The sequence below is a fragment of the Acinetobacter sp. PK01 genome, from assembly GCF_022819285.1.
Lineage (GTDB): Bacteria > Pseudomonadota > Gammaproteobacteria > Pseudomonadales > Moraxellaceae > Acinetobacter > Acinetobacter tandoii.
This window is the reverse complement of record NZ_CP094643.1, coordinates 749,728-807,398: the sequence shown is the minus strand read 5'-3', so window position 1 is coordinate 807,398 and position 57,671 is coordinate 749,728. Positions and strand designations below refer to the sequence as shown.

The following is a 57,671-nucleotide window of genomic DNA, read 5'->3' as shown; positions in this document are numbered from 1 at the left end:
AATACTATCGGCACGTTCTGCCTTAAGCTGACATACAACATTTGTCACATCTTGACGAGATTTTTTCAAAATGGTCACAATATCGAAAGAAGCACACCCACCAAGTCCCATTAATATAAGTTCCATGGGACGTGGTCCACGGTTTTCACCACCATACTCTGGGGATCCATCCATCACCACACTATGGCCACTTTCTGATTTCGCTTCAAAAGCAACATTCTCTAGCCAATGTACACTTGTTTGCATTGCAACTACCTAAAAAAAGCTATAAATTTACCGTGTACCTGTACACTAACATAATTTGAGTTGATAAGGAATTTCACCTCTTCAGTGTGACAAGTTCATTTTAGGTCTTGTGCGATCTATTATTTATCCATTTTCGGAAACCAAAAGCATGACTTCAAACTTTTCACAGCTGAGCACTGATGCGCTATCGCCAGGTCAATTACCTGAATCAGTCAAAGCATTATTAAAACGAGCATATATTAACCGCTACCCTAAACGTACAACTATTGTTGATGCAGGGACGGAGTCAAAATCACTTTATTTGATTTTAAAAGGGTCAGTATCTATTATTTTACGTGAAGATGATGAGCGTGAAATTGTAGTTGCATATTTAAACCCTGGGGATTTCTTTGGGGAAATGGGGCTCTTCGAATCAAATCCACAACGTACTGCAGAAGTGCGTACACGTGATGTTTGTGAAATTGCTGAAATTACCTATGAAAACTTCCATGAGTTAAGTAAACAATACCCTGACTTGAGCTATGCAGTATTTGCTCAATTGGTTCGTCGCTTAAAAAACACCACACGTAAAGTAACAGACCTTGCATTCATTGATGTTTCTGGTCGTATTGCGCGCTGCTTGATTGATCTTTCAGGACAGCCTGAAGCCATGATTTTACCAAATGGTCGCCAAATCCGTATTACACGTCAAGAAATTGGTCGTATTGTAGGTTGTTCACGCGAAATGGTGGGGCGTGTCCTCAAAACCCTCGAAGATCAAGGCATGATTCAAACTGACGGTAAAGCAATTCTTATTTTTGATGTGTCTTTAGAACAGCCCAACACTGATGATGACTATGAAGATGATGAAGAGTAATTCTTCTAATTATCTTAGAAAAGCAAATCGAATGATTTGCTTTTTTTATGCTAACTAATTCAATTTTTTCACAAAACAACCTACAAGTATTCATTAACAAACTTACCTGTTTACGATAGTCTGAAAAAATTGTTCATCTCTTATTCAGGATAGTCTTTATGCAATTCAAACCATTAGGCGATAGTGGCATTCTTGTTCCAGAAATTTGTTTGGGTACCATGACTTTTGGTGAACAAAACACACAGCAAGAAGCTTTTCTACAACTGAATTATGCTTTAGAGCATGGGCTCAACTTCTGGGATACCGCAGAAATGTATCCTGTCCCACCAAAACCTGAAACGCAAGGTCGTACGGAAACCATTATTGGGAATTGGCTTGCGCAACATGGTGGTCGTGATCAATTATTTATTGCCTCTAAAATTGCTGGCCCCTCACAAGGAGGAAGCCATATTCGTAACGGACAAACTCGTTTTACTGCGAATGAAATTGCTTCTGCCCTAGACGACTCACTCAAACGTTTACAAACAGACTATATTGATCTTTATCAACTGCACTGGCCGCAGCGTAACACCAATTTCTTTGGCAAACTGGGCTATGGTAATGCAGAAGCCTTAGACGAAAAGCCTGTGACAGCTCTCGCTGAGACTTTAACAGCACTTGCCGAGGAAGTTGAGAAAGGGCGTATTCGCCACATTGGACTCTCTAATGAAACTCCATGGGGAACTATGAAGTTTATCCATTTGGCAGAGCAACTAGGCCTCGACAAAATCGTGAGTGTGCAAAACCCATATAATTTACTGAATCGTAGTTATGAAGTTGGAATGGCTGAAATTGCAAAATACGAAGGTGTAGGACTACTGGCATATTCCCCACTTGCCTTTGGTTACCTAACGGGTAAATTCCGTCATGGTGCCCGCCCAGCAAATGCACGTATTACCTTATTTTCACGTTTTAACCGTTATAGCAATCCAGAAAGCGAATGGGCAACGGAACAATATGCACTTCTCGCAGAGCAACATGGTCTAAGTTTGACACAAATGGCACTCGCTTTTGTTAAACAACAGTTTTTTGTGACCAGTACCATTATTGGTGCGACCAACCTAGATCAACTTAAAGAAAATATCGCTGCCTTTGAACTTGATTTATCTCCTGAAGTAATTCAAGGCATTGAAGCAATTCACCGTCAGCAACCCAATCCTGCACCATAGGGATTTCACTGTCATTCGCTCAGTTGAAGCAGCGCTTCAACTGCCGTAGACATACCCTCTCTTTAAAATACGGATACTCTAAAATCAAAAAGGATGCCATAGCATCCTTTTTTCATTCCAATCAAACAATTAGCGCTTGTTATATACCGCTTGCGCTGCTGGTAAATTTTTACGCATTGCATCAATACGTTGACTGTTCGATGGGTGAGTTGACAAGAACGATGAGCCACCTGCACCATCCAGCTTGTTCATTTTTTCCCAAAGCGTAATTGCAGCTTGAGGGTTATAGCCTGCTTTTGCCATGAGCATCAATCCGCCTTGGTCAGCACGGCTTTCTAGGCTACGTGAGTAAGGCAAGCCCACGCCAACTTGTGTCCCCAACTGTGCAGCCGCAGCACCCAATTGGCCTACACTATCACCTGCATAACTCAAGCCAATACCTAGTGCTAGATCTGTTAATGCTTGAGCACCAATTTTGTTTTTTGCATGTTCTTCTAAAGCATGAATCATCTCGTGACCCATCACTGCAGCAATTTCAGCATCAGTCAGGTTGAGTTTGTTTACAATACCAGTATAGAACACAACCTTACCACCTGGTGCTACATAAGCGTTGACTTGATCAGATTTTAATACTGCTAATTGCCAATCAAATTTAGTCCCTGTTTGGTTCATTTGATCAGCATAAGGTTTCAAGCGCGTAAATACTGAATAAATTCGTTTATACGTCGAAGAGGAGGTATCTAGCGTATTGTTCCCACGAGCTTCCTGAACAGTTTTGTTAAAACCTTGGGTTGCTGCAACATTTAAAGATGCTGTATCTGCACCCGCCATATCAGCAACTGTTGTACAACCAGAAAGTGTAACAGCTCCTGCTACACACAAACTCAACATCAGTTTGTTCTTCATTATTTTAATCTCCACCACTCTTGGATCACTTTAATATATGCGCATTATAAGCAATCAATGTGGAGCTTTGAATGAATAACAACTTCATAAACATAGTATTTATGTAATTGACTTAATACATAAACTGGTAACTTAACCAATAAATTAAACACACCACATTCAATACGAGATAAACCTGCCCTACAGGTTTGATTTTTTCTGCTAATTTCTCATCATTACGTTTAAACCATAAATAGGCATTTTGAATCAGAACAATAGGCACCAAAACACAAGCAATAATCACAGACAATCCAATTAAAGCATTATAAATTACATTAGGATCAGTGGTTTGCCCTTCAATAATCATCATGGCAATCGTGGGCGCACCGCCCATAGCAAAAATTAAAGAATATAAAATGGTATTTGAAATATTTTTGTGCATCCTGCCTAAATCCAGATTTACTGTTAAGTTATTGTATCAAGGCTATTTTGAAAAAGTGTACAAGCAAATGCAACTTTAGTCTGGATTTCAAAACCGTAAAATTTTTCAATTTAAACGCACAAGAAAAAGCCCCGCATCTGCGAGGCTTTTTAGCATGAACTAGTATCGATTAAGCATCAAATGGATGACGCAATACGATAGTTTCTGCACGATCTGGACCCGTTGAAATAATATCAATTGGGCATTCAATTAACTGCTCAATACGCTTGATGTAGTTAATTGCATTTTGTGGAAGCTGTTCAACGCTGGTTGCACCAACTGTTGATTCTGTCCAACCAGGCATTGTTTCGTAGATTGGTTTTAAGTTTTCATACGCAAGCGCATCAGAAGAACCTACACAACCTGAATCTGTATTTTCATAACCCACACAGATTTTCACTTCTTCTAAACCGTCTAATACATCAAGTTTAGTTAAGCAAATACCTGAAAGTGAGTTTACGTCTACAGAACGACGAAGAATTTCTGCGTCAAACCAACCACAACGACGTTGACGACCTGTAGAAGCACCAAACTCATGACCTACAGTTCCTAAGTGACGACCAATTGCATCACCTGTATCTGTCGCTGCATCGTAATGCAATTCAGTTGGGAATGGACCTGCACCTACACGTGTTGTATAAGCTTTAGTGATACCCAAAACATAGTCTAAATGTAATGGACCCAAACCTGAACCAGAGCTTACGCCACCCGCGGTCGTGTTTGAAGAAGTCACAAATGGATATGTACCATGATCAACGTCAAGTAATGAGCCTTGAGCACCTTCAAACATAATGTTGTCGCCGTTTTTACGGTAGTTATGCAATTCTGTAGTTACATCAACCACTAACGGAGCAACAACTTCACGCCATTGATCACAAAGTGCAATCACATCTTCCAACTTAACTGCTTCAACACCGTAGTATTGAGTTAACTGGAAGTTATGGTAATCCAATACTTCAGCCAATTGTGCTTTTAATGCTTCACCGCCACGTACCAAGTCTGCGACACGTACTGCACGGCGCGCAACTTTATCTTCATACGCTGGACCAATACCGCGACCCGTTGTACCGATTTTTGCATTGCCACGCTTTTTCTCACGTGCTTGGTCAAGTGCAATGTGGTTCGGAAGAATCAATGGACAGTTTGGAGAAATACGTAAACGCTCTTTAACTGGTACGCCTTGCTCTTCAAGAATAGTCATCTCTTTGATTAACGCTTCTGGTGAAAGCACAACACCGTTACCAATTAAGCACAATACGTTTTCACGTAAAATACCAGATGGAATGAGGTGTAATACAGTTTTCTTACCACCAACCACGAGAGTATGACCTGCGTTATGTCCGCCTTGATAACGAACTACCGCAGCCGCTTGATCTGTGAGCAGGTCGACGATTTTACCTTTACCTTCGTCGCCCCATTGGGTACCAAGTACCACAACATTTTTGCCCATAATAGCCTCATTACATCATGCTGTTAAAATTAAAACTCCAAGTAGTGACATGAACACTACTCGCAGTGGTTAAATTGGTTTAACTTGCCACTCACCAGCAACATCAACCAGTTGATGTGTTGCATTTGGAATAGAGTTTAAATCATCATTACCCAATAACTGAATTACACTTAAGCCTTGTGCTCGAACGGCAGCAATCGCTTGTTGTAAGTCAGCATTCATACCTTTAGGCGCAACAACCACAGAGATTGCATTAAACTGCCCTGCACTGAGTGCATATAAGTCACAACTAAAACCTGTTGCAGGACGCGCACGACCAAAATGTTCACCAATACCGTCATAACGACCACCTTGCGCCAAAGAAGCAGCTCGGTTTGGTGCATACACGGCATACATTAAACCTGTGTGGTAGTGATATGAGCGTAACTCTACAACATCAACGCCAATCAGGAGATTTGGCCAACGTGCCTGAATTGCAGACTGCGTAGTTTTTAACTCATCCAAAGCATGTTTGAATGCTGTGTCTGCTAAAATTTCTGCACTCAGATGAGTTTGCAATGCATCAAGATCACTTGAATAACGACCTAATGCATAAAAGTCAGCACCGCAGTTCAAATCTTGCGTGAATTCTGCCAGCTCAGGTAATGCTTTACGTTGATAAAGGTCTGAAAGTTCACGTTCAGTATTTTTATTTAAACCCGCACGCTTAACCAAGCTACGGAATAAACCTACATGCCCTAAATCCAGATGGACACCGTCTACCAAGCCTGCTTTTTCAATCAGACCTAGCATTACATCGACCATTTCAACATCAGCATCAATACTGTCAGAACCAAACAATTCTGCACCCAGTTGTAATGGCGCACGTGTGGTATTAAAGCCTTGCGGCTTGGTATGTAGAACAGTACCTGCATAACAATAACGAGCCACACCTTCCACAGGATGAACATGTGCATCTATACGCGCCACTTGTGGCGTCATATCCGCACGCACCCCAAGCAAACGTCCAGATAATTGGTCGATTACTTTAAAAGTTGCAAGGTCTAAATCGTGATTTGATTCGGATAAAGAAGAAAGGGATTCTATGTATTCAATAAACGGCGTGTACACCAACTGATAACCTCGAGATGCGAGGAAATCCAAGGCGTCACGGCGCAAGTTTTCAATTACTTGCGCTTGCTCTGGTAATACATCAGCTACACCATCAGGTAATAACCATGTCTCTGAAATGGGCATGTTGTAAACCTAAATTCTTGTCAGCGCGGAAGTAATCCGCATAAAAAAATCGGGAGCACACCCGATTTCTCCTAGTTTAGCACGATAGTTCACACCATGCACTGAGATTTTTTACATTTAATACCATTCCCTGCACAAATTTCGCATCATTCAATCACACACTAAGTCAACGATTGTTATCAACAAATTGATTTCTTTCTATGCACTTGTAGTTATAGAGGCAGTTCAGTTGTCTGTTTAATACTCTGAAGTGGAATTTCAGTTTTTACGTTCTGAATACCTGTAATTTTATTTAAATGCTGAATTTGGAATTTTCGATAAGCATCTAAATCAGACACCACAATTCTTAAAAAGAAGTCACAATCCCCTGCCATTAATTGGCATTCCACGATTTCAGGAATTTCTCGGACTGAATCAATAAAGTGATTGACCGTTTTTGCATCTTGCCCTTTTAACCAAATTCGTGCAAATACAGTTAAGCCTAAATTTACCTTCTGTGGATTCACCAAAGCCACATACTTTTCAATAATCCCAGCATCTTCTAGCTGCTTCACGCGACGCAAGCATGGTGAAGCCGATAAACCAACTCGCTGCGCCAATTCATTATTCGCCAATTTTCCATCTTGCTGTAGCGTCTGCAAGATGCGCCGGTCAATTTTATCCATATCCACCCTTTTAGCATTAAATACTTTATATTTTAAATTTAGAGCAATTTTATGCTCAACTTACCCCAAATACCGCTTATTTTAGCGTCAAATATCATCATAAAGTTTTTAAAATAACCTTCTACTTTGTGAGGTTCCCCCATGTCCACTTTTAAAAGCAGCTCATCGCATTCGTTGATTTTAAACAGTCAAAACCAAGATGAGTTTTTGCGTGGCATTAAAACAACATTGCCCATGTTGCTTGGTTTTGTTCCTTTGGCGTTGGTACTGGGTACTCAAGCGGCACAAAAAGGGTTTTCCATTGTAGAAGTATCCCTGCTTACAGGATTAAATTTTGCAGGTGGGTCAGAATTTGCCATCTTAGAAATGTGGACCAACCCTCCGCAATTCCTACTACTGATGTTCATCACCTTTTTAATCAATAGTCGACATCTCCTTATGGGAGCAAGCCTCGTCCCCTATTTAAGACATTTACCTGACCATCAAGTCTACCCTGCACTCTTTTTCCTTTGCGATGAAAGTTGGGCCTTAGGATTATCCAACGCACAAAAAAGGATTCATCAAGTTGGACTAAGGCATGCATTTAATATGCCCTACTACGCAGGAGTTTGCTTAGCGTTATATGTCATGTGGGTATCAGTCACCACCCTAGGGGCTGTTCTTGGTCCAGTTTTGGGCGATATTCACCCTTATGGTTTTGATATGGCATTCCCAGCCATTATTTTAGTTTTATTGCGCGGAATGTGGACTGGTTTTACTGCAGCACGACCTTGGTTAGTCAGTTTGGTCGTTGCCGCGATTGCCTATTTATATTTACCCGCAGGTTGGCATGTCCCTTTAGGTGCAATCAGTGGCATCGCATCTGCATTTTTCTTAATAGGAGAAAACGAATGATCCATGCCAGCACTTTGATTGCGATTCTATTCATCGCCCTTACCACGTATTTGACCCGTTTATTGGGCTATGTTTTATTAAAAAATAAAACCTTGTCGGCCAAACATAAAAGGATTTTAGAAGTTGTACCAGGCTGTGTCCTGATTTCAGTCATTGCACCTTATTTTGTCAAAGATAACCCAGCAGACTTAATTGCAATCGTAATTACTTTGTTGGCAGCATCTCGGCTACCGCTACTTTCGACTGTGGTCATTAGTATGTTAAGTGCAGCATTACTACGCCAAATTTTGATTTAAAAAAATTGGCGTAGTTGACTCAGCATTAGCGATTTGTTTGCTCGACTGATTTGCTCAATAAGCTAACTAATTCAGCATTTTGCAATTCCAATTGATGCGTTCTTTTTACAGTTTTATCAATTACTTCTTGTTGTACATGCATTTTTTTAGCAAGGTCTTGCATAATTTCAAGCGTTTTCTTTAAATTTTCTTCAAGATGTACCACTTTCTGCTCAAGATGTTGCTGATACTCTATATCTCCTGTACTTTCACCTTGCTGTTTAAACTGAAACCACACCAGAAAAATAACTGCAACTGCCAATAGCAGGATAAATCCCCAGATTAACATCATCATATGTTTCTCATTGTCATTATGTCTTTCTTTTATAATATGTCAGATGACTCTAATTTTTTATAAAAAGTAAAAGATAAACTCGATATTTTTCAAATATTCACTCCTCATGTATGTCATTTATATCAAGAAAGACAACCAAATCTACATCAATGATATTTTGATACATGTTTTCTGTTCCAGAAATGCACATCAATCGATATATTCAATTCGCTAACAATTATTCAACTTTAGAAAAAAACTGTTTATTGAGATCATCACTATGGAATTACATAGCAATCTTTACTATCACCATCCTGATAGCGTCATCATGGATCAACTCGACCATCTGTTCCAACAACATCAAGACAACCCAGTGACTTTTGTGCAATTGGCTAGCACGATCAATCCTGAGTATGGTGCTGAACTTGCACAAGAACTTATCGATCAAGTGGATCAAATCGAGTATGACCTTGCACCAGAAACTGTCTATCGACTTGCGGGATTTAGTATTCTGCACTTTGTCCACGGTTCGGCTGGCGATGACATTATGGAAGCTATCCTGTTTTTCTTAAAAGCCTTAGTCCCTGCATTACATGTACAAGCATGGGGTTGTGGTGATGATGACCCGTGGGAGTTCTGGTTTAAATTTGAAGGTGATGAGCTCGTTCGTGAGGACGATGAACCGTTTAATGATCCAGATGAAGATCTCAACATCAAAGCCGAAATCTACACTTGGTGGCATCAAGATATGCCTAAAGAAATTCAAGAAGGCTTTTTGAACGAAACTGAAGAAGAATAACAGCTAAAGCACCTTATTTGCAGAACCCAATAAGGTGCTTGATGACTTATACAAAAGACTCACATAAATCTAGTAAGCGGTTGGCATAACCCCATTCATTATCATACCAAGCAAATACTTTCGCCTGATGCCCCACCACCATAGTCTGACTTAAGTCTACAATCAGTGAATAAGGTGAATGGTTAAAATCACTAGACACTAATGCTTCATCGGTCACTTGCATAATTTCAGCATAATCACTTTCTGCAGCACCAATCAACACTTCGTTCAGTCTGTGTACGGTAACTGGCGATTGCGACACAAAGCTCAAATCAATCGCAGCCACATTAATAGTTGGAACACGAATAGAATAACCATCAATGCGGTTTTCCATTTTCGGCATCACTTGCTTTAATGCCCCTAAAGCCGAAGATGTCGTTGGAATAATATTTTGCCCAGATGCACGGGCGCGACGCAAATCTCGATGAGCATGATCCAAAACCGACTGATCAGCGGTTACCGCATGAATCTCGGTCATTAATGCCGTTTGAATCCCAAAAGCATCATCAATAATTTTAACTAAAGGTACTAATGCCTGCGTGGTACAAGACACACTGGAAATAATTTGATCTGAAGCTTTCACTTCATGATGATTTACACCATAAACTATCGCCACATCGACCGTATCAAAAGGCGCAGCGCCAATAATCACACGCTTTGCCCCTGCCTGAATATGACGAGTAGCCGCTTCACGCGAACGGAATAAACCCGTACATTCCAATACCACATCAATATTTAACTGCTGCCAAGGCAAATCAGCAGGTTCAGCCTCACACAAAACTTGAACTTTTAGACTGGCAAGTCCTGCGTGAATATGCAAATAAATTTGCTCGTTTTCATGTTCAAGTTCAACTTTACCCTTGAAGCGACCATGTGTCGTATCGTACTTAAACAAGTGAATTAAGGTTTCAACATCAGCAATATCATTAATTGCTACAATCTCAAAATGGAAATCTTTAGGATTTTCGAACCAAGCCCGTAAAACGTTACGACCAATTCGACCAAATCCATTAATCGCCACTTTTTGCATGACTTTTCCTTTGTATGAAACCTTAATTTAAGCTGCCTTATGTTAATAGATTTTGTACTTTAGCCAAGATGTTTTCTTGCAAATCCAGCATAAAATTAAAAAAATGACAGCCTTGACGAAAAATACCACCCAATTCAACCTGAACACCCCCTTCTACTGTGTTCACTTAATTTAGAAAATCTTAAAAAGTTTATTTACATAAAATAAATACAGACTAAAGGATGACTTACAATTCCATAGTTTTGTCATTAATTCATAGTAAAGTGATTGTGCATGGGGCTTTTTCCGTTATAATTTGGCGTTTTAAAAAATTAAGCCTGTATTTTATAGAATGTGCTAAAACCACCTATAAACAATACATTTAGCCAAATTCAAGATTTATGGAGTGACTTGGTTGTGAGTACTCGTTTTATGACATCAGCTGAAATTCGCGAAGCTTTTTTAAGCTATTTTGAATCGCAAGGGCATACACGTGTCGCGTCGAGTTCTCTAGTACCCGCCAACGACCCAACATTATTATTTACAAATGCTGGTATGAACCAGTTTAAAGACTGCTTTTTAGGTCTTGAAAAACGTGATTATGTTCGTGCAACTTCATCGCAAAAGTGTGTCCGTGCTGGCGGAAAACACAATGACTTAGATAACGTCGGTTATACAGCACGCCACCACACTTTCTTCGAAATGTTAGGTAACTTCTCCTTTGGTGATTATTTCAAACGCGATGCCATCAAATTTGCATGGGAATTCCTGACTAGCGATAAATGGTTAGCACTACCAAAAGACAAACTATATGCCACGGTTTATCACACTGATGATGAGGCATTTGACATCTGGAACAAAGAAATTGGTTTAGATGCATCACGCATTATTCGGATTGGTGATAACAAAGGTGGTCAATACGCATCAGATAACTTCTGGGCAATGGGCGATACAGGTCCTTGCGGTCCATGTTCTGAAATTTTCTTTGACCATGGTGATCATATTTGGGGTGGCTTACCAGGCACACCTGAAGAAGATGGCGACCGTTTCATTGAAATCTGGAACAACGTATTCATGCAGTTTAACCGTACTGCGGATGGCGTGCTTCACCCTCTTCCAGCACCTTCTGTTGATACAGGTATGGGCTTGGAACGTATTTCTGCGGTTTTACAACACGTAAATTCAAACTACGAAATCGATTTATTCCAACACATATTAAAAGCTGCGGCGGAAATTATTGGTTTAGATACAACAGCCTTAGAAGCTGAAGCAAAAGAAAAAGGCACGCCTGTTCAGTACCCTGCTTCACTTAAAGTGGTTGCTGACCATGCTCGTTCTTGCTGCTTCTTGATTGCAGACGGTGTAAACCCTTCAAATGAGGGTCGTGGTTATGTGCTTCGTCGTATCATCCGCCGTGCAGTGCGTCATGGTAACAAATTGGGTGCAACGGGCTCATTTTTCCACAAAATGTTGCTGCCTTTAATTGAAGTAATGGGTGCTGCATATCCAGAGCTTGAAGCACAAAAGGCACGTATTGAAGCGCAATTGCTGAAAGAAGAAGAACAATTTGCTAAAACTTTAGAGCAAGGTTTGAAATTGCTTGAAGTTGAATTGGCTCAACTGAAAGGTTCTGTAATCCCAGGTGAAGTGGTCTTCAAACTTTACGACACTTACGGCTTCCCAACTGATTTAACTGCTGACATCGCACGTGAACGTGATCTAACCATTGATAAAGCGGGCTTTGAAGTTGAAATGGCTGCACAGCGCCAACGCGCACGTGATGCTGGTAAATTCGCGATTGACTACAACAGCGTTGTAAAAGTTGAAGGTGAAACACAATTCGACGGATACGATGCAACTGCTGGACAGGGTCAAATTATTGCCTTGTATAAAGATGGTGTGCAAGTTGATGAAGTCGTTGAAGGTGACGAAGCCCTCATCGTGTTGAATCAAACACCTTTCTATGCTGAAAGTGGTGGTCAGATTGGTGATACAGGTATCTTCAAAAATGAAACTGGTATTTTTGAAGTTCAAGATACTAAAAAATCAGGCGGTGCATTTGTCCATCAAGGGATCGTGACTGTTGGTCATCTAAAAGCATCACAAACTGTTGACGCCATTGTAAAAGCAGATATTCGTGCCGCAACTGCGCGTAATCACTCTGCAACTCACCTTTTACATGCTGCATTGCGCCAAATTCTAGGCTCACACGTTCAGCAAAAAGGCTCTTTAGTTGCTAGTGATATTTTACGTTTTGACTTCGCCAACGATCAGCCAGTTTCATTTGAACAACTTCAAGAAATTGAGCGTTTAGTCAATGCTGAGGTGATCGCAAATACTGCAGTTAGCACTGAACTTCTTGACATCGAATCTGCAAAAGCCAAAGGTGCGATGATGTTGTTTGGTGAAAAGTATGGCGATGAAGTTCGTGTTCTTTCAATGGGTTCAATTATTGAAGAGAAGAACTTCTCGATTGAACTATGTGGTGGCATTCACGTACAACGTACTGGCGACATCGGCTTATTTAAAATCACTTCTGAAGGTGGTGTAGCTGCGGGTGTACGTCGTATTGAAGCAGTAACAGGTACTAAAGCTTTAGAAGTTGTACAAAAAGCTGAAGCAGATATTGTGCATATCAATGGTGTATTGAAAGCTCAGAAAGATCAAACTGTAGAAAAAGTTGAAGCAATTGTTGAAACTTCATCTGCATTGCAAAAACAGATTGAACAACTCAATCAGAAATTAGCAAGCTTGCAAGCTGCGGAACTTTTAAGCCAAGTTCAGACACTTGCAGGTCGCACAACTTTAATCACAACTATTCAAGGTATGGATGCTAAAGCACTTCGCAACCTTCATGACGGTGTGAAATCAAAATTAGAAAATGCAGTAATCGTTCTTGCAGGTGTAGAGGGTGACAAAGTTAGCTTGATCGCATCTGTAGCAAAAGAATTTACTGCTTCTATAAAGGCGGGTGACATCATCAAACACTTAGCGAATGAGCTTGGTGGTAAAGGTGGTGGCAAACCTGACTTGGCACAAGGTGGCGCGCCACTAAACGAGAAGTTTGCAAAAGTGATGGCAGATTTAACTGCTTGGCTTGAAGCAAAATAAAACTTCACCTTTTGTGTAACTGACCCTGATTGGCACTTCGGGGTCATGGCTTATATGGAACAACTATGGCATTAATCGTTCAAAAATATGGCGGTACTTCTATGGGTACCCCCGAGCGCATTTTAAATGTTGCTCGTCGTGTGAAGCGCTGGCATGACCACGGCCACAAGGTAGTGGTTGTAGTATCAGCAATGAGTGGTGAAACAAACCGCTTATTAGCTCTCGCGAAAGCCATTACGGACACCCCTGACCCACGTGAACTTGACCAAATGGTCTCAACGGGTGAACAGGTAACGATTTCCATGTTAGCGATGGCGCTCAATTCAATTGGCGTTGAAGCTAAGTCACTCACTGGTCGCCAAGTTGGTATTAAAACGGACAGCGCGTTTACCAAAGCTCGTATTGAATCGATTGATACTGACGTAATGACTGAGCACTTAGATGCAGGTCGTGTCATTGTCGTTGCTGGTTTCCAAGGTTTTGATGCCGATGGCAACACCACAACTTTAGGTCGCGGTGGTTCAGATACTTCTGGGGTGGCTTTAGCGGCTGCACTAAAAGCAGATGAATGCCAAATCTATACGGATGTGGATGGTGTTTACACCACTGACCCACGTGTTGCACCAAAAGCGAAAAAAGTTGACCGTATCTCTTTTGAAGAAATGCTAGAAATGGCATCTTTAGGCTCAAAAGTTTTACAAATCCGCTCTGTTGAATTCGCAGGTAAATATCAAGTTCCACTGCGCGTATTATCAAGCTTTGATAATGATGATGATGGTGCATTTGATGAAGATTTCAAACAAAACGTAGGCACACTAATTACGACTGAGGCAGAAGACGATATGGAACAACCAATCATTGCAGGTATTGCATTTAACCGTGACGAAGCAAAACTCACTATTTTGGGTGTTCCTGATGAGCCAGGAATTGCATCTAAAATCTTATCGCCGATCAGCAATGCCAATATCGAAGTGGATATGATTATCCAAAACGTAGAAGAAGATGGTACAACAGACTTTACTTTTACTGTAAATCGTACTGACTTGGCAAAAGCAAAGGCAATTTTAGAGCAAACAGCCAGCAGCATTGAAGGCTGTGAAGTTGTAACTCGTGATGATATCGTTAAAGTTTCAATCGTTGGTGTTGGTATGCGCTCACATGCAGGTGTTGCGAGCAAAATGTTCACAGCATTGGCAGATGAAAGCATTAATATTTTAATGATTTCAACATCAGAAATTAAAATTTCTGTACTTATTGAAGAAAACTATTTAGAGCTTGCTGTTCGTTGTTTACACACCGCATTTGGTCTAGACCGTGAACATGGCGAGTCAAGCGCACGCGCTTAAAAGATAATTGTCTTTTGTAAGACAATTTCTTTAAAATCCTATAAAAATACAGAGCCACTATAGTTTTTTCTATAGTGGCTCTGTTATATTAGCCCAGAGGCGTTTTAGTAAATTTCAACAGAATTCTATAAATACCTACCTATTTGTCTTTATAAGTTCTGTTAAAATTTTCTTTATAACGAAGGTTGTGTTTTTTTAACTTTTTAATCAATGCAGGTTTAGCATTTTGCAAGGAGATAAACATGCTGATTCTGACCCGACGTGTCGGAGAAACATTAATGATTGGGGATCAAGTCAGTGTTACTGTACTTGGCGTTAAAGGCAACCAAGTTCGTATTGGCGTAAATGCTCCAAAAGAAGTATCAGTTCATCGCGAAGAAATCTATCAACGCATTCAACATGAACGTGCGATGCACGAACACCTGCAACATCTCGATCAAGATTATCAGCCTTCTTTTGAAGAAGATAATTACTCCCAGAATAACTTTAATCGTTAAAATTAAACGTTATCTCCTAAAGCGGCTTTTCTAAGCCGCTTTAAATTTTCTAGCCTAGTCAAATTGTGACAAGGCTTTTTTTACTGGTGCATAACTGCGGCGATGTTCTGCAATAACACCGTGTATCGCGATAGCTTCAAAATGCGCTTTGGTTGGATAACCTTTGTGCTTGGCAAAACCGTACTGTGGATATTTCTGATCTAAAGCCACCATATCTCGATCACGCGTGACTTTGGCCAAGATACTGGCCGCAGAAATTTCTGCATGCAATGCATCCCCTCCAACTACAGCATCACAACTTATGTTTAAACCTTGTGGAATCTTATTTCCATCCACCAAGACATGCTCTGGCGTGATTTGTAATGCCTCCACTGCACGGCGCATTGCCAACAAGGATGCTTGTAGAATATTGATGTCATCAATTTCTTCATGACTGGCTTCTGCAATTGCCCATGCCAATGCTTTTTCTTGAATCTCTAAAAATAACTTCTCACGCTTTTTCTCTGTGAGTTTCTTAGAATCATTTAACCCTTCAATTGGATTATTCAGATCAAGAATGACAGCTGCAGCTACAACCGAACCAACTAAAGGACCACGCCCTGCTTCATCTACACCCGCTACTCGCATGTCTTACTCTCATAAAAAATGGCTGGAAAATCAGCCATCTTAGAATTAATCATATATTCAATATACTTATTTTAACATTTCAGCTGTGCATGTTGCAGAAGTTTTTGTTGCAGCCAATGTAGAATAAGCATCTTTTGCCTTCGGATCTATTGCTGCTAAAGCCAATTGCTCTTTAGAGAACATTTTCGGTGCATTGTCACCCACACATTTACATACTTCACGTTTTTTCTTTTGTTTTTGATCTTTAGATAAAAGTTTACTACCTACAATCCAAGTAGGATTACTCTCAATTTCCTTCATACATTTTTGGTTTGACGCTATTCGAATCACAGAAATACCATCTGATTCTGAACCAGATAATGGTGAAGATACGCACGCAGAGAGCATTAATACTCCAGTTAAACACATTAAAAACTTATATTTTTTCATCATTATTCAACCTTTGTTTTACGTAAATAGATTTATAGGTCATTTATTGTTCTGAACAATATAAAATAAAATATGATAAAGCACAAAAAGTATTGCAATAAAAAAGCTAGGAGATTCCTAGCTTTTTAAATTATTTATTTACCGCTTCACTCACACAACTTTGAATGGTTTTCGCCACAACATTATTGACTATCGTTGCACGTGCTGCAGGGTCTATAGCAGCAGTCGCCAAATCTACAGTCGTCACATTTTGTGGTGCTTTTTCGCTCACACAACCACAAATATCCGTTTGAATATTTTGTTTTTGCTCAGCAGTCATAAGCTGTGTAGACTTTTTCCAAGCAGGAGTATTATTTAATTCTGTCACACATTTTGAATTGATTGCAATTTTGATCGCTGCCATCCCTACTTGCTGGGTTGTCGCTGCCGTAGTTGTTGCTGTTTCTGTTGTAGCACAAGCCGTTAGAACTAAAATAACAGGCGCAAATGCAGCTAATCTTTTTTTCACAATATTACCTTGATGATTGATTTAAAGTAGCGCTATTGTGCCGCAACACCAGTAAATAAAAAGCCCTGATTGACTTAATGATCAATTGGTTGTGCAATTTAGCAACAAACCCCATCAAATAACATCAGCGTTGCAACAAATATACGCATCGTTGCAGAATTTGCATTTTTTTGTAATTTTAACTTCAGTAAGATTATAAAAATTATTCAGCCTATTCACTCATACTTTATGAAAAATACATCCCCCTATTACACGCGTACCGCGCAGGTCTTACACTGGATCATGGCGATTATTTTTATTGTCGCTTGGATCATTGGTTTCTATAGTGGGAACTTTTTAAGCTATGAGACTGATGGAAGCTTCAAAGGTGACGTCATCACCTTACACAAGAACATTGCTACGACCATTATCTTCTTAGTCATGATTCGTATTTTCTGGCGTTATACGCATCCAGCCCCTTCACTGCCAGACAGCATGTCTCCAACAATGAAGGTATTGGCTCATCTTGGGCATTTAGCGCTATACCTGATGTTACTTGCCTTACCAATCACGGGGTGTTTATTCAGTTGGAGCGCAGGTCATCCTGCACCTGTTTTATATATGTTTGAGATTCCTCGCCTTCTAGAAGAAAACTATGATGTATTGGAAATTGTAAAACCGTTACACATCTATCTATCTTGGGCAGCAGGTTTATTGGTTGTAGGGCATATTGGTGCTGCATTAAAACACCACTTTATCGATAAAGATGGTGTGCTCACCAGTATGACCCGCCAACCCAAGTAAAACCTAATCATAAAAAACCGCACAATCTCGTGCGGTTTTTTTATATTAAAAGAATTACAGGCTCTGGATTGCTGTAATCCATTTTTGCTTTTCAGCATCACTAATAAATGATGCTTCAAAAGAGTTCTGAGCCAATTTTTTCAATTCATCATTCGACAAAGATAATGCTTCTGTAATCGCAATGAAATTGTCATTCATATAACCACCAAAATATGATGGATCATCTGAATTGACTGTGACATGCACACCCTGCTGCAATAAACGGCGGATATTATGCTCTGCCATATCATCAACTACACACAGCTTTAAGTTACTGAGTGGACAAACCGTTAACGGCATTTTCTCTGCAATTAAACGTTGCATTAAAGCAGGGTCTTCTTCTGAACGTACCCCATGATCAATACGATTCACTTTAAGTAAGTCTAAAGCTTCCCATACATATTCTGCTGGACCTTCTTCACCCGCATGTGCAACGACCAAGAAACCTGCTTCACGTGCTTTGGCAAAGACACGTTCAAATTTTGAAGGTGGATGTCCAACTTCACTAGAGTCGAGTCCAACACCAATAATTTGATTTTTAAATGGCATCGCTTGTTCCAATGTGTCAAATGCAGCTTCTTCACTTAAATGGCGCAAGAAACACATGATTAAATGTGAACTAATACCATATTGTGTTTGAGCATCATCACAAGCACGCTGTAAACCATTAATTACGGTTTCAAATGCAACACCACGATCGGTATGTGTTTGCGGATCAAAGAACATTTCTGTATGCATGACACGATCTTCATGACATTTTTCGAAATATGCCCAAGCCAAATCATAGAAATCCTGCTCATGCACCAGTACGTTTGCACCTGCATAATAAATATCAAGGAAGGATTGCAGGTTATGAAAATTATAGGCTTGCTTGACTTCTTCAACTGATTTATAAGGAATTTCAATCTGATTACGTTGTGCAATTGCAAACATCAGTTCAGGCTCAAAAGTCCCTTCAATATGAACGTGTAATTCTGCTTTTGGTAAAGCACGGATGAGCTCAAGTTGATTCATACCTTATCCTTAAAAAAGAAAAAGGGTGTAAACAAGTTTACACCCTTAACATTGGTGTGGGGGATTAACCACCAAAAAATGCAAATTTAATTGCCCAAAGCACTGCAACAATCCAAACCATATAAGGAACAGTTGAAGCCTTGCCAGTACATAATTTAATTAACGCATAGCTAATAAAGCCCATCGCAATACCATCTGCAATTGAGTATGAAAATGGCATAAATACGATCGTTAGGAATGCAGGCACAGCTTCAGTAATATCATCCCATTCAATATGGGTAATCCCCTGAATCATCAACACACCCACAAATAACAATGCAGGAGCTGTTGCAAAACTAGGTACAGATTGTGCTAATGGGGCTAAAAACAAACACAAGATAAATAAAACACCAACCACAACAGCTGTAAGACCTGTACGACCACCTGCTGCGACACCTGCTGAAGACTCAATATAAGGCGTGGTTGATGATGTACCTAGTGCAGCACCTGCAACAATAGCTGTTGAGTCAGCAAATAATGCTTTTTTCAAACGAGGTAATTTACCATCTTGCAGTAAGCCAGCACGATGCGCGACCCCTACTAAAGTACCTGTTGAGTCAAATAAGTCCACCAAGAAGAAGACAAAAATGACGCCCACTAGACTCGCGGTAAATAAGCCTTCAAAATCCATCTGTAAGAATGTAGGTGCAATTGAAGGAATTTCGCCTACAACACCTTTGAATTCGCTTAGCCCCATCACGGTAGAAATTGCAGTCAGCACTAAAATACTGATAATAATCGAACCGCGTACTTTAAACTGGTGTAGTACCACAATCATTAAAAATCCAAACAACGTCAACAATACGGTCGGTTGCTTAAGATCACCTAAACCAACCAGTGTTGCTGGATTATCAACAATAATGCCTGAGTTCTTTAACGCAATTAGTGCGAGGAACAAACCAATACCACCGCCAATTGCAAACTTAAGTGACATTGGAATTGCATTGACAATCGCTTCACGGATTTTAAACATGCTAATGGCAATAAAAACCAAACCAGAAACGAATACTGCTGCCAAAGCAGTTTGCCACGGCACACCCATCCCCATACAAACAGAATAGGTAAAGTAGGCGTTAAGACCCATACCAGGTGCTAAAGCAATTGGATAATTCGCAATAATCCCCATCACTAAACAGCCAATCGCTGCTGCGAGACATGTTGCGACAAAGACTGCTCCATGATCCATCCCTGTTTCGGATAAAATCATTGGATTAACAATAATGATGTAACACATGGTTAAAAAAGTGGTTACACCTGCAAGAACTTCAGTACGAAAAGTCGTCTTGTTTTCGCTTAATTTAAATAAGCGTTCAAGTACGTTTTCTGAAGATGGATTAGGAGTCGTCATGACCTAGCCCCTGTAAAAAAACATTATGCCAAAATTCCGAATTGGACTAAAAATAAACTTTTTGCCATTTGATTCTCGAAATTTAAAGCAATGGGTATGCCAAATATCTAATGCTTTTTTTTAAGCTAAACAAGGAAACTGTCATTGCCAAACATAAGGCTTCCTTTTCAAGTAAACGAAAAAAGCTGCATATATTATGCAGCCTTAACACTTATACTTTATAAATCAATAGCTTAAATAAAAAACATAAACATTTCTTTAAATTCGGCGTGGATTATAACATATTGATTTTCACGTTGTTTCTAGAATTTATGCACGGCAGCGACTAAGCCTTAAAAAATGAGATACGAGTAAATTTAAATCTTTAATTACAAAAATAAATTCGTACTGCTATTGATCTTTTTTCCTCAAAATATTTTTTGATTGAGCATCAGCTTCAATTTTTTGGAGTGAGCTATGTGCTTCGTTTATCAAACGATCAATTTCTTGCTTCTGCCTGTTCTCAGATTCGTAATATACGCTCAATCCTAAGATACAGACCATCAATAGAAACACAGGTATAAGGAACTTTTTCATTATAATAAAATAAATTTTTTAATTATTGGTAAAATATACACTATATTTTTTTCTAGTTCACTTTGTTTAAATCAAATAGAGCCGACTCATTTAAAAATTATATTTTTCAATTGTTTATAAATAATATTTCAGTGTGCTACATTCATACAGAATCTATTGCACCAGCAATTTATAACTGCAAAATTATAATCATTAATGAAAACCCATTTATTCATTATTATTCAACAATTTAGAAATAAAATTCTTCAAATAAGTCCTTTCAAATTTTTCTCATAAAAATCTGACGATAGATCTTCATATATTATTCACTAAACACCCACTCAACGAATTGAGCGCCTCCACCCAAAGAAGAAATTTAATTCACTTAAGCACATTCTGTTTGATTATGTGTCAATTTCGAACTTATCCGAACATAAGCTTATTACCATGTTATTTATGAACCATCCTCCTTCCACCCAAAAAATAGTTAGATCCTTTATAAGGGCAATACACGAGTCGTTATTGTTAAAAATATGAGTTTCTTAAATAGACTCATATTTGAATATATCTAGATGGTCGGGGCGTATTTCTCTGCTTAACCTTGACTTCAGACTTACTCCATAGTTTTTAATCCAATTACTCACTTTAGATTTGGAATATAAATTATGGAACAATATCTTAAAGCAACGTCACTACTCGATTATAACCACCCATTCATTAAAAATTTAATTCAAGAGAAAGAATGGCATAAGTTGAGTGATATTGGAAAAGTGAAGCAAATCTATAACTTTGTAAGAGATGAAATTCAATTTGGTTATAATTTAAAAGACTCAATTCCAGCATCTACTGTTTTAAATGACGGTTATGGTCAATGCAACACCAAAGCGACTTTATTGATGGCTTTATTAAGAGCTGTCAAAATTCCAACCCGACTGCATGGTTTTACAATCGATAAAAGCTTACAAAAAGGGGCTATTGATGGCATTTGGTACAAGCTGTCTCCACAAAATATTCTGCATAGTTGGGTAGAAGTCTATGTAAATGAAAGTTGGTTTATTTTAGAAGGGGTAATTCTGGATAAAGAATACCTAACGAATCTACAAAAAATGTATAAGAGTCCTTCAAATATTTTCTGCGGATTTGGGGTCTTTACAGAGAATTTTGAAAATCCGCCTATAGACTGGAATTTAAGCAATACTTATATTCAGGATAAAGGAATTAATCAAGATTTTGGAATATTTGATAGCCCAGATGATTTTTATAACCAACATCAACAACAACTTAGCTTTATTCAAGGGATAATGTTCAAAAATATAGTAAGACATTTAATGAATAAAAATGTTGATAATATTAGGAATGCCAAGATTGTCGAGTAGCTGAATTCAGTTAGCATATATGTGTAATTGATTGAAAAAATGTATTTTTTAAATTTAATATTATTATCTGTGTGATTCATAGACATTCTTTCAATATGATTGGTGTTTATGAATACAGAAATAAAACCACAATTTGTATGGCTTAAATTTTTTAAGAGATCGCCAATGTAGGTCTAGTTTGTCGAAGATGTGCATTTCTAGACCAATGTTACACAAATGATGGGAAAAATATTCTGCGCAAAGATCTTGATGAATTAAATCCCCAGCGTGAATATCCATTAAAGTTTCTGAATACGCGAGCCAATGCGGAACTAGAATCCTTAATATTTGAAATGTACGCGGCTAGAAATATTGATACTCTAGGTTTGCAAACAGTGTTGATATGACTGTTTCGAATCTATTGCCCTTAGGGACTATGTATAAAGTGCTATCCATTCATCAAGTCAAACTGATTGAAAAAAACTCTGTCATAAAGTAATTTTCATTTGGTATGAATGCTCACGATCAAGCGATAGGATTTAAATGAATTACAGTATCGCTCTCGATGGCTGCACACGATATTGTCTTTAAGGCTCTATAAACATCGACCACCAGCGAATACTTTCGACTTAACTGTGTGATTAAAGCAATAGTCTGATCAGATGAGGTCTAAATACAATACAACTCATCGAATGAACCCATTCAGCACACCAATTAGAAGAGAAATTTCGAGATCGTCCAATTAAAACCATCTCCTTAAACGATATAAATTATTCTGCATAAAACTCGTCATTCGACATAAACCCTAAATAAGTAATACACGTTGCGAATATGTCCATAATTTGTGGATGCCCATTATTTTCTAGCCAGTCTTTGCCCAACATCGAAAAATGCTTCACCATGGCTGCATTCAAGTTTTCATATTTCTCTTCCATTGGAAGAAACACGACATGGTTCTTAGGGATTGGATTACTATCTTGTAAAAAATTCAAGTTAACCATGTACCAGTGTAATTTCTTAGTTGTCATTTTTATTCTCGAATCATTAGCCAATAACTTTTTATATTATACGACGATCAATCAATTCTTGATCAGTTTGCTTGTAACATCCCTTAAACGTTACAATATTTTAAATATCAATAATTGAATGGGTCTATGCAAGTTGAACCGTCAAAACTCCAAGTAAAATATTAGGAAACTATATACGGCCAAATACGTAATTCCTTATTTTTAGCTAGTTTTCTCATCATTCATATAGCCTGATATAAGATAAACCTATATTTGGAAGTCTGTTTATCACCATTAAGATTATGGCGATGGAAGTGAGATTCCAAAATATTTTCACAAAATTCTCTGGTTTGGTAATCCCCCCTAAAAATAATAGGATCTTAAAGTAGAATTTTCTCTTAAGTTACTAGCTTCGATTGTTACTCCTAGAAACTTAAGTAATATTTCGCATCATTATGACTCATGTTTTTAATCATTACCTCATATATGGGTTGGAAATTAAAAGCCAAGAATTGTAGTTCTTGGCTTTTTTCTTGTTATTCAGTTTTCATCACTCAGATCATTTTTTGTGGTTTGTCTCATCCCTCTTACAAAGTTTTTTACAGACTAATTGTGAACATTTCATATAAGAAAAGTTAAACCTACTCAGTTATGCTTTTTAGAATTTTTCTTTGAAAAACAATGCTCAGATAATTTTCATCCTCTGAGCATTGTGGGTAGTTTAAATAATTAATTTAATTCAGTTTTGAAACATAAATTTCGTAATGTGGATTTGTATCTTTATTTGAAATCACTTCATCTATTACGTATTTTTCAACCATTCCATCGGGCAATGAATGGTGAAGAAAATCCCCCTCTTCAACAGGTACCTCGATGTCTTTACTAGTAATCATTATTGACTGAACGATACAATATTTTAAAACTAACTCCTCTCCCGTACCATTTTTTATTAATTTTAAATCTATTCTATTCATCACTTTAGGTCTCCTTTAAGTGATTAATTTATTCTAGATCAAACATTATGATTATTAGCATTTTGGCATTAGGCTGTAAAGAAGTACTCCTTTCAGCCTGAACCGATATTGTTTCATTTTGTTTATTAAATTTTACTATTCGGTCTAATGATATAAATAATAGTTTGAAAACATAATTTTGCTTTAGATCTTTAGGAACGACTGATTATTTATGTGACTTTTACTCAGTTTTTTACTTCAAAGTATGCTATGTGTTTTATAGTACAAATCCTATTTATTTACTCATAACGTCAAACTTTCAGAGATTCTCATGATTTCATAAGTGAATTCTAGAAAGTTTACGCTCTTTTACTGTAGACCATAATAGATACAGACCTCTTACTGCCACGCTGCCTAGGTTTAAGTAATTTCATATGTACCCACCATCACAGCAAAATTGTATAAAAATTAATCACCACGTTTTATTCAATGCGTTCCAACCCATTTTTGCCACAAATCCTGACACAAAATAAACTTTATTAATGAAATTAAATACAGCAATTAAAGGAGGTTAAACAAATAGAAGGCATTAAAAAAGGCTTAGAAGCTACTGTTTTCACTTATAAACCTTTGATAAATATATGGTAGGCATATCCAGACTCGAACTGGAGATCTCTACGATGTCAAGGTGCGGAAAACTCAATTAAAACAATTGCTTAATTTAATTTGGCGTAAGAATGGCGTAAAAACCAAGTTATCCACAGGTTTTTAATGAAAAAACCGACTTAGTTTTAAGTGCTAAATCGGTTCTAACTGATCTCAATATAGCTGATTTTAATAACCATAACAATGAAGATCTGAGAGCGCTACGTTTTTGTAAACAAGCTCTCACATAGAAGGCTTTTCAACAATTGAAATAATCGCTGCGTGCCGTTGCTGACAATCGACATACTTTCGACGATCATCAATCATAATTGGCAATACATCTTTACCTTGACCCGATTCCAATTTTTGCAAATCAGGGCAAGCTACTTTTAAATTAGCCGGTATTACCAGCTTCGTTGATGAGACGCACCCCGTCATCATCAAGACAAGTGTTGATATAAATAGGACGCTCAACGATCTTTTGCACCGTACGTGTAATCGTTTCTGTTTTAACACGCTCTGTTTCTTTGCTTTGTTCATAATCTTCACTGGCCTTCTGTGCTTTGTCTTTAGCAGCTTCTTCTGCTTCTTTGTATGGTTTGACCGCTTTCGCTACCTCCTTTTAAACTTTGGCTTTGCATGCAAGATCGGCTTTCATAAGCTCCCCTGCATAGTCATTGGTCTGCCAAGTTTTCCAGAGCGAGAACAGCAAAAGAATGATGATTAAGGTCCACCGTTTGTTATTCAAAATCAGATAGAGAATCGGCATTTAGTTCTCTCCCATGCACTTTTCATAACGGGCTTGCTGACGAGTCCAAACGCCATAACAGCCGTTCTTACGAATTGAGCAATCTTTCTTAGCAACGTATTTCCATTTCAAAAGTGACTTACAAGCCTGTTCGTAGTTGCGTACTTTTAGACTTTTAAGCATTGAAGATTGTGACCACGCACCAGTACCGAACTGATAAGTGAAATCCATGTATAAGTCATACTCATTTTGCGAAAGTGGAATGCCAAGCAAAGACTTATTGAAAATCTTTGCATCTTTATTCATGTGGAATTGCAGATATTCAGCAGCTTGTTTTTTGGTAATTACTGGATCTGTGATTTTTACCTTCTGACCGTTTGGGTAAACTGTTGTACCTGTTCCAATCGTGGCAACCTTACCACTATCGAAGTAAGGCTTTAGCACTGTCCCCTCGCGGTTTTGAGTCCACGCAACACCAGCTAAACTGATCACTGTTGCCATAGTCACGGCATACTACGTTTTATTCGACATTGCATTCACCATTAGCTTTACGTAGTGCGATTCGATGAAGCTCAGCTTCGCGTTGATCAGCTTTGCTCTTGTAGTACCAAGTGACAAAGAAACTAAATATGCTGACCAGTAAGCCGCCTAAACCAATAACAACACCCAATAGCGTCATCGGATCTAAACCCGATGCCCACCCCAAAAATGAAACTCCCCCACCAGCTACAGCAGTTTTTGAAGAAGCACTTGTAACCGCTGCACTTGCTTCAATTGCTGTTTGTGCATGATCTGTCATGCTTCCCCCTTATTTTTGGTAATAAAAAACCCTGATCTAATTAAAGATCAGGGTTTATAGGGGTTTGTTGAGTGTTTAAACTTTAATTAGAGACCATCAAATTCTTTATTAAATAATGGTTCTAAGAGTTTTGCTCCAGTTAAGTTCAAATGATTACTGTCAAAGTAATAAGGGTATTTATTAGCATCACTTATCACACATTGTGTATTACAAAATATTTGCTTAACATGAAATATTTTTAGATTTTTATGTTGAACTTCTAATGCTTCAATTTTCTTGAAGAAATTAGAATTATCATCAAGATACTTATCTACACCATACAAAGCAGCTGAATTATTGTTATATAAAATTTTGGGCACAGGTTCTTTGTAGATAGGCACAGGCATAATGAAATGTATCGTGATGTCCTTATGTTTTAAAATCTCCTCAATCTTTCCAAGCAGCTTATCGTCCAATGCTGGTGATGAGTAATGCATAACAATTGTATTTGTACCCAATCTTTCGGCTTCACTGATAAGTGTGCTTACTGTAAATGGACCCTCGATCAATGGTGTGTTTGATACAACAAAATAAGTATTAAACTTATGTTTTTCAGCTACACTCGCAAAAGCCATTTTTATAGAATCTGAATGACTATTACCGACCAATAGAATTGACTTATCAAAATCTTCTTTATTTATTTTACATGTCACAGCCTTCGGATCGACAATACGTTTTAGCTTACCGCAACGATATGTTGCACGATCCTTTAAGCCCGCAAAAATATTTTTTTCTTGTTGGTTATAGAAGTAATTTTGAGTAACTTTGGTGATGCCAATTAGAGCAAAAATTGATATAGCAGAAACAACATAAACCAATTTTATGTTTTTAAAGTTCCGTGTTTCGATGAATTTATTCATCAATATTGAAGCAACTACAATCAGAATAAATAAAATAATTTTGTCTGATAGGCTTTCAGGATGAAGATTTGTCCCCGTAAATGGTTTGTACAGATATAGAACAATTATTGGAAAGTGAACTAAGTAAATAGAGTATGAATAGTCTCCAATTTTAGAAAGAAATAAACCAAGCTTACTTTCTTGTAAAATTTTTGGTAATCCAAAACTTAGAACTAAAGCAGTCGCAATACATGCTATTAGTGCATGTATACCAGGGTGCGCATTTAATCTATTTACAGAGTTTCCATCAATGTGAAGGAATGGAACAGCACAGATCGCTATTAAGCCAACTAACCCTAAATAGCTATAATTACTGAACTTAATATTACCATTATTAGTGAGATAATAAGCTACCACAAAGCCTATCAAGAACTCCCAAACACGTAATGGCATCATAAAAAATGATGTTTGAGGCGCTAACCCCAAGATAAAAATACAACTTAATAAAGAACCTACCAACGCAATAGGTAAGAAAAATTTAGACTTTCTAAAGAAAAAGACCAGTAGTGGCACTATTAAATAGAATTGGATTTCAACTCCAAGTGACCATAAATGTAACAATGGTTTGAAATCAGACTTACTAAAATAAGAGTTCTGTAGCCAGAATCCAAAATTGTTAGCAAAGAAAACACTATATATTGATTGAGTTAGAACGGCTTCTTGTTCTGAAGGAAGCACAATAAATATTGCTGCAATTAATGTAAGGATTACTGTCGCAAAGTAGGCAGGAAGTAAGCGCTTTGCTCGCCTTTCAAAGAATTTTTTTGTTTCTCCTGGCTTATAAAGAATCGCCATTAAGAAACCACTTACAACAAAAAAAACATCAACACCTAAAAAACCACTTTGAATTCCAGAAATTTCAAGATGGAATAACACCACAAAAATAACAGCAAAAGCTCTCAAAATCTGAATATCATTTCTTTTATTCATAATTAAATATCATTGAAAAAATACGTTATGGATTCTATCAGTGACATTTTGATTTTTCATTAACTTACTCACTCACACTTGTTAATAACTAATTAAAAAAGCGGCCATAGAACCTAAGTCCTATGGCTGTTAAAAATTAGATTTAAATTACTTGCCAAATCGAGTGGTGTAATGTCATGAATATTTTTATGGGCCAACTCACCCATCTTTTTTTCAAAGGTTTTGTACTGCGTCAAAATCCAATCTTTAGACTTTGTATGCTTGCCTACTTTATCCCAATAAACATCAAATAACTGCTTATAGGTGAAAACAGGTTTTTCATTTACTGGAGCATCTTCTTTGGCACCTGCTTTCAACTCAAGTATTTTTATTGCGGCCCACTGCTCACATTCTTTTTCTGTATCTCGGGTTGCTGAGTAACGCTTTCCATCGAACATTAATTCAATTCGATAGGCATCACCTCTTTTTCTGGCTTTGGGTAATTTCATCGTACAGGTCTTGGCGTAATCTTGGCGTAAGTTATGGCGTATTTTTACCAAAAAGAGCAACAAATGCACCAATTGCGCCAAATTACAGGCAAAAAAAAGACCTACAAGTTATTGATTCTAACTGTAAGTCTTTGATTTTGTTTGGTAGGCATATCCAGACTCGAACTGGAGACCTCTACGATGTCAATATCAAGCTATGACCTGATATAAGCCATTGGAATATAACAATTTCATAGGTTATTTTTGAGCTTTTTTTGGTCAAATTTTCACCCAACTAGACCCAATAAAATCAATAATTTAGCACTTCATTTCTCTACAACTTTTTAAGACTTTTCCATGAAATGCTTAATAGTAAATTTATCTTATATATCGCTTTGGCATAGCCATAACTTAGCAATTAAAAACCGCCCTTACAGGCGGTTATTTTTACTTGATTAGGCTGTACCTTTGGTGCGGTGAAGTTGCTAATTCAAACATGTGTTTATAGTCATAGTTTGGCAGTTCTACACCGTACTTCTTACACAGATCCGATATGGCATAGGTCATATAGAACATGTTGTCATGCAGCATAGACACCAGTAGCGGATTCAGTTTTGCCAGTGCTGGGCTATGGGTATTCCACCATGCCTGAAATAGTTTGGCTTGCCCGCAGAGTATTTCTATAGATTGGTTTTCATCTATATGAATGTCCCCTTTGGCTTTAATTTGCATGGTTTCTAGGTAGTCCACAGCATCTTGAAAGTGAATGGCTAAGAGTTCGCTATAACGTGGGATGCGAAAGTGCTTGTTATGTCTAGCCCAGAGTTCGGTTCGTTTCTTTGTGCTGCCCTCACAACGTCGGTCGACAATTTCCTTGAGTATGGCTTGTTGCTCTGCGTTGATTTTTACTCGAGTGTCGATTTGCTGATGCTTTATTTCATTTTCCAGTACGTCGAGTACCCATTTACGGAATTCTTTGGCGACTGGTGTTTTTGCAAACATAGCGATTAAATGACAACCGCGCAAAGAAAAAACTCTAATTTCGCGTGTTTGACCCTGCAACGTCATTTTGACGTTACAGGTCATTCCACTAGAAAATTCATCAGCTTTTCTTTCAAATACTTTATTAACTGCATCTTCTCTCGCATAACCTAACATCTGACCAAGTTGACGCGAGCTAATCCATTGCTTTTGGTCATGCATAATCACATCGAGAGTTGTATCCCTAAAACAAAGTGATAAACTAGTCATATCAATATCCTTCATTTGGTATTGGTAAATACCCCGTCTTCCGCCAAGAATGTTCGGGGTATTTTTTTATTCAAAATAATGTCCACTGGACATATTGCAAATATATATGTCCACTTGATACCATGTCAACAGAATTTTTCAGGATGAAGTCATGGGTAAACATCTAGGTGTTGCATACAATTTACGCTTACCGCCAGAACTAAAAGATAAAATTGCAGAGTCTGCTAAAGAGCTAAACCGCTCTATGAATGCTGATATTGTGGCTAGGTTGGAGCAAACTTTTAGTGACCCAATAATCAATGACCCAAAAAGCATAATTGATAGGTTTGATAAAGTGATTTCTATTATTGAACAGCAAGAACAAACCATTAAAAATCAGGATCAGACAATTACAGCTTTAAAAAATATGCTGAATGAATTATCAGTTTCAACGACTCAGGCTGTTGAGCTACTTAAGAAAAAAGCACCATAAGGTGCTTTTTCAAGCTTTGGAATTAATTTCCAATATATGCAGAATCATGAATTTGTTTGAATATAGGTAAAATTTTCTGCTCAATTTTAGCTTTTTTTAATCGAAGAGAGTTAGGTAATATTTCATCTTTGATATTTTTAACAACATCATTTATCCAATCCTTTTCTTTTGGATAAACAGGATCTTGTATTTGAAGCTGATAACGTTTTCTTAATGCAGGTAAAACAGTAGATAAGTCTGATTTAGATAGATCACACAATTTGTTAGAAAATTCAACAGCATCAATTTTATTAAATATTGGTTGATCATAGAATAAATTATCACTGCTATTCGTTAAATTTATTCTATGATAAAATAAACTAGAATCTTTACTCATTAAATCCAGCAAATCAACAGCCATGTCATTAAAATAACTCTCATATTTTCTCTCATATTCAGCATTAACTTCATCTAAAAAATCACTAAAACTCTTCAACCCATTAGCATAAAAAGAATATCCAGCTGCATGCTCCCTATAATCAATATTACTTAAACTTTTAATATTCTCTTTAATAGGAATTGTTTTATTAAATGAGTTTAAAGCATGTTTTTTTAAACCAGATAAATCATCCCCAATAATAGATTTCTCTTTAAAGTATACCAACATACTATAAGTATGTATAACATCTTCCCAATTTTCAAAAAATTCTTGTTCTAACTTTAATATAGCTTGTTTAATTAGATCATCAAACTCTGATTCACTCATATCAAAGTAGTTCATTAATTGAAACCAGACTGGCTTTTCAGCTTTAGTTCTAAAATAGTTTTCATCAAGCCCCTTATTAATTAAGTCTTTATCTACAATATTATCGACAATAATATTATTCCATGTTTTTTTATTTAAAATATATCCATTAAATTTATTTAAATCATACTTAGATATAAAACCATCCATTGTTAATTTATTTTTAGTCTCATCACTACCTTTATCATCTTTGAATTTTAAAATTTCCTCATAAAAACCTGAATTCCTATATTCAAGAGAAAATATCAAGAAATATTTTAAAATTAAGTCAAATAGCTCATCATCTTTCTTAAAAAAATCAGAATCATGAAATCTCACAAACTCTCTAATAGTCTGTTTAAGTGTTCTGATATTTTTATAATTAGATAGATTATATATTTCAATAATTAAATCTACTTTTTCCTTAAGTTTGTGCTTCACATCTAGTCTAGGAAGTTCTCCTATAAAACTCAATAAAGCATTCTTAGCATCTCCGTGGAAAGTAAAAGTTGTGCCGACTAACTTTTCCTTCTCATCATCATATTTTTTTTCTTTATCATTTTTTCTAATTTCACTCTCATTACCAAGAATAATAGCCTTAGAATTAGTATGTTCAACAAAATAATTGATATAACCGAGTGTTTGCGCTATAGGCATTTGGCATCTTTCTAAATCATCAAAAATCAATATTAATTTTTCACCATCATTTAATGCGGAATTTACATCAAGATTAGGAATTGAAATTGATAGTGACGTATCTTTCTCACCACCATTACTTAAATCAATTTTTGTTGAAGCTTTTACTAACCCTGCTGCAACTTTACCAAAAAATTTTGTAGCACGATGACTTAATATTGGGTGTAAAGCACAAAATATTTCATCATCTATTATATCTTTTTTAGAAACACCATTTAGACTTATATAAATAACTCTTTTATATCCTTTATCTTTAAGCTTATCTTCTATCTTTTTAATAAACCAAGTCTTTCCTGCCCCCCAACTTCCATTAATTAGTACTGCGTAATCATTTAATGAATCTTCACAATAATAATCCAGATATTCTTCAATATGTTTATTTGGTTCTGAAATATAATTAACCACAAGTGACTCTCTAAATTTTGGATTATTGAAAAAATATAAATTTCTAAGAAATTCAAACATTATTGGTTCTTTCTGCATACCGACTAATTTTATAAACAAAGCAATGCAAAACTTATAAACCTTGCTTACATTGAGTAACATTCACAAAAGTAAAATAAACAAATTACCTATTTGTGTTTCCTACAGACAAAATTTGCTAGATCGCTCTTGCTTGAACCAGGAACTAAATCAAACCATTTCGTCGGGTTGACCTTGATTGCTTTCACAGAGACATCACTACCACCTATTTCACGCATTTTCATGGTAGAGCAGTTGGTTTCTGTCTTAGTGTAATAGGTATCGTAAACACCGACACGCTTATGAATTGCAGTAACAATATTGCCACTACGCTTGGATTCAATTAAATAATATTTACCTTTGTCACCAGCCACACTACGCGGTATAAGCGTTTCAGCGTATGCTATGTGACCAATCCCCATTAAAGTTAAGCTCAAGATTAGTATTTTTTTCACATCATCACCCTAAATTTTTTATGATAAATTTCTAATAAACAATATATTAAATATACTACAATTAAATTTTTATAAAAGCCGTTAAAAAAACATATAGAGATTATGAAATTTTTACTCATTATAGTTTTGGGGTTCACTTCCATCCAAGTTTATGCAAAAAAATGCGCTGACTTTAGCACCCAAAAACAAGCTCAAGACTGGTATGAACAACGTAAAAAATCAGGTCAAACTGGTTGGAAAAGTTTAGACCGTGACGGCGATGGTCAAGCGTGTGATTGCTTGCCGGGTGGGAATGGTAAGAAGTGTCCAAAGAGGAAGTAATATGAAGTTTAATTTTTCGTTAGATACAGCAATTATTATTACCTTACTAACTGTTCTTCCTTTTGGTGTTGGGCAAGCATATTTAGGCGGTTTACTTAGACCATTCTATATAGACCCAATTGTTCTTAATTTTTCTGTGCAAGATAAGATTTATTGGGGGTTTCTAAAAGGTTTTAACCTATTTATTTGGACAACTTTAGTATTTATTATTCTCTTCGCATTACGCCATATATGGAGTTCTTTAGGCGTTGCAGCTTTCTTAGATAAAAAAATTGTCCAATATCTACAACGTAAATTAAAGATTAAACATATTGATACTTTGCAACCTCACAATCGATCGCAACAAGAAGAATTTGAGAAAAGCTTTTCATCAATTGCTGTTACCATGCTTTTGAGTATCGGATTACTTATTGGCTATTTATATGCATTATCTCACTTTGAAACCAAAGGGAAAGAAAATGGGGCGAAATACTTAGCGAATGTAAAAGTTTTACCTAAAGTTAGTGCAAATAACTCCAATCAGACTTTATATTTAATTCAATGTGGTTCTGCACTCTGCGCCTTAATTGATGAAAAGAAAAACGTATCTCTAGTTGAGCCTAAGAATGTTGTTTTGCTTGGCAGCAACTTTACAGACAAATAATACTCCGAACGGCGCAATTTTTTACTGCCCTCACTTAGAGGGCTTTCTTGTAAGTAATAAGCTTTAAGTAAGAAATACAAAGTCCACGTGCATATGGAAGCAGGTATATAATTCTAAGTAATGCTTTGAGTTAAAATTATTCTATGTGCTCAAATTACCAAATACCAAGTAAAAAAGACTTAGCCCTGCTAGATGTCAACACAGATCAATTCGAACTTGATTTAAAAGAACATGTGTACCCTTCTTACCATGCCCCAATCATCCTGAATGGATCTGATCGTTTAGAGCTTGATATCGCAAAGTTTGGACTACTACCAAGCTGGGCAAAGGAATTACGATTTAGCAGCCATACATACAATGCGCGGACTGAAACTGTAGCTGAAAAGCCAAGCTTTCGACATGCATGGAAGTACAGCAAGTTTTGCCTAGTCCCTGTTCAAGAGTTCTATGAACCCAAATACATTAATGGTAAGCCGTACTGGTACACCATTAAGCGTAAAGATGGCCAACCTTTTACGGTTGCTGGTATCTATGATGATGCTGTAATTGAAGGTAGTAAGGTTCGCTCATTTTCAATGCTCACGATCAACTCAGATCACCATCCATTTATGAAACAATTCCATGCGCCTAAGGATGAAAAGAGATCTATTATTGTTATTCCAGAGCAATACAGAAAAGATTGGCTCACGGCGGATCATGAACACGCACATGAATACTTTTTTCAAATGCCCGATGAATTTGTCACTTTTCCACGGGATGCTTAGTCAAGGATGAAGCTATGTGGTGTATTAAAAAGAAAGGCTTATATCTATCTAGCCAAACAGTAACTTATGAAGATGATTACTGGGAACCATCAGAGATTGGAGCTCAAATAACGACACGTTTCGAATGGGTAAAAGATAGTGACTTGGCGATGACATTCATGGATAGCACCATAGCCAATGGTTTTCTAGCCCGTCAGCGCGGTGGATTTTGGCGGGATGCAGAGGTTGTGGAGGAGTAGTGTTTGTCTGGTTGAGCTGGAGAATTAGGATTTACTTGGCAGGAACTTTACAGATGAATAAAGCGCCTTACGGCGCTTTATAAGTACAAAACAACATTGGTTATTCAGGCAACATATCAACCATAAATTTAGCGAAAGCATCAATGTCTTCGAGTTCATTCTCAGGCTTACCACCACCTGTTAAATCACGAGCAATTTTGCCAAGGCTTCCGTATTCACCAATAGGTGGAATTAAAATATTTATTGCTGGATCATCTATTTGAGACAAAATATTTTTATAAATCATATAATTTTCAATATCACCACAAACAAAAAATACGCTTGTTATCATAGTGTAGTGTGGCAATGCAGAAAGAATTACACCAATTGCTATTTCAGCAGCCATTTGCTTTGGGAATGCATAAACTCCAGTGCTTATACTTGGAAATGAAATGGTTCTAGCTCCAATTTCATTTGCTTTGAACAATGCACTGCTATAAGTATCACAGAGCAATTGAGTTTCTTTTTTTTCTCCTCCCAACCATCTTGGACCCACAGCATGAATAACAAATTTTGCCGGTAAATTGCCAGCAATAGTTATTTCTGCACTACCAGTTTTACATCCACCTTTATCTTTATTGAGCTGAATACAGGCCTCTTTCATCAAAAGGCCTGCTTTTTTATGAATGATATAATCAAGACCTCCACCACCTAAAAGTGACTTATTTGCAGAATTCACCAATGCATCTATTGGAAGCCTTGTGATATCACCATGAAGTAAATGGACAGTTTTCATGATCAACTCTTACACTAAGCTCTCAAGTTTTTTTCATTTTTGTAGTTGGTAAAAATATTATCCATTTCTGTTTTGAAAAGACCAATATATCCATCAGATAATCCTCTACTACTAGATGGATGCGGGAAGCAAACAACTTTACAAGTTTCAAACTCCTCAAAAAACACTTTAAATTTTCTACCATCATGTTCTTGTTTTCGAACTACTTCTAAAGGTGATGTTTGATTACCTACTATGGCTGTAAATTTGTCCCACACTTTTTCATGTCTTAATAAATTGATTAATTTACTCCCCATGAAAAGAATAACTTTAGGTTTCAAAGTAGCAATATGAAGGAGAAAATTATTAATTGCTTCTTCTTCTAAAAATCGACCATATCCATTAATACTATTATTACTGGTATATGCCCAATTCGTTTGGATAATACATTTATCAAAATCTGATCCCAATGCATCTTCGTTTAAAGGATGTCCCCATAAAGTAAACCACTTTTTAATCTTATTATCGTATCGCCAGCCTTTAGCCTGTTCACCATAGCGTAAGGTTTTATTACTAAACGTACATGGGATTGAAAAATCAATTGGAGGAACCTTCCCTTCATTTTCTTGGTCTGCCTTTGACCATCCCCATTCATAACCACATATTACTAAGCCTTCTTTATCGTTAAAGCCTTCAAATAATGTATTTGCCAAATTAAGTTCAGTCATGTTGTTTTTCTCAAATAGAGTATGCATTTAAATTAGCAAAACAAAACACAAAAAACAAATAAATTATTATTAAATTTCAATTACTTATATTGTTTTTTAAAAGCAAAACATCTCAACGGCTTTAAAACGCTTCATCGCACCACTTTTTACATAAATTTACATTTAGTCTTATTTTCCAGATGAAATGCTATTAGGAAGTTCACTTTTAATTTCGATTCTTTTATCAATTTAAGATAGCCAATTATTAATTCATCGTAATTATTCAACCACCTTCACCCCCTCCACCCCACAGCTATACCCAAGTGACTTATCAATCGTATGAGTCACTTGCTCAATGATCCAGTTTCCGTTAATCCCTTCTCGAACCTCGCTAATCTCCAAAGGCATTTCCGCAGAAAGTAATGGATTACCTGGTAATGTTAGGCTTAAGGTTTCTTCCCCTCGTTTGGCTGTATCCAACGCAGACTGTGCGGCAACTTGTGCACTCTTGGCATCGGCATAGCTATGTTTCAAACGGCGGACTGGTTCGCCCTCACCCACTTGTACTTCATGCCGTTTGGCATTCTTACGCTCATTCCAGTAGGCAACCACAGTACCCGCACTATCTTTAGAGCTTTGTGTCATACGCCAACTGCTTAAGTCCCCACGGCTTAAACTGACTGAAGATAGGCTGCTTTCACCCCGTTTTAAAAACAATAGCTTCCCACCTGCAGCTTTGCAAATTACATCGTATCGTTTGGCCACTCGTAGTAAAAAGTTAATGTCTGATTCATCCGACTGATCGAGGTGTGGCAGTTTTACCGCCTTCAAACTATCGCTTACTTTGGATGCTAAGCCATGTTCATTGGCAATCTTTTTCACCACATCATCAATCGTGGTTTCTTTTGCCCATGAGCGTGTTTTCTGCGACATGATGGAGGTCTTTCCATCTTTACTTTCAGTTTGGATACTTGCACGTGCACGAATGGTCATTCGTTCTGGTGGACCTTCAAGCTCAATCTCATCCACAATGAATACACCCATTTTGATCAGATCGGCATCGTAGCCCATATACACTTCAAGCACCGCGCCTTTCGGTGGGAAGGTAATAGGTTGTTTAGGATCATCTGCCAATATAATTTCGCACAGATCCGACTCATATCCAGTCTTATCTGTCACTTTTATAGACAACAAGAAATTAGCAAGCACAGCAGTAATGTCAGCACCATTGGCCACAACGCGAAAGGACGGTTTTAATCCCATAATTTCACCTGCTTGTTAGAAATGACCGTAGACTGCTCTTGTTCAGGTAAAGTAATGAGTAAGCCTTCAGGCAACACAGCACCATGGTCTGCCAAGCCAACATTGATCTCCAAGATTGATTCCACAATGCGGTTATTGGTATTGCCATAATACTGATAGGCAATCTGATCTAACACATCACCTTCTTTGGTTTGATACTGTGCCATGTTTAAAATCCTAGTGAGTTCTTAACTTTAGCAGCCAATCCAAGTAGCGAGGCACTATTAGATTCCTTACGCAGAGTAATCGTAAATTCCTGACGGCGCGGTACGCCAAATGCGGCAAACTTGGTCTGTCCTTCATCGATCTGCGTAATGCACCAATAGCCTTCAATCCGACCTGTACCTGTAATCAATAACAATGGTTCACCCTTTGCAGCTAAAGCACGCAAGCTATGTAATTGCCCAGTACCACCTTTAAATTCAGGAAAGACGATACCGGTTAAAGTCTGAGTATCTTCACCAGGTCCTAAATATTGCAAGTTGTCCCACCCCCCATAAACTTCTTGCGCACCCCACTTATATTGCGTACTGCGGTTCAGCTCTTGGTAAGCTGCTGTGTATATGCCGAACTTAAAGGTGCCTAATCGCATCATAGTGAGGAATGAACCGTAGATTTGACCATCCATTACTGACTGTACCCCCAATCTAAATTACTGCTGCGTTGGGCAACGGCAGTTTCATGTCTCATCAGCTTCACCGCTTCTTTTGCAATTTGTTTAGGATCTTGCCCTGGTGCTGCATTAATCGTGAAGTAGTTAGTAACGTTTTGCTGCGGTGGAACCCTTTGTGAAGAAGTACGTACAAAAGATGGAGGCTCCTGTGCTGGTCTTGCAACAATTTGTGAGGATGACTGTGGCTCTGGTTTATTCAACCTAGTCTCACCAATTTGTGGAGTTGAAGGATTTCTCAACAACATATCACCAATTTTTTGTAAAGATGCTCGAGCAAATGATGGAGGTTCAGATCTTACAATTGCTGCTGCAGGTGGCTTTACACTTGGTACTGTTGGTCGTTTTTCAAAAGTATCTAATACTTTGCCAAACTCTTGCTTCAATGCAGGCGTGCGGCTTTGCATGCCAACACCTATCCCATCAACAATAAAACCGCCTAAGCCCGCCATTACACGTGACGGTGAATGGATATCCATTTTCTTAGTCATGAATGAGGGCATGTAGTCATTGATGCTTTTCCAAACACCTTTTAATCGTTCAAATCCAGATAAAATTCCTGAAATCAAACCATCAATAATATTTTTGCCAATCGACATAAAGCTACTTGCAAGCCCAGATAGAAACAGCTTAATTGCGTCAAAATTCTGGATGATGTAACCAAGCGGTGTAATCGTTAAGAAAATAGTGCAAAGCCCCGACCACGCAGTAGAAACAATATTTTTAATCACTCCCCATGCACTCGACATGAATGTGCCGATAGCGGTCATTCCTGTATTAATCACACCTAATACAGTGCTAAAGGCTGATTGAATAAATGATGAAATAGAAGTCCACACTGAACTGACAACACCATAAACTGCATTAAATCCAATCGTAAAACAGGTTTTAATAGCATTCACACCTGTCATAAAATAGCCAGAAATTGTCGCCCAAATTTGACCAAAGAAAGCTGTAATACTTGACCAATTCGCAATAATGATTCGAGGGATACCAATAAATGGCAAAAGTACATTTAATAAAGGGTTATCAGCAAATACGGTATCTACGCTTTTAATGATGTCTTTGACATAAGTTACACTTGCATTGAATACACTTTTTACACTCTCCCATGCTCCAGATAACGTGGATTTAATACCATCCCAAGCCGAACCAATAGTTGACTTTACCCCGCCCCATAAATCTGAAAAAAATGCTTTTATCGGTTCCCAGTTTTTATAAATCAGATATGCAGCACCCGCTACAACAGCAACAACTGCCGTAATTGCTAATACCATTGGATTGGCAAGCATTGCTTTACCAACAACTCCAAATACAGTTCCAATCATTTTTATCGGGGCAATCATTTTCGTTAGCATGGTAATAGCCACACCAGAACTACTACCCAAAACAGAAAAACTGCTTATAGCCAATGCAACAGGTCCAATAACTGTAGTTACCCCAATTGCCAGTGCTGAAACCCCACCTGCTACTGCTATTGCGCCTACGGCCACTTTGGTCAAGGTGGATGCTAAAGCAGGATTCTCTTGTGCCCACGCTGTTACCGACCCAATAACTGTGGACATTTTCTCAGCCATTGATGATACGACTGGCAATAATGCTGTACCAATCGTAATCCCTAAACCTGTTGCGTTATTTTTAAGAAGTTGAAGTTTATTTGCGGTTGTATCTGCTCTTGCTTCATATTCCTTTTGCATAGAGCTATCCCAAGCCTTTTTATTTGCTTGCGATACACTGTTTAGGTTTTTCTCTAATGCCTCCATGTTGGTTAGCAACGGCGCAATAGCACCCAATGATTCCGATCCAAATAAATCTTTTAGAATGGCGGCCTGTTTGTATTTATCTAGGCTGGCAATTTGCTTAAGCACCATAAGTGTGGTGCCATTGGCATCTTTCTGCATATCCTTTGCGACTTTGCCATAATCCAAGCCAAGTTCTTTATAGGCTGCAATTTGACCTTTTGTTGCAGACTCACCTGCAACCAATGCAAGCATTGTATTTTTAATACCAGTTGCAGCAATTTCCTCAGAAACCCCCATGCCTCGCATAGTTGCACCAAGTGCTGCAATACTAGAAGATGCAAAACCGCCTACTTCACCCAATGGGCCAATACGTTGCACAATTTCCATAATGCCTTTAGCGGCAGCGGGCGTATTATTTCCTAAAAAGTTAATCTGATCGGCAAGTGATGTGACCTGTTCTTGAGACATTTTGAATGCTGTGCGCATTTCTGCCATGGCCTGACCAGACTCTGCAGCAGTAATATCAAATGCAACGCCCATTTTCACAGCTGTTTCAGCAAACTTTGTTAATTCACCTGCAGCAATTCCAGACTGCGCACCTGATGCCACAATCGTCGCAATATCAGTTGCAGCCATCGGCAGAACCGTGGACATCTTGATAATTTCAGTGTTTAACGCTTTAAATTGTGAGTCTGTTCCAGAGAAAACTTTGTTTACATCAGCCATCGCACTTTCAAAATCAATTGCTAATTTAACGGGTACCACTGTTGCTGTTGCAGCGACTATCGACCCGCCTAATACTTTGGTTGCTCCGCCACGTACATTCTGGCGTAACTCTTCGACCTTATTGAGTCGTTCTTGTGCTTTGGTCAGTCGATTAATTTCATCTGTGACGGCGGAATATTTGGTGCGTAAGTTATCAACATTCTTGCCCATACCTCCGAAGGTTTGAATAGCATGGCTCAAATCCGCTTGATTTCTTTTTAACTTATTCACTTCTGTCCCAATTTTCCCTAATTGAGACGTGGTAGAACCAATTGCAGTTTTAAGACTCCCTGCAACCGCTCCACCAATTGTAATCAGCGCATTAAGACGTTTATTTGCCATGACATCATCAGAATGTTTGAGATGATGTTATGGTGAATGGCTAGAGGGAATTTTTCATTATTCACTATTTCAGTGCTGTATATACGTTCCATAAAAAAGCACCCGAAGGTGCTTTATTCTTTTGGCAGTCCATCACACCACCACAGCAATTTAGAAATTCGCATTTGCTCTATTTCTGAATTCGACCATGAAGTATGTGAGGCTAGCGAAAGTACAAAGGAACGAATCGACTCTGCACTTAATCCGTAAAAAGTTTAAAAGCTGCCTGTAAACGCCCATAGTTACGCAAAGTCGTTGCTTGGATTTGTTCAGGAGTAACATCGCACAAATTCGCAAACATCACGATTTCCTGTTTTGCCGCACCCAAACTCTTGGCTTGCATTTCGGCAGCTAAAAGATCTTGTACTGTTGGCTCACGCATTACAATTTCAGAAACTTTTGCTCCATCAATCTCTAATGGTTTAAGCAGAGTAATCTTATAGCCTTCCTCTGCTTCACTAATATATTCAGGTAATTGTTGAGTCATTTTACATTCCTAAAGCTGAACGAATATCGGCAAGTACATCATTGCCATTAATAATGCGCACCATGTTTTCCACATCAATTTCATGGACCACAGTGCCACCAATGGTTTTTTTGTAATAGGTTAAAGACAATTCATATTTGTCCTTCGGTAATTCCCCTGCCTTAGCCGCACCACTGGAAATTTTGACGATTTTTCCCGTCATGTTGTGCACTACAGCCGTTACGGTACCATCAAAACTTTCCATGGCTTCACGTACGGTAAACTGGGTTTTACTGCCTTCTTTAATCCCAAACAAAGACAACACATCTTTGCTATGTGAGTTCAAAGTAAAGTCAGCAACAAGCTTTTTCATCCCAGTAGTAATATCGATCGGAGCATCCATGCCCCCTGCACGATATTCTTCAGTCTGTAAAGTTAGCTCAGGTGGATTATATTCATCTGTTTTCCCAGCAAAGCCTTTGCCATCAACAAATAAATTAAAATTCTTACGAATATCTTCAGCAACACCCATGCGTTACACCCCTTATGCAAAAATATCTTTAATGTAATCGTCCACAAGGTGCGAACGGAAAACGATGTGTTCTGCTGGATAAACTGGTGTGAAATCAAAGTCAAAATACACCTTACCCGACTTAATCACATCCGCAGCATTCAAATCTGGATCTGCCCAACACTGACCGCCAATGATCGCGCCAATGTTCTTGAGGTAGCGCAAATAGGAATTTACACCTTCTACCACATCACTTACGTAATTCTTGGTAATACCACGGTCTACTGCCCAGAGATGAGCCGCTTTCAATGACTCATCAATCATATCGGCGGTACGCACCACACACAGAAATTGCCACTTACTATCACTAGACAAAGTACGGTTGCCCCAAAGTCGATAACCATTTTGGCGAATAATCGTATTTACTTTTTTCTCATTGAGTAAGTTGGCGCGGCTATTGGTATCTCCCATGGCAAAATCAATTGCTCGGGCTGTGCCAGTAATACCATTGATGTTTTGGTTTGATGGTGACCACCACCAACCACGCTCGTTGTCTGATTTAGCAATCAAACCTGCCACATGTGCACTCGACCATGAAGTAATAGTGTTGCCATCCGTGCCGGTCTTTTTAGATTTTGGATCAACTACATAAATACGTTTTGAACCAAAATCACCAGCATAGGCAATTGCATCTGCATCATTGGTATTCGGACCATCCGCAATAATCACCGCCTTGAGCCGATCTGCAATACCAGACAATTCTGCAACCACCGCATTGGCGGTTTCGGTAGCACGTGTATGGGTAAAGCCTGGTGCAATCAGAATTTTCGGCACAAAACCTGTAATGTTTTCAGCAGCAATGAAAGTATGTACCCCTTCATATTGACCACTGTTGGCATCCACACCACCCAATACATTGGCAAGAGTTTCTGCTACTGTCGTACTTTCTTCCACTCGCACCACAATCACTACGGCGCCAATCTGATCAAAGATGGAATCAATCGCATCTGGCAACGTACCCGTTAAACCGAGTTTCGCCGCTTCAGTGCGAGAACCTGCAATTAATACTGGGGTGTTTAAAGGAAAAATAAGAGGATCAGCATCTGGTGCTGTACCGACAAGGCCAATGGTTGAACTGCGAACTGTTGTAATTGGACGAGAACCATCATCGACAGTTTGATTCTCAATCCCATGTAAAAATGAATCAGGCATATTTTGATCCAGAATCTTGGTTGATTTTGGACCTATTTTTTAGCAAATACTCTCAAGTTTCATTATTCACTTTTTCACTTTATAAGGTCATTGCGTATTGCCACATTTCATCGACTTGCTCAGCAGTTAAATTCAGAAATCCAAGCATATATTGAACAGATCGATTACTACGTTCGAACCGTTCTGATTCGTTGTATTCAATTTGAATACGGGTCTTAAGGGTTGGATCTTCAATTGTATTGATGGTCTGCTCGACGGTTTCGAGTAGGTTATTTTCCAATAATGCCAATTTAAACTGACGACGGGTGAGTGATTGGAATTGAGCCAGTCGAAGCTGTTCTTTTTCTTCATCACTGAGATAGTTTTGTGGATTGAGATGGCGATCAATTTCATCTGCGGTCATTGCTACAAATTCATCTGTAATTAAATCATCTTGTGAACCATCTGCTTCGAATGCATAGACTTCACCTGTAGGGTTCTTAAAGTATTTCATTATCTTAACTCCGACCAGAATGCGATGGTGTTGGCTGTACTTGTCACACTATAGGTTGCACCTGCTGGAACAATGGCCTGAACTGCTGCACCACCACCAACTTGGTTTTGACGACCTCGATCTACAGCAACTCCACCAACTGTAAGCGTCATTTCACCTTGGTTACTCTGCTCCCATGCGACAGATACCATGATGGGTTTACCTGTAGAATTGGTATACGTAGTTGCAAGTGAACGACTTGCTGTTAAGTTTTGCCAAGTCTGACCAACACCTAAACCAACCGTATCAATAGAAATATTGCCTGAGCCATCGAAAGTAGCCGAACCTGTGACAGCTCCAGTTAAGGCAATGGTTCGGGCTGTTGCCAGTTTGGTGGCTGTTGCAGCATTACCTGTGGTGTTTTGATTACCTGTCGTATTTACACCAGGTAAATTGATATTGGCCGTACCATCAAAATTGACTCCGCCAATGGTGCGTGCTGTTTCTAATTTTGTTGCACTCGCAACATTGTCAACTAAACGCGCAAGCTTATAAGCAGTACCGTTATGAAAATATGCACCATCTTCACCGAGAAAAAGTGTAGAAATCGTAGCGCCTACATCGTTGGCCAAACTCAGACCAATTTGTCTATTAGTGCTGTTCCATTTTCCTGTATGTAAATATTGTGCATAGCCTGCACCAGAAATTTTATTGTAGTTGCCGAATTTTAATAAGTTATAACCTTCGGTATTACCGTTCCCAATAGTAATATCCGCAGGAAGATTACTAATATTAATATCAGCAGAACCATCAAATGGGGTGCCATTGATATTTTTCGTTGCTGCAAGTTTAGTCGCAGTCGTGGCATTGCCTGTGAGATCGCCTTCGAATTTGTTGGCATACATAGACCCAATGGTCTTGATATCACCTTTAGCGTAGATCCCATTCACTGGTACCAATGATGCATCTGAATATGAGTTCGATACTAATAAGCCACCAACATTAATATTTTGAGCAGAACCAGAATTAAGAAAGCTGACCGCCACCGCGGAGTTAATCCCACTTTTAAGTGTAATTGAGGCATTAAAAGTCGTTACACCTGTAACCGTACCGCCTGTCAACGCAAGCTTTGTAGCATCAGCAATTGTAATGTTTGCTGAACCGTCAAAATTGACACCATTAATTGCCCGTGCTGTAGCAAGTTTGGTTGCAGTCGCTGCATTGCCTGTGATATCTGAACTGGTCAGCGCAAGTGTGCCCGATGCTAAAGGGAAATAAACAACTATTTGACCTGTATTATTATTTGGTTCAGAACGTCTCCATACATAGCAGCTAGACGCATCCCCAGTACCTGAAGCTTCAATCCCCCACCATTTACTGGTTGAACCCTCATTTACATTTGCTAGTTCGAGACGTAATGAAGGGTATGAAGCGCTAATCGATTGAGGTGCCCATTTATTTGTTGCATTCAGTAATGGTACCGCAGACCCAGAAGTCCCAATGTTGTACGTCGAAGCTGAACCCAAACCTAAATTTGTTCTTGCAGTTGCAGCATCTGTTAAATCTGAAAGATTAGAACTATTCGCTAATTTGCTGTCTTGCAATGCTTTACCTTGGGCAGCCGTTAAGGCTTGATCTATAGCGGTACTGGTCAATGTGTTATTCAGTTGAACTACACCGCTTTGGGTAACTGAAGCTGAACGGATGTTCTGTTGTGACAAACTTGTGATTTGGCCTTTGTCATTTACCGTAATGGATGGAATTTGAATGGTGGATGCATAAGTCCCCGCAACCACGCCAGAATTGGCAAGGGTTAGAATACAGGACGAGTTTACTGAACCATCAAAGTTGAATGAACCCGTGGCAGCACCAGAGAAACTGACCGTTCGAGCTGTTTGTAATTTACTAGCAGAAGCAACATTACTGCTTATACGAGGCAAAATGTAATTTGTTGCTCCAACTAAATTATCGGGAGCGTTCACTTGTACAACTTGTGGATTAATATCAAGCTGTGAATTTAAACTCACAAATGCCACCCATTGAACACGCATGTAACTTGCTGCATTAATCCAGATTTCATAATTATCTGAGCCTAATGCGACAAACCCAACATTCAAAAAGTTATTGAGGCCATCAACTGTATACCAGACGCAATTCATACCTGTCGCAGGCGTTCCATTACCTGATCGCAATACAATGCTCTGAATAGCACATTGTGCGACTAATCCTGCGTTGTAACCTTGACCACCCGTAAAATCGATTCTGACACTATCACCGCTTTGCAGAATTTTAGCGGTAGCAAACTTCACCCAACCTGATGTTGTACTTGTCAGGTGTTTATCGCCCGATAATCTTAGTTTTTCTGCGCTTACAGCATTTGCAGTCTTATCTAATTTATTGTCTTGAAGTGCTTTACCTTGCTTGGCAGTCAACGGTTTCGTTGAATCACTGGTGGTCAGATTATCCACCAATTCATTACGACGAATGTAATTCTCATTGACCCATGCTTGGGTCGCATAAATTAAGGATTCATCCAAAATAAGACTGACTACCGAACCATCTTGAATATCAATGGTATATTTTAAGCGGAATTCACTCACCCCATTGGTTTCAGCAACTTTGAAAAATGGAGCATGTGAGCCATGCGAAATTAAAATGCCATTCGCAATCAAGCCAATTTCACGAATCCAAAACCCACCGATATCAGAAGGGATAATGGCTTCAACAGTAAGCCAATTCAACACAGTAGGATGGATACTATATTTACTGACTGCTTGACGATGCACTTCCTTCACTAAGGTCGTTCTGGTTTTACTTGGCGTAGGCACGGCACCATTACCATCACCAAAAGCAACATGCGTAATATTCAGTTTTGTATTATTTGCAATTGCTGCAGCTATGGCGGCATCACCATTATTTGTAGTAACGTTAAAATAATCACTCATGGTTTAGGCTCACTAACTGAAGTATACGCAGATTGATGCGCTACAATATTTTTTAAACTTAATAATGGATTTGCAGAAATTGTTAATCGACTTAAACGCCTTGAGGCAGGTTTAGTTTCATCAACCAAGCGATTCACTTCTTTAAATAAACTTTCATCCAAAGGGCGACCGACCAAATCTAATTCCAGATAAAATGTTCCTGGTATTCCCTTTGGTTCCGTTTGCCACCACTCAACCAAAGTCACCTCATAGCCAAAAGGTATGAGTGCCGATTTAATTGAATAAGAAGTCCCTTTCTTTTTATGTTGTTCAAATGCCTGTTTTAATCGAGCACGCTTTAATGAGGGGGCCCAGTCATAGCGCCAATAATCAATCGAAAACTGAATTGCTAACACATCTAAAAAGCGGTCAGGTATTTGATCAATATTGATCAACTTGGTAAGGCGTTGCTCTAAATGTGTTTCCTGCTGTGTTACCTGCTCAAGTTTACGTTCTAGATCTGTCGCATTGACGGGTAAGAGACTCATTCATAGGCCTCCACAGAAATATCAATGTTGGTGCAATGCCCCGCTTGGGTAGCATCAATCACAATATCCGCAGCGGGTAATGTGATATCAACATGCTCAATCCCATCTACATGTAAAGCCGCATAAATAGCTGAACGACGAATACTGCGCCCAATTCTCTTTTGCTCAGCCACATAGTTTTGTAGATTCTGTTGTGCTATCTCCAAAACTGCTGCAGCTTGGGCAGTCTGTTTCGCGAAGATTGTTGCCACAATACTGTAATTTATGACTGATACACTTTTAACGATGGCTTTATCACAACAAGGTCGAACTTTTTCATCATCTAAAGCAACTTGCACGATATTAATCAATTCTTGAGTCGCAACGCCTGTTTCAGAGTCATTTTGCAGAATATAAATATCCAGATAGAACAGGTTCTCAATCAGCTGAATCAACTGGGCTTTTGTCAAATTCTCTAGCACGATATTGCTTAAATCAACTTGGGGGGACACTACTGAAACATCACCCACCCGACCATCGGCACTTTCTGCATAAAACTGATATGAAGATACTGGACCTGCGACACTTAAACCATCCATGGCCAGCAGATAGCGTTCTTTTAAATCATGATCACTTTCATATACGGCATCTACAGGTGGCACGACGGTATTATCTGCAGGTGTAATAATCAACCGTTTCAACCCACGGTCAACCACCAACTGATCCAGATTGGAGCCAGATGAATACAACACCAATAAAGCCTTTACATCATCATTGCGTTGCTGACGAAATAAAACCTCGCGATAGGCCGATTCTTGTAGCAGTTTCACCACAGGATCAGATTCACGCTCCAAAGTTTTACTCATTTCTGCTTTAGCCGTTGCATCGCTATACAGCGCTAAGAATGCAGCCTTACGTTCTTCATAGACTGTTTCAAAATCAAGCTCTGTAATTAAAGCCGGTGCCGATAAAGTACTAAAATCTGCTAAATTCATTTTTGAATCACAATCCCATCGAGTCTTAATGGATTCCCATCAATGTTATAAATGCCTGTAATTGCCAACGTGATTTGCCCAATTTGACTACTTGTAACATCCACCTGCTGCACAGTAATACGGTCTTCCCACTTGGCTAATGCTTCTGCAACTGCAGCATATAAATCAATTAGCGTTGCTCGGTTCAGCGGCGCATCAATTAGGTAAAATAAGCGAGAGCCGTAATCTCGACGCATTACACGACTGCCAATAGGTGTAGACAAAATATCTACCACCGACTGCCGCAGATGCTGAATTTCTGTAATGGCTTGACCTGTATCTCGACTCATCATCACTGCGGTACCTGTGTAGTTGCACTTCCACCCTGTACACCACCATGTTTATGCGTTTTAAGACTGATAGAGCCTGCTTTTACATCACCTGTAGCAGTAATATCTCCTGTGACCTGCACATCACCCTTGATAATTACCTTGCCACCACCAGCCATTTGAATATTTAAAACATGGCTATTTTTGTCATAATGAATTCTGGTGCCATCGCTATAAACCATTACAGGGTTGGCATCTGCACCCGCATTGGGGAATTTTGTTTGCTCCAAAGCACCTAAGATCACCCCTTGGGATAAATCTCCACTGGCAGAAAGAACCAGGACATATTCATCTTTGCTAGGGGCAGACCAACTACGATCATCTCCTGCCCTCGTTTTTAGCCAGATGATGCCTTCAACCAACTCCCCATCAAAATCTACTGTGGCAAGAGCTTGGCTATAATCCACCGCAACCACTCGACCAAAGCGAACCAGACTGGCAAGGATGCGATCAATTTGCGCTGCGGCATAACTCATGACACCTCCTGATTGAGTGGTAATTCTTGATACTGTTCTTCATGCCCCAAACCAATTTCAGGTGCATAACTAAAGACAGGTATTGGCGTTTCACCCGATTCAACCCAGACATTTTCACCCACGACAATCTGTGTCGAGAAATCCACCCGCCACACTTCTAGGCGATCTAACTCAGGAAAAAATGCATCTTCGGTGATGTCATCCACGGTGCTTACACCCACACCAAATTTTCCCAACCCAGTAAAATGCTTATTCTTAAAAATATATAGGGCAACTGCTGCAGCCAGTTTGCGCACATTAATCTTGGCGCGGCGCTGATTAAACGTATCGATAATGCGTGCTTCAAATTTTGCAGTTAAAGGCATCTGTTCTGTGCCTGCATCACCATCGACATCAATATCAAAATTAGTCAGTTCTAAAAGTAATGCAGGTAATTCCTGCTGACCAGGTGCTTTGCGCTCTTCCTCATCCCGATAAAACTGCACCAATTTAAATGCAGGAAATTGAGTCCGTAATTTTGCTTCAATCACATCATGTAATTGATCAAGATCCACCCCAGTTATCGCATCAACCATTTCAATTCATGCTCCAAGGTTTTAAAAAACTGTTCATGAAAATCGACTGAGTTAAACTCAGCACTCTCTAAATACGCATCCGCTTTGGCTTTAATCGCTTCAGACTGCTTTTCAATTGGTAATCTGGATTTTCCAACCCGCTTAAACACCTGATGCTTGGACTTCGCTAAAAAAGCCCCATCCACTCTACGTTTTCCCGCTGTCACACCTTTTCTGGTTTGTCTTGGACCCAAGTGAATCAGGTCTACATCATTCAAACCATAAAACAGCTTTATGGAGTAACCTGTCGAAGTCTTTAAAATGCTGCTCTTTTTTAAACGTCTACGAATAATTCGTTGAGACATTTCTAATTCTTTACTCAAGCCCCGTGCTGTACGGGTTTGTAGCCATTTCGCCATGCGGTTTAAGGTACGTTGCATGGCTTTTTCAGCCTGCTTTTCAGTGGGTTCCAATTCATCATTAACTGCTTGAATACCCTGCAATTCGACATTTAATCTAATCACGTGCTGTCTCCAACTTCAGAACAGCCATCCCTGTACCATCCTGTTGCGGGTAGCCCATCACAAAGTATTTTTGACCATCGGCAAACAGCAAATAATCTCCACGTTTCACACCTACAACATCTACTGCTTTACAGGTATATCGTGGTTGAGCATCATCAATTTCATATTCGCCAAGTTGGGCATTCAAATAAGGCTCATCAAAAATACCTTTGACTGAACGCTCCGCCCCATCTGTAAATTGCAAGGTTGCTGTGGTACCAAAACCACCCACATCATCTAATTGCAAAAATACATCTAGGTTTTCCCAACTTGGCATAGGAGTTACTCAGCTTCAGCAGCAGCTTGAATGGCTTCAATCATTTTTTCTTTGGTCAATGAAGCATCTAGCTCAATTTCATATTCATGCAAAGCGAACTCAACCAATTGGGCTTTGTTTAACTTCGCCAAATCAACTTCTTGCCCTTCATCATCACCTTCAACCAAAGTGCCACGACCACGGCGTAACAGGTCTTGTGCCAAGGCATGTGAAACTTCAACTTCGTCACCTTTTTTACGAATTTCACCCTCGATTACAACCGCAGAAGTTAGGGCAATTACGACATTTGTTTTCATGGATATATGCTCACAAAATTAGAGAGGAAAGCCACCGTAGTGGCTGATCAATTAGACAGTTTTCTTGCCGTAGCAGATGGATTCTGTGTTACGCAAAACAAAGTCCACATCTTGGAAGCCCACAATGCGTAAACCACCTTTAGCACTTAATGAATATGGATCGATGGTTAGATCCAAACCGCCCCACATCGCAATGATCAAGTCTGCAAAGTTGCCAAAGAACACATCACCTGCTTCAATTTGATTGGTCACTTCTGTGCGATAGCCATTCACGGTATTACCTGGTTCCCAAATCGTACTTTCAGTACCAGATCCGAATTTGGCAGAAGTTTTAAAATTCCCGCGCATTGCAGCGTTAATCACGTAAGACATACGATCAACATCGGCATTGTCTGAAGCAATTTCCGATTCCATTTGCACCAATTCAGCAAAGGTTGGGTTCACCGCTGCAAAGCTCACTGCATTGACACCCGAGATATTTTTTAAGCCGAGTGGCTGATTGTCTCCACCTGTACCGTAATAAGCCGCTTTATCAATTTTCAAAGCTAAGGCACGGTTTAAGTCATTCCACACCAGTTGCTCAGCCGCTGGAGAACTTTGTTGCATCAACTTACGGCTGATCTCAACGCGACCACCCACGGTTTTAGGGCTAAGTTTTAATTGACCTGTTGCTGGACTTGATGCTGGCACATCTTCCTCTTCACCCAACCAATAGGCAGTTGCACCACCTGTTTGTTTAGGAATCTCAGCATCACCGACCAAGCCATCCATAATGAAACCTAAGTTCATAATGGTTGAACGATTACGTAGCATTTCAATGAACATATCCGCGCGGTGATCGGTTCCCACCAAGGTTGCACCATTCTGAGAAGTTCCAACCTCAAACACACGGCTAAGCACATCTGCAGGAACTAAAATCCCTTGAGCAGAACGACCATAGGCCTTTTGTGCTGCTTCCGAACATTCAATCTCAAATGCTGCAGCTTCACGGTCCGCCTGCGTTGCATTTGGCAACATGGCACGTACTGCACGCATTAAACTGAACGAACGTGCTTCATCACCTGTTAAACCGATATTGGCATTATTCCCTTTCGGTTTTTCAACAATTGGTTGCCCCTGTTCACCAAGCATACGCTCTAAAATTGCATTCTGAAGTTCGGCTGGTGATTTGTTCTCATCGATGTATTGACGCACCAAATCACCTGCACCAAAACGCTCGCCCAATTGCATCAATTCACTGACACGTTTACGTTCCGTTTCTGCACCACGTTCAGCGGTATCACCCGCTGCACGTACCATTTCAATTTCGCCATAGCGTTCGCCATTTTCGTTAATACGCTGACGAACTTGATTGCCATTAGCATCTGTAAAGTAGTCCCAATTCATACGTTTTGCTCTTTGCTGATTCGTTGGAATAATTGCTATTGGCTCATTTTGTGGAACAGCAGAATTATTTTCATTATTCAGTTTTTCACTCGAACGCCCCACGCCTACAGTGGTATCTGCAGGAATAGAAACACATGAAATTTCATAAGGCTGCCATCCTGTAATCAAATAAACATCGTCATGTTCACGCTGCTCTTTTAGAATGGCTTTCTGAATGGTGTAACCCACACTGATATTGGTTCGGATTAAATCGTTTATGTCCTGAAGGATTTCCTCACCACGTGCAGACTTACTCAAACGAACCAAGGCACGACCTTTACGCTGTGACTGGTCTAGCCATGCACTTTCAACCACACCGACCTGATCACGGGAGTTGTGATCCATCAAAAACGGTGCACGGCTATGCAAGCGTGTAAAATCAATTGCCCCTTGGCTATGATCCAGAATTTCTATACCAAACCAACGACCTACCTCTGTTTCACTCGAGAATGAAAGCTCGACCGTACGCTTTTCCATATCGACTTTGAAATCATCAACGATATAGTTACGTACTAATTTGTCTTTATTGAAATCTGGCAAAGGCTTGGTTTGTGAAGCATCCCGAATTAATGACATACCTGCCAAAGCGATTGACATATTTCTACGAATTTTCATTACATACCCTCTTTAGGTCTTCCGACCCCTGTAGTTTGTTTACGCCCCATACTGGCCAGAATCATTTCTTCCGCGGTCTCTTTGCTAATTCCTTGTCCCACCAATTCATCAATCATGGCTCTGGTATCTCGTGCAATTTCAGCCCATACCGTTTGTGGATCTTTGCCTTGTTCACGAATGATTGCCCCTGCGGAAGTGAGCATGTTGTTCTTCGACTTTTCAGCTGCAGTCACATCGGCTGATGGATCAATCCAAGCCCAACGGCGTGGTTGCCAAGTGACCTGGGCGTAACGCTCAATATCGACAGCTTTCAGGGCCACATTGCCCTTCTTAATCACACCCTTGAGCAAGGCATATTCAAGCCATGCGTAATACACAGGTTCGATTAAAGCTTCTATCAACCATTGTTGAAGTTCTTTCCAGTGCTCGCGCTCATCTAAAGTGCCCTGACGAATACTTGAGAAATTCACCCCTTCAAGGTCAGAGGCTAAATTGTTGTAAAGCACACCCATACCAGCAGCCATTGAACGCAGCATAGCTTTATGAAAAGGCAAGAATTCACCGGTTGGATAATTGGGAGACCACTCTTTAAGTTCAGCGCCATCTGGCAAAACTGGAAATTCACCTGCTTGGCTTTCAATGATGATTTCATCCTCTTCAGGATCGAATTCTGGTCCACGCCCTTCTTTCCATTGAATAAAGCCCATTTTGTTTGCGGAGATTCGCGCATTGGTAATCGCACTATCTTCAAATTCGGAAAGCTGTTTCATGCGGAACAGACTTGTCGCTGTCCATGGTAAGCCACGCTTTTGACCAACAATCTCTTCTAAATAGCCATGAATGATTTGCTCGGCAGGTACACGGATATAATTGCCTGAACCAAAGCGATATTGTTTTTCTTCTTCTGAATCACTATCGAAGTAATAAGCGATCGGACGACCAAATTGGTTAAACTCAATGCCCTGACGGATAAAACGACCACCTGATAGTTTTGCGCTATACATGATCGGGCAACGCTGTGCATCAATCATCTGTACAGCAAATCCATAATCCCCAGCATCTGCACCGCGAATAATTCGTACAAAGAACTCACCATCTTTGGCTGCTGAAATCACACAAGAACGTTGCATAGAACGCCAAGACTTTTTGCCCTGAATGTCACAGTGATGTTTTTTATTCCAATTTGCCCATTCCTGCTCAACAGCATCACATAACTTATTGTCTAATTTCCCTTGGGCATTGCGGATCTGTGCTTGAAGTGTGACCCCTTGCGGACCCACAATATTCTGATGGGTTAAGCGCAAATAGTTCCGACCATAGTCATTATTGGCACATTGCTCACGGCTACGTGCAACCAAGGTGCGCTGGTATCGCTCCACAATTAAATCTGCAGGTAACGGCGTTGATGGCCAAGCTGAAGTTAAGCGGTCATTCACACCCGCTTTAAACCAACGCATAGCATTACGGAAAACTCGGCTACCTTTTTTCACCACGGAATCATGATCTTTCACATCATTGATCTGTGTAACATTCGGGACTTCTGCAATTTGGCGTTTCAAAATATTCAGCACTAGTAATTACCTCAATTTGACCCGTATAACCTGACCAAACGGACTTTTACCTGAAGCTTTGGCACGTTCCTGCGAAACTTCAGCACGGTACTGGTTACGCAATTTAATCAGCGTTTCCATAGGTGTACGATAAAGCTCACGGTTATTAATGCGATAACGTTCTTGGTCTAGACTGGCGCGACCTTCAATCACAGCTTCCAAAGCAGATAAGGTTTTTTGGGCATGGCTTCTTAGGTCGGAAGATCCCGATAGAAAGGCAAGGTCTGCTTTAATCTCGACCACACCTGATTCAAGCTCATCCACTGTGCCAAATGTATTGATTGCGCGAAGTGAATAGCCGTAATGCCCTGCGGTATAGTTTTTTGTAGTTTCAGCGGAGATATTAAAAACGTGTTGGTTGCCATCTGCCTGTGACTGTAGATCAATGACAGATTCACCACGTAAATAGGCAACCAGTGACCAACCACTGGAGGCAGGATAAGCCGTCAGATTCACCCGAAAATTAAAGGTGAGACCTGCAGTAATTTGTTTTGGAAATCGAATGCAACTCATGAATGATGATGACCGAAGTGTGCCGAATAAGGCTATCTTCTGAAATCAGCATGTTTTTTTCATTATTCAGTTTTTCACACCACCTAAGTAGTTGACTATGTTAAAAATTTATAACAAAATTCTAAAACACTTGCATTAGGATAAAAAATTAAGTGACTACCACTGCTTATGACACACATTTTATAGCTTCTGATATAGCTTTTACGGATCAACATGGCGTTGTAAATTTAAGTATTCCTTTTCGAAAAGTAAAAAGAATTGGTCATATTGTAATTGGAATGGCCGGTTGTCTTACTTGCATGGCAGATTTTTGCAATATGCTTGTTGATTTTATTCAGGGTAAAACGGACAATTTTGGTATACCACAAACGATTTTAGACAGAACTGAACGCGATTTTATTTCAATAGTTTATGTAAATGGTGCTTGTTTAAAAATTTCAAAAACTGTAGGATGAAATGTGATTCACAGTGAAAATATTACCCAAATCCCGACTGTTATCGGTAGCGGAAGTCAATATACTAGTAATATAATACAAGAATGTCCGAATGCTGTTGTTGCTGTATTAGAAGCAATAAAACACGACAAATACACTGATGGTGAAGTTAAATACTGTAGCATTCGTAAAGAAGAAATTCACAACTTGGAAATTCATCCTATGTCTCATACTCTAAAAACGCAATTAACTGGTGTTCAACAAGAGTTACACCAAACAAAAGCTTTTTTAACTAGTGATGTTGCTGTCGGAAGAAATTTTAGCGCGAGCACCGAAACTTTTCATGTTGCACAACCTTCAACTATTAATAATGAATTAGGTATGAGCCTACTGAAAGAAGGTTTTATGCAAATAAGAAACCAATTAAATAATGACTAAAAGCGCTTTATGCGCTTTTTTTATTCCCAAACACTTTTTTCTTTTTCACTACTGTAGTCATTGTTTCCACAATAGAACTAACCTTCTTCCTCACTACTACTTTGGCTGCATTGCTTGGTTTAATCTCTTGTTCTTTTGGTGCATCAACATCTTGCTGCTGCAAACGCTCAGTAATCCGCTTGAGGTTCGGCTGCATAATTTTTAAAGCTGCCAACGCATAAACACGACAGTCCAAGCCCTCGTTCCGCGCACGGTCTGGCTTATGCCATTCACGTATCGGCTGACCTTTGATATATCTCAGTACCAATTTTTCCGCAGTAATTTGCTTATACCATTCAGTCTCACGTTGAATTGGAAAATGACAATAACCTGGTCCACCTTTGTCCAAGGTTAAACGGCGCGAAACTACCAATTTGGCTTCATCGGTTCCCACAATAAATAGATCAATTTTACGTTTGTCCTTACCTGACTGTTTCCGCTGTGGACTTTGCACAATTGGCAATCCCCAACCACCACGCCCTTTAATCGCAAACAACTTTCTATTTCGACGGCTCTTTACATACTCATAAGCCGCTTGAGTATAACCATTGGTCCCACCTGTATCTAAACATGCTGAAGAAATACTGAGTTGTGCACTAGACTCATGCATATATGTTTCTTCTAAAACATCATCTAAGTCCTGCCAAACTTCATCACCGAGTGGATCACCCCAGAGCACACGGTAATCAATGGACCAACTTTCCTCACCGACACCCCATGCAACAATCTCAAGCTCTAGCCGATCCATCTGCATATCGATACCGCAAGTGAGATACACTCCACCCATAGGTACAGTTGCCTTGTATTCTTCTGCTCGGGCTTGTAAAGACTCAGAATCTACCTTATCTGCATTTTCTTCAAAGGTTTCCCCTAAGGAGACATTCACAAAGACTTGTAAATCATCCAGTGCTAACTTATCTAAGTAGGATTGGACAATATCCGACATCTTACGAAAGGTAGACAACATTTCTGGTGCATGAAAACTTGCATGACCCTTAAAAGGTTTTTCAGCTTTCCAACCATGCCCTAGTTTTTCCGCATTACGAATGGCAGCAATCCGTTCACCATCCGACCACACCTCATTGCAACATTCACAGCGATACCCTGCTGTCTCCGTTAAATGTTGTTGATCAACATCTTCACGCGCATCTTGAATATTGGTAGACCGACGACCATCCCACCAAACATTTTCCCATTTTAAGTATTGGGCTTCGCCACATTTAGGACATGGCACATAATAGCGACGACGATCACCAGAGAAATATGCAGATTCAACTCGGCTAGCTCCCTTAATAGTCGGGGTACTGGATTCAGTTCTTAAGGCTTGATCACCAAAGGTTGCGGAACGCTGGGCTAACAATTCAATTGGATCACCCTCTGCCGTTGCCTGCATCCCATCAATTTCGTCCGCGTGGGTGATGGGCGCAGATCTTGACCGTAAAGTCTTAGGCGATCCTGCCCATGAAAACATCAGCCAGCCACCAATATAGGAAATCATGCGGCTATTATTCACACCATCACGGCTACGTGGCTTGGCCATCTTCTGTGCAATGGATTTATTCGCTTCAATCATCGGGCGAAGCTTGGTTTCTAGAAAGGTCTGAACATCACCTTGAGTCGGTTGCACAAAGATCTGTGACTTGGGTTCATGTGCAATAAAATAACCCGTAGCACATTGCTGAATGGTGGTTTTACCCAGCTGTGCCCCTGTCATATAGGTAATACGGCGTACACCATATTCTTTGATGGCATCAATCATGCCTCGTTGATAGGGTGCGTTATCAAAATTGATGGGACCTGGTATCGCATTACCCACAGGAATCTTGATATTTTTCTCTGCCCATTCACTGGGCTTAATTTCTGGAGGTGGAACAAGATGAGACATTGAACGCTTCAATGCATCAATCACTGAATAGAAATTGCTGAATATGGATAAATCAGACATCTTCATCCTCCTCCAATTCAGCATCTGCCGCTGACTCTAAAGCAAGTACGATTTCAGCTTTGAGCTTTTCCTTAAAAACACGCGCATCCGTTTCACCGAGTAATTGTAG

General features: G+C 39.1%; 64 protein-coding genes and 1 pseudogene (2 of these 65 only partly in view). 17 read left to right on the top strand and 48 right to left on the bottom strand.

Features of this window, described 5'->3' with window-relative positions:
* Positions 1–246: the 5' portion of an OsmC family protein gene (locus MP622_RS03910; protein ID WP_044738505.1), read on the bottom strand. Its footprint begins 177 nt before the window's first position; 246 of the gene's 423 nt are visible here — the first part of the coding sequence; it begins with the start codon at positions 244–246; its stop codon lies off the left edge, out of view.
* A 148-nt stretch (positions 247–394) separates the two neighbouring features.
* Between MP622_RS03910 and crp the strand changes: the two genes are divergently transcribed.
* Both crp and MP622_RS03900 read left to right on the top strand, forming a co-directional pair.
* Positions 395–1,102, top strand: coding sequence for a cAMP-activated global transcriptional regulator CRP (gene crp, locus MP622_RS03905; RefSeq protein WP_044738506.1), 708 nt, complete (start codon positions 395–397; stop codon positions 1,100–1,102).
* 158 nt (positions 1,103–1,260) lie between these two features.
* Positions 1,261–2,310: an NADP(H)-dependent aldo-keto reductase gene (locus MP622_RS03900; RefSeq protein ID WP_243792634.1), complete on the top strand. Its 1,050-nt coding sequence runs from the start codon at positions 1,261–1,263 to the stop codon at positions 2,308–2,310.
* Between the two features lie 129 nt (positions 2,311–2,439).
* Here the strand turns inward: MP622_RS03900 and MP622_RS03895 are convergent, their stop codons facing one another.
* From MP622_RS03895 to MP622_RS03875, 5 genes are all read right to left on the bottom strand, one after another.
* The gene (locus MP622_RS03895; protein WP_151503925.1) at positions 2,440–3,216 is read right to left on the bottom strand and encodes a M48 family metallopeptidase; all 777 of its coding nucleotides are present in this window, start codon (positions 3,214–3,216) and stop codon (positions 2,440–2,442) included.
* 112 nt (positions 3,217–3,328) lie between these two features.
* Positions 3,329–3,637 carry a hypothetical protein gene (locus MP622_RS03890; protein ID WP_016166571.1) on the bottom strand — a complete coding sequence of 103 codons (309 nt, stop codon included), beginning with the start codon at positions 3,635–3,637 and terminating at the stop codon, positions 3,329–3,331.
* 169 nt (positions 3,638–3,806) lie between these two features.
* On the bottom strand, positions 3,807–5,126 hold the full coding sequence (locus MP622_RS03885; protein WP_044738509.1) for an adenylosuccinate synthase: 1,320 nt from the start codon (positions 5,124–5,126) through the stop codon (positions 3,807–3,809).
* Positions 5,127–5,195: 69 nt separating this feature from the next.
* Positions 5,196–6,362, bottom strand: a complete 1,167-nt coding sequence (locus MP622_RS03880) for an ATP phosphoribosyltransferase regulatory subunit (RefSeq protein ID WP_044738510.1) — start codon at positions 6,360–6,362, stop codon at positions 5,196–5,198.
* A gap of 212 nt (positions 6,363–6,574) precedes the next feature.
* On the bottom strand, positions 6,575–7,027 hold the full coding sequence (locus tag MP622_RS03875) for an Lrp/AsnC family transcriptional regulator (RefSeq protein WP_016166574.1): 453 nt from the start codon (positions 7,025–7,027) through the stop codon (positions 6,575–6,577).
* A gap of 141 nt (positions 7,028–7,168) precedes the next feature.
* Between MP622_RS03875 and MP622_RS03870 the strand changes: the two genes are divergently transcribed.
* Positions 7,169–7,921: an AzlC family ABC transporter permease gene (locus tag MP622_RS03870; protein ID WP_104441839.1), complete on the top strand. Its 753-nt coding sequence runs from the start codon at positions 7,169–7,171 to the stop codon at positions 7,919–7,921.
* Positions 7,918–8,217 carry an AzlD family protein gene (locus MP622_RS03865; protein ID WP_016166576.1) on the top strand — a complete coding sequence of 100 codons (300 nt, stop codon included), beginning with the start codon at positions 7,918–7,920 and terminating at the stop codon, positions 8,215–8,217. The genes MP622_RS03870 and MP622_RS03865 overlap by 4 nt, the downstream gene beginning before the upstream one ends.
* A gap of 25 nt (positions 8,218–8,242) precedes the next feature.
* On the opposite strand, the gene MP622_RS03860 is transcribed toward MP622_RS03865, so the two are convergent.
* Positions 8,243–8,548 carry a hypothetical protein gene (locus MP622_RS03860; protein WP_026441095.1) on the bottom strand — a complete coding sequence of 102 codons (306 nt, stop codon included), beginning with the start codon at positions 8,546–8,548 and terminating at the stop codon, positions 8,243–8,245.
* Between the two features lie 262 nt (positions 8,549–8,810).
* On the opposite strand from MP622_RS03860, the gene MP622_RS03855 reads away from it, so the two are divergent.
* Complete coding sequence (locus MP622_RS03855) at positions 8,811–9,329, top strand: hypothetical protein (RefSeq protein WP_044738513.1); 519 nt, start codon at positions 8,811–8,813, stop codon at positions 9,327–9,329.
* A 46-nt stretch (positions 9,330–9,375) separates the two neighbouring features.
* On the opposite strand, the gene MP622_RS03850 is transcribed toward MP622_RS03855, so the two are convergent.
* The gene (locus MP622_RS03850) at positions 9,376–10,398 is read right to left on the bottom strand and encodes a type I glyceraldehyde-3-phosphate dehydrogenase (RefSeq protein WP_104441838.1); all 1,023 of its coding nucleotides are present in this window, start codon (positions 10,396–10,398) and stop codon (positions 9,376–9,378) included.
* Between the two features lie 396 nt (positions 10,399–10,794).
* On the opposite strand from MP622_RS03850, the gene alaS reads away from it, so the two are divergent.
* The 3 genes from alaS (at position 10,795) to csrA (ending at position 15,331) form a co-directional block, all read left to right on the top strand.
* The gene (alaS, locus tag MP622_RS03845) at positions 10,795–13,488 is read left to right on the top strand and encodes an alanine--tRNA ligase (RefSeq protein WP_243792632.1); all 2,694 of its coding nucleotides are present in this window, start codon (positions 10,795–10,797) and stop codon (positions 13,486–13,488) included.
* 65 nt (positions 13,489–13,553) lie between these two features.
* On the top strand, positions 13,554–14,834 hold the full coding sequence (locus MP622_RS03840) for an aspartate kinase (protein WP_016166581.1): 1,281 nt from the start codon (positions 13,554–13,556) through the stop codon (positions 14,832–14,834).
* A 242-nt stretch (positions 14,835–15,076) separates the two neighbouring features.
* Positions 15,077–15,331: a carbon storage regulator CsrA gene (gene csrA, locus MP622_RS03835; RefSeq protein WP_016166582.1), complete on the top strand. Its 255-nt coding sequence runs from the start codon at positions 15,077–15,079 to the stop codon at positions 15,329–15,331.
* Between the two features lie 54 nt (positions 15,332–15,385).
* On the opposite strand, the gene rnhB is transcribed toward csrA, so the two are convergent.
* The 3 genes from rnhB to MP622_RS03820 form a co-directional block, all read right to left on the bottom strand.
* Positions 15,386–15,958, bottom strand: coding sequence for a ribonuclease HII (rnhB, locus tag MP622_RS03830; protein ID WP_243792631.1), 573 nt, complete (start codon positions 15,956–15,958; stop codon positions 15,386–15,388).
* 66 nt (positions 15,959–16,024) lie between these two features.
* Positions 16,025–16,390 (bottom strand): hypothetical protein, encoded by a 366-nt coding sequence (locus MP622_RS03825; protein ID WP_228155303.1) that lies wholly within the window; start codon positions 16,388–16,390, stop codon positions 16,025–16,027.
* A gap of 127 nt (positions 16,391–16,517) precedes the next feature.
* On the bottom strand, positions 16,518–16,895 hold the full coding sequence (locus MP622_RS03820) for a hypothetical protein (protein WP_044738518.1): 378 nt from the start codon (positions 16,893–16,895) through the stop codon (positions 16,518–16,520).
* 228 nt (positions 16,896–17,123) lie between these two features.
* Between MP622_RS03820 and MP622_RS03815 the strand changes: the two genes are divergently transcribed.
* A complete protein-coding gene (locus MP622_RS03815) occupies positions 17,124–17,678 on the top strand; it encodes a cytochrome b (protein WP_243792629.1) in 555 nt (184 codons plus the stop codon).
* A 54-nt stretch (positions 17,679–17,732) separates the two neighbouring features.
* Here MP622_RS03815 and MP622_RS03810 read toward each other — a convergent pair whose 3' ends face one another.
* Both MP622_RS03810 and MP622_RS03805 read right to left on the bottom strand, forming a co-directional pair.
* Positions 17,733–18,731 (bottom strand): adenosine deaminase, encoded by a 999-nt coding sequence (locus MP622_RS03810; RefSeq protein WP_243792627.1) that lies wholly within the window; start codon positions 18,729–18,731, stop codon positions 17,733–17,735.
* A 64-nt stretch (positions 18,732–18,795) separates the two neighbouring features.
* A complete protein-coding gene (locus MP622_RS03805) occupies positions 18,796–20,118 on the bottom strand; it encodes an NCS2 family permease (RefSeq protein ID WP_016166588.1) in 1,323 nt (440 codons plus the stop codon).
* A gap of 1,220 nt (positions 20,119–21,338) precedes the next feature.
* Between MP622_RS03805 and MP622_RS03800 the strand changes: the two genes are divergently transcribed.
* Positions 21,339–22,049, top strand: coding sequence for a transglutaminase-like domain-containing protein (locus tag MP622_RS03800; protein ID WP_243792625.1), 711 nt, complete (start codon positions 21,339–21,341; stop codon positions 22,047–22,049).
* Positions 22,050–22,798: 749 nt separating this feature from the next.
* Here MP622_RS03800 and MP622_RS03795 read toward each other — a convergent pair.
* The 9 genes from MP622_RS03795 to MP622_RS03760 form a co-directional block, all read right to left on the bottom strand.
* On the bottom strand, positions 22,799–23,056 hold the full coding sequence (locus MP622_RS03795) for a hypothetical protein (RefSeq protein WP_243792623.1): 258 nt from the start codon (positions 23,054–23,056) through the stop codon (positions 22,799–22,801).
* A gap of 713 nt (positions 23,057–23,769) precedes the next feature.
* On the bottom strand, positions 23,770–24,009 hold the full coding sequence (locus tag MP622_RS03790) for a hypothetical protein (protein ID WP_052662040.1): 240 nt from the start codon (positions 24,007–24,009) through the stop codon (positions 23,770–23,772).
* An 867-nt stretch (positions 24,010–24,876) separates the two neighbouring features.
* Positions 24,877–25,005 carry a hypothetical protein gene (locus tag MP622_RS17380; protein WP_279577668.1) on the bottom strand — a complete coding sequence of 43 codons (129 nt, stop codon included), beginning with the start codon at positions 25,003–25,005 and terminating at the stop codon, positions 24,877–24,879.
* A gap of 250 nt (positions 25,006–25,255) precedes the next feature.
* Positions 25,256–25,402: a hypothetical protein gene (locus tag MP622_RS03785; protein WP_243792621.1), complete on the bottom strand. Its 147-nt coding sequence runs from the start codon at positions 25,400–25,402 to the stop codon at positions 25,256–25,258.
* Positions 25,403–25,882, bottom strand: coding sequence for a lysozyme (locus MP622_RS03780; protein WP_243792620.1), 480 nt, complete (start codon positions 25,880–25,882; stop codon positions 25,403–25,405).
* A 19-nt stretch (positions 25,883–25,901) separates the two neighbouring features.
* On the bottom strand, positions 25,902–26,180 hold the full coding sequence (locus MP622_RS03775) for a holin (RefSeq protein ID WP_243792618.1): 279 nt from the start codon (positions 26,178–26,180) through the stop codon (positions 25,902–25,904).
* A gap of 86 nt (positions 26,181–26,266) precedes the next feature.
* Positions 26,267–28,048: an acyltransferase family protein gene (locus MP622_RS03770; protein ID WP_243792617.1), complete on the bottom strand. Its 1,782-nt coding sequence runs from the start codon at positions 28,046–28,048 to the stop codon at positions 26,267–26,269.
* Positions 28,049–28,161: 113 nt separating this feature from the next.
* Positions 28,162–28,536 (bottom strand): hypothetical protein, encoded by a 375-nt coding sequence (locus MP622_RS03765; RefSeq protein WP_243792615.1) that lies wholly within the window; start codon positions 28,534–28,536, stop codon positions 28,162–28,164.
* Between the two features lie 426 nt (positions 28,537–28,962).
* Complete coding sequence (locus MP622_RS03760) at positions 28,963–29,766, bottom strand: Bro-N domain-containing protein (protein WP_243792613.1); 804 nt, start codon at positions 29,764–29,766, stop codon at positions 28,963–28,965.
* Positions 29,767–29,917: 151 nt separating this feature from the next.
* Between MP622_RS03760 and MP622_RS03755 the strand changes: the two genes are divergently transcribed.
* Positions 29,918–30,238 (top strand): Arc family DNA-binding protein, encoded by a 321-nt coding sequence (locus MP622_RS03755; protein ID WP_243792611.1) that lies wholly within the window; start codon positions 29,918–29,920, stop codon positions 30,236–30,238.
* Positions 30,239–30,260: 22 nt separating this feature from the next.
* Here MP622_RS03755 and MP622_RS03750 read toward each other — a convergent pair whose 3' ends face one another.
* Positions 30,261–32,180: a P-loop NTPase fold protein gene (locus MP622_RS03750; RefSeq protein ID WP_243792610.1), complete on the bottom strand. Its 1,920-nt coding sequence runs from the start codon at positions 32,178–32,180 to the stop codon at positions 30,261–30,263.
* 89 nt (positions 32,181–32,269) lie between these two features.
* A complete protein-coding gene (locus MP622_RS03745) occupies positions 32,270–32,614 on the bottom strand; it encodes a hypothetical protein (RefSeq protein ID WP_243792608.1) in 345 nt (114 codons plus the stop codon).
* Between the two features lie 102 nt (positions 32,615–32,716).
* Here MP622_RS03745 and MP622_RS03740 point away from each other — a divergent pair, with 102 nt between their 5' ends.
* From MP622_RS03740 to MP622_RS03725, 4 genes are all read left to right on the top strand, one after another.
* On the top strand, positions 32,717–32,935 hold the full coding sequence (locus MP622_RS03740; protein ID WP_243792606.1) for an excalibur calcium-binding domain-containing protein: 219 nt from the start codon (positions 32,717–32,719) through the stop codon (positions 32,933–32,935).
* Positions 32,874–33,578 (top strand): hypothetical protein, encoded by a 705-nt coding sequence (locus MP622_RS03735; RefSeq protein WP_243793444.1) that lies wholly within the window; start codon positions 32,874–32,876, stop codon positions 33,576–33,578. The genes MP622_RS03740 and MP622_RS03735 overlap by 62 nt, the downstream gene beginning before the upstream one ends.
* A 143-nt stretch (positions 33,579–33,721) precedes the next feature.
* The gene (locus MP622_RS03730) at positions 33,722–34,342 is read left to right on the top strand and encodes an SOS response-associated peptidase family protein (protein ID WP_243792605.1); all 621 of its coding nucleotides are present in this window, start codon (positions 33,722–33,724) and stop codon (positions 34,340–34,342) included.
* A gap of 14 nt (positions 34,343–34,356) precedes the next feature.
* Complete coding sequence (locus MP622_RS03725) at positions 34,357–34,581, top strand: hypothetical protein (RefSeq protein ID WP_243792603.1); 225 nt, start codon at positions 34,357–34,359, stop codon at positions 34,579–34,581.
* A gap of 229 nt (positions 34,582–34,810) precedes the next feature.
* Here MP622_RS03725 and MP622_RS03720 read toward each other — a convergent pair.
* The 22 genes and pseudogenes from MP622_RS03720 to MP622_RS03615 form a co-directional block, all read right to left on the bottom strand.
* A pseudogene (locus MP622_RS03720) lies at positions 34,811–35,356 on the bottom strand (macro domain-containing protein); the annotation flags it as partial.
* 14 nt (positions 35,357–35,370) lie between these two features.
* A complete protein-coding gene (locus MP622_RS03715) occupies positions 35,371–36,063 on the bottom strand; it encodes a hypothetical protein (RefSeq protein ID WP_243792602.1) in 693 nt (230 codons plus the stop codon).
* A gap of 258 nt (positions 36,064–36,321) precedes the next feature.
* Positions 36,322–37,305 (bottom strand): contractile injection system protein, VgrG/Pvc8 family, encoded by a 984-nt coding sequence (locus tag MP622_RS03710; RefSeq protein WP_243792600.1) that lies wholly within the window; start codon positions 37,303–37,305, stop codon positions 36,322–36,324.
* Positions 37,296–37,511, bottom strand: coding sequence for a tail protein X (locus MP622_RS03705; protein ID WP_243792598.1), 216 nt, complete (start codon positions 37,509–37,511; stop codon positions 37,296–37,298). Before MP622_RS03705 ends, MP622_RS03710 begins: the two co-directional genes overlap by 10 nt.
* Before the next feature lie 2 nt (positions 37,512–37,513).
* On the bottom strand, positions 37,514–37,972 hold the full coding sequence (locus tag MP622_RS03700) for a phage tail protein (RefSeq protein WP_243792596.1): 459 nt from the start codon (positions 37,970–37,972) through the stop codon (positions 37,514–37,516).
* A complete protein-coding gene (locus MP622_RS03695; RefSeq protein WP_243792594.1) occupies positions 37,972–40,863 on the bottom strand; it encodes a phage tail tape measure protein in 2,892 nt (963 codons plus the stop codon). Before MP622_RS03695 ends, MP622_RS03700 begins: the two co-directional genes overlap by 1 nt.
* Positions 40,864–41,101: 238 nt before the next feature.
* Positions 41,102–41,389 (bottom strand): phage tail assembly protein, encoded by a 288-nt coding sequence (locus MP622_RS03690; protein ID WP_243792592.1) that lies wholly within the window; start codon positions 41,387–41,389, stop codon positions 41,102–41,104.
* Between the two features lies 1 nt (position 41,390).
* A complete protein-coding gene (locus MP622_RS03685; protein WP_243792591.1) occupies positions 41,391–41,900 on the bottom strand; it encodes a phage major tail tube protein in 510 nt (169 codons plus the stop codon).
* A gap of 12 nt (positions 41,901–41,912) precedes the next feature.
* A complete protein-coding gene (locus MP622_RS03680; RefSeq protein ID WP_243792589.1) occupies positions 41,913–43,091 on the bottom strand; it encodes a phage tail sheath subtilisin-like domain-containing protein in 1,179 nt (392 codons plus the stop codon).
* 79 nt (positions 43,092–43,170) lie between these two features.
* Entirely contained in the window at positions 43,171–43,584 is a 414-nt protein-coding gene (locus tag MP622_RS03675; protein ID WP_243792587.1) for a hypothetical protein, read from the bottom strand.
* Entirely contained in the window at positions 43,584–46,508 is a 2,925-nt protein-coding gene (locus MP622_RS03670) for a phage tail protein (protein ID WP_243792585.1), read from the bottom strand. The genes MP622_RS03675 and MP622_RS03670 overlap by 1 nt, the downstream gene beginning before the upstream one ends.
* Positions 46,505–47,035, bottom strand: a complete 531-nt coding sequence (locus MP622_RS03665) for a phage tail protein I (protein ID WP_243792583.1) — start codon at positions 47,033–47,035, stop codon at positions 46,505–46,507. Before MP622_RS03665 ends, MP622_RS03670 begins: the two co-directional genes overlap by 4 nt.
* Positions 47,032–48,009 carry a baseplate J/gp47 family protein gene (locus tag MP622_RS03660; protein WP_243792581.1) on the bottom strand — a complete coding sequence of 326 codons (978 nt, stop codon included), beginning with the start codon at positions 48,007–48,009 and terminating at the stop codon, positions 47,032–47,034. Before MP622_RS03660 ends, MP622_RS03665 begins: the two co-directional genes overlap by 4 nt.
* Positions 48,006–48,341, bottom strand: coding sequence for a GPW/gp25 family protein (locus MP622_RS03655; protein ID WP_243792579.1), 336 nt, complete (start codon positions 48,339–48,341; stop codon positions 48,006–48,008). The genes MP622_RS03660 and MP622_RS03655 overlap by 4 nt, the downstream gene beginning before the upstream one ends.
* Entirely contained in the window at positions 48,341–48,853 is a 513-nt protein-coding gene (locus MP622_RS03650) for a phage baseplate assembly protein V (RefSeq protein ID WP_243792577.1), read from the bottom strand. The genes MP622_RS03655 and MP622_RS03650 overlap by 1 nt, the downstream gene beginning before the upstream one ends.
* On the bottom strand, positions 48,850–49,428 hold the full coding sequence (locus MP622_RS03645) for a hypothetical protein (RefSeq protein ID WP_243792575.1): 579 nt from the start codon (positions 49,426–49,428) through the stop codon (positions 48,850–48,852). Before MP622_RS03645 ends, MP622_RS03650 begins: the two co-directional genes overlap by 4 nt.
* Positions 49,413–49,931: a phage tail protein gene (locus tag MP622_RS03640; protein WP_243792573.1), complete on the bottom strand. Its 519-nt coding sequence runs from the start codon at positions 49,929–49,931 to the stop codon at positions 49,413–49,415. Before MP622_RS03640 ends, MP622_RS03645 begins: the two co-directional genes overlap by 16 nt.
* Positions 49,924–50,247 carry a hypothetical protein gene (locus MP622_RS03635; protein ID WP_243792571.1) on the bottom strand — a complete coding sequence of 108 codons (324 nt, stop codon included), beginning with the start codon at positions 50,245–50,247 and terminating at the stop codon, positions 49,924–49,926. Before MP622_RS03635 ends, MP622_RS03640 begins: the two co-directional genes overlap by 8 nt.
* Before the next feature lie 5 nt (positions 50,248–50,252).
* A complete protein-coding gene (locus MP622_RS03630; protein ID WP_243792570.1) occupies positions 50,253–50,543 on the bottom strand; it encodes a hypothetical protein in 291 nt (96 codons plus the stop codon).
* A 51-nt stretch (positions 50,544–50,594) separates the two neighbouring features.
* A complete protein-coding gene (locus tag MP622_RS03625; RefSeq protein ID WP_243792568.1) occupies positions 50,595–52,583 on the bottom strand; it encodes a phage major capsid protein in 1,989 nt (662 codons plus the stop codon).
* Entirely contained in the window at positions 52,583–54,154 is a 1,572-nt protein-coding gene (locus MP622_RS03620) for a phage portal protein (protein WP_243792567.1), read from the bottom strand. Before MP622_RS03620 ends, MP622_RS03625 begins: the two co-directional genes overlap by 1 nt.
* A gap of 6 nt (positions 54,155–54,160) precedes the next feature.
* On the bottom strand, positions 54,161–54,706 hold the full coding sequence (locus tag MP622_RS03615) for a hypothetical protein (RefSeq protein ID WP_243792565.1): 546 nt from the start codon (positions 54,704–54,706) through the stop codon (positions 54,161–54,163).
* 152 nt (positions 54,707–54,858) lie between these two features.
* On the opposite strand from MP622_RS03615, the gene MP622_RS03610 reads away from it, so the two are divergent.
* Both MP622_RS03610 and MP622_RS03605 read left to right on the top strand, forming a co-directional pair.
* Complete coding sequence (locus MP622_RS03610; RefSeq protein WP_243792563.1) at positions 54,859–55,161, top strand: hypothetical protein; 303 nt, start codon at positions 54,859–54,861, stop codon at positions 55,159–55,161.
* Between the two features lie 3 nt (positions 55,162–55,164).
* Positions 55,165–55,578, top strand: coding sequence for a hypothetical protein (locus MP622_RS03605; protein ID WP_243792561.1), 414 nt, complete (start codon positions 55,165–55,167; stop codon positions 55,576–55,578).
* 7 nt (positions 55,579–55,585) lie between these two features.
* Here MP622_RS03605 and MP622_RS03600 read toward each other — a convergent pair whose 3' ends face one another.
* The gene (locus MP622_RS03600; protein WP_243792559.1) at positions 55,586–57,562 is read right to left on the bottom strand and encodes a phage terminase large subunit family protein; all 1,977 of its coding nucleotides are present in this window, start codon (positions 57,560–57,562) and stop codon (positions 55,586–55,588) included.
* A protein-coding gene (locus MP622_RS03595; RefSeq protein WP_243792557.1) for a terminase small subunit crosses the window boundary here: on the bottom strand, positions 57,555–57,671 show its 3' end. 387 nt of this gene lie beyond the right edge of the window; the window shows 117 of its 504 coding nt (coding positions 388–504); its start codon lies beyond the right edge, outside the window; its stop codon occupies positions 57,555–57,557. The genes MP622_RS03600 and MP622_RS03595 overlap by 8 nt, the downstream gene beginning before the upstream one ends.

Bases quoted from the DNA above. Each gene is read 5' to 3' on its own strand.
- MP622_RS03675 (WP_243792587.1), bottom strand. From the start codon at position 43,584: ATGAAATACTTTAAGAACCCTACAGGTGAAGTCTATGCATTCGAAGCA.
- MP622_RS03770 (WP_243792617.1), bottom strand. From the start codon at position 28,048: ATGAATAAAAGAAATGATATTCAGATTTTGAGAGCTTTTGCTGTTATT.
- MP622_RS03885 (WP_044738509.1), bottom strand. From the start codon at position 5,126: ATGGGCAAAAATGTTGTGGTACTTGGTACCCAATGGGGCGACGAAGGT.
- MP622_RS03715 (WP_243792602.1), bottom strand. From the start codon at position 36,063: ATGACTGAACTTAATTTGGCAAATACATTATTTGAAGGCTTTAACGAT.
- MP622_RS03730 (WP_243792605.1), top strand. From the start codon at position 33,722: ATGTGCTCAAATTACCAAATACCAAGTAAAAAAGACTTAGCCCTGCTA.
- MP622_RS03680 (WP_243792589.1), bottom strand. From the start codon at position 43,091: ATGCCTGATTCATTTTTACATGGGATTGAGAATCAAACTGTCGATGAT.
- MP622_RS03725 (WP_243792603.1), top strand. From the start codon at position 34,357: ATGTGGTGTATTAAAAAGAAAGGCTTATATCTATCTAGCCAAACAGTA.
- MP622_RS03865 (WP_016166576.1), top strand. From the start codon at position 7,918: ATGATCCATGCCAGCACTTTGATTGCGATTCTATTCATCGCCCTTACC.
- MP622_RS03895 (WP_151503925.1), bottom strand. From the start codon at position 3,216: ATGAAGAACAAACTGATGTTGAGTTTGTGTGTAGCAGGAGCTGTTACA.
- MP622_RS03900 (WP_243792634.1), top strand. From the start codon at position 1,261: ATGCAATTCAAACCATTAGGCGATAGTGGCATTCTTGTTCCAGAAATT.
- MP622_RS03755 (WP_243792611.1), top strand. From the start codon at position 29,918: ATGGGTAAACATCTAGGTGTTGCATACAATTTACGCTTACCGCCAGAA.
- MP622_RS03665 (WP_243792583.1), bottom strand. From the start codon at position 47,035: ATGAGTCTCTTACCCGTCAATGCGACAGATCTAGAACGTAAACTTGAG.
- MP622_RS03645 (WP_243792575.1), bottom strand. From the start codon at position 49,428: ATGGTTGATGCGATAACTGGGGTGGATCTTGATCAATTACATGATGTG.
- MP622_RS03780 (WP_243792620.1), bottom strand. From the start codon at position 25,882: ATGGCAACAGTGATCAGTTTAGCTGGTGTTGCGTGGACTCAAAACCGC.
- MP622_RS03735 (WP_243793444.1), top strand. From the start codon at position 32,874: ATGGTCAAGCGTGTGATTGCTTGCCGGGTGGGAATGGTAAGAAGTGTC.
- MP622_RS03600 (WP_243792559.1), bottom strand. From the start codon at position 57,562: ATGTCTGATTTATCCATATTCAGCAATTTCTATTCAGTGATTGATGCA.
- MP622_RS03785 (WP_243792621.1), bottom strand. From the start codon at position 25,402: ATGCCGATTCTCTATCTGATTTTGAATAACAAACGGTGGACCTTAATC.
- MP622_RS03635 (WP_243792571.1), bottom strand. From the start codon at position 50,247: ATGCCAAGTTGGGAAAACCTAGATGTATTTTTGCAATTAGATGATGTG.
- MP622_RS03775 (WP_243792618.1), bottom strand. From the start codon at position 26,180: ATGACAGATCATGCACAAACAGCAATTGAAGCAAGTGCAGCGGTTACA.
- MP622_RS03750 (WP_243792610.1), bottom strand. From the start codon at position 32,180: ATGCAGAAAGAACCAATAATGTTTGAATTTCTTAGAAATTTATATTTT.
- MP622_RS03670 (WP_243792585.1), bottom strand. From the start codon at position 46,508: ATGAGTGATTATTTTAACGTTACTACAAATAATGGTGATGCCGCCATA.
- MP622_RS03695 (WP_243792594.1), bottom strand. From the start codon at position 40,863: ATGGCAAATAAACGTCTTAATGCGCTGATTACAATTGGTGGAGCGGTT.
- MP622_RS03790 (WP_052662040.1), bottom strand. From the start codon at position 24,009: ATGAATAGAATAGATTTAAAATTAATAAAAAATGGTACGGGAGAGGAG.
- MP622_RS03880 (WP_044738510.1), bottom strand. From the start codon at position 6,362: ATGCCCATTTCAGAGACATGGTTATTACCTGATGGTGTAGCTGATGTA.
- csrA (WP_016166582.1), top strand. From the start codon at position 15,077: ATGCTGATTCTGACCCGACGTGTCGGAGAAACATTAATGATTGGGGAT.
- MP622_RS03705 (WP_243792598.1), bottom strand. From the start codon at position 37,511: ATGGCACAGTATCAAACCAAAGAAGGTGATGTGTTAGATCAGATTGCC.
- MP622_RS03860 (WP_026441095.1), bottom strand. From the start codon at position 8,548: ATGATGTTAATCTGGGGATTTATCCTGCTATTGGCAGTTGCAGTTATT.
- MP622_RS03840 (WP_016166581.1), top strand. From the start codon at position 13,554: ATGGCATTAATCGTTCAAAAATATGGCGGTACTTCTATGGGTACCCCC.
- MP622_RS03660 (WP_243792581.1), bottom strand. From the start codon at position 48,009: ATGAATTTAGCAGATTTTAGTACTTTATCGGCACCGGCTTTAATTACA.
- MP622_RS03655 (WP_243792579.1), bottom strand. From the start codon at position 48,341: ATGATGAGTCGAGATACAGGTCAAGCCATTACAGAAATTCAGCATCTG.
- MP622_RS03800 (WP_243792625.1), top strand. From the start codon at position 21,339: ATGGAACAATATCTTAAAGCAACGTCACTACTCGATTATAACCACCCA.
- MP622_RS03690 (WP_243792592.1), bottom strand. From the start codon at position 41,389: ATGACTCAACAATTACCTGAATATATTAGTGAAGCAGAGGAAGGCTAT.
- MP622_RS03625 (WP_243792568.1), bottom strand. From the start codon at position 52,583: ATGAAAATTCGTAGAAATATGTCAATCGCTTTGGCAGGTATGTCATTA.
- MP622_RS03855 (WP_044738513.1), top strand. From the start codon at position 8,811: ATGGAATTACATAGCAATCTTTACTATCACCATCCTGATAGCGTCATC.
- MP622_RS03765 (WP_243792615.1), bottom strand. From the start codon at position 28,536: ATGAAATTACCCAAAGCCAGAAAAAGAGGTGATGCCTATCGAATTGAA.
- MP622_RS03890 (WP_016166571.1), bottom strand. From the start codon at position 3,637: ATGCACAAAAATATTTCAAATACCATTTTATATTCTTTAATTTTTGCT.
- MP622_RS03760 (WP_243792613.1), bottom strand. From the start codon at position 29,766: ATGACTAGTTTATCACTTTGTTTTAGGGATACAACTCTCGATGTGATT.
- MP622_RS03825 (WP_228155303.1), bottom strand. From the start codon at position 16,390: ATGATGAAAAAATATAAGTTTTTAATGTGTTTAACTGGAGTATTAATG.
- MP622_RS03815 (WP_243792629.1), top strand. From the start codon at position 17,124: ATGAAAAATACATCCCCCTATTACACGCGTACCGCGCAGGTCTTACAC.
- MP622_RS03795 (WP_243792623.1), bottom strand. From the start codon at position 23,056: ATGACAACTAAGAAATTACACTGGTACATGGTTAACTTGAATTTTTTA.
- MP622_RS03685 (WP_243792591.1), bottom strand. From the start codon at position 41,900: ATGGGTGTTGCTGAAGATATTCGTAAGAATTTTAATTTATTTGTTGAT.
- MP622_RS03870 (WP_104441839.1), top strand. From the start codon at position 7,169: ATGTCCACTTTTAAAAGCAGCTCATCGCATTCGTTGATTTTAAACAGT.
- rnhB (WP_243792631.1), bottom strand. From the start codon at position 15,958: ATGCGAGTAGCGGGTGTAGATGAAGCAGGGCGTGGTCCTTTAGTTGGT.
- crp (WP_044738506.1), top strand. From the start codon at position 395: ATGACTTCAAACTTTTCACAGCTGAGCACTGATGCGCTATCGCCAGGT.
- MP622_RS03630 (WP_243792570.1), bottom strand. From the start codon at position 50,543: ATGAAAACAAATGTCGTAATTGCCCTAACTTCTGCGGTTGTAATCGAG.
- MP622_RS03615 (WP_243792565.1), bottom strand. From the start codon at position 54,706: ATGAGTTGCATTCGATTTCCAAAACAAATTACTGCAGGTCTCACCTTT.
- MP622_RS03875 (WP_016166574.1), bottom strand. From the start codon at position 7,027: ATGGATAAAATTGACCGGCGCATCTTGCAGACGCTACAGCAAGATGGA.
- MP622_RS03740 (WP_243792606.1), top strand. From the start codon at position 32,717: ATGAAATTTTTACTCATTATAGTTTTGGGGTTCACTTCCATCCAAGTT.
- MP622_RS03810 (WP_243792627.1), bottom strand. From the start codon at position 18,731: ATGAATCAACTTGAGCTCATCCGTGCTTTACCAAAAGCAGAATTACAC.
- MP622_RS03850 (WP_104441838.1), bottom strand. From the start codon at position 10,398: ATGCAAAAAGTGGCGATTAATGGATTTGGTCGAATTGGTCGTAACGTT.
- MP622_RS03710 (WP_243792600.1), bottom strand. From the start codon at position 37,305: ATGGGATTAAAACCGTCCTTTCGCGTTGTGGCCAATGGTGCTGACATT.
- MP622_RS03650 (WP_243792577.1), bottom strand. From the start codon at position 48,853: ATGAGTTATGCCGCAGCGCAAATTGATCGCATCCTTGCCAGTCTGGTT.
- MP622_RS03700 (WP_243792596.1), bottom strand. From the start codon at position 37,972: ATGGATGGTCAAATCTACGGTTCATTCCTCACTATGATGCGATTAGGC.
- MP622_RS03805 (WP_016166588.1), bottom strand. From the start codon at position 20,118: ATGACGACTCCTAATCCATCTTCAGAAAACGTACTTGAACGCTTATTT.